This window comes from Blastococcus sp. SYSU DS0533 (assembly GCF_054050775.1).
Genome location: NZ_JBJGZZ010000015.1, coordinates 1 through 55828, shown reverse-complemented (window position 1 = coordinate 55828; position 55828 = coordinate 1). Strand labels below are relative to the sequence as shown.

The 55828-nt window shown below is 75.9% G+C and carries 55 protein-coding genes, 1 tRNA gene and 2 pseudogenes (1 of these 58 cut by a window edge); 15 read left to right on the top strand and 43 right to left on the bottom strand.

The features are described from left to right. The 11 genes from ACI79W_RS16280 to dacB all read right to left on the bottom strand — a co-directional run. A protein-coding gene (locus ACI79W_RS16280) for a helix-turn-helix domain-containing protein (RefSeq protein WP_456563132.1) crosses the window boundary here: on the bottom strand, nt 1–850 show its 5' portion. Its footprint begins 77 nt before the window's first position; only the first 850 of its 927 coding nucleotides appear in the window; its start codon is at nt 848–850; the stop codon falls past the left edge of the window. Between the two features lie 59 nt (nt 851–909). Beyond that, nucleotides 910–1425, bottom strand: coding sequence for a DUF3180 domain-containing protein (locus ACI79W_RS16275; protein WP_456563131.1), 516 nt, complete (start codon nt 1423–1425; stop codon nt 910–912). Between the two features lie 3 nt (nt 1426–1428). After that, the gene (folK, locus tag ACI79W_RS16270) at nt 1429–1935 is read right to left on the bottom strand and encodes a 2-amino-4-hydroxy-6-hydroxymethyldihydropteridine diphosphokinase (RefSeq protein ID WP_456563130.1); all 507 of its coding nucleotides are present in this window, start codon (nt 1933–1935) and stop codon (nt 1429–1431) included. Continuing rightward, entirely contained in the window at nt 1932–2300 is a 369-nt protein-coding gene (gene folB, locus ACI79W_RS16265) for a dihydroneopterin aldolase (RefSeq protein ID WP_456563129.1), read from the bottom strand. Before folB ends, folK begins: the two co-directional genes overlap by 4 nt. Next, nucleotides 2287–3147, bottom strand: coding sequence for a dihydropteroate synthase (gene folP, locus ACI79W_RS16260; protein ID WP_456563128.1), 861 nt, complete (start codon nt 3145–3147; stop codon nt 2287–2289). Before folP ends, folB begins: the two co-directional genes overlap by 14 nt. Nucleotides 3148–3158: 11 nt before the next feature. Continuing rightward, nucleotides 3159–3776, bottom strand: a complete 618-nt coding sequence (folE, locus tag ACI79W_RS16255; protein ID WP_456563127.1) for a GTP cyclohydrolase I FolE — start codon at nt 3774–3776, stop codon at nt 3159–3161. Between the two features lie 13 nt (nt 3777–3789). Then, on the bottom strand, nt 3790–5760 hold the full coding sequence (gene ftsH / locus ACI79W_RS16250) for an ATP-dependent zinc metalloprotease FtsH (RefSeq protein WP_456563126.1): 1971 nt from the start codon (nt 5758–5760) through the stop codon (nt 3790–3792). 342 nt (nt 5761–6102) lie between these two features. Beyond that, complete coding sequence (hpt, locus tag ACI79W_RS16245) at nt 6103–6687, bottom strand: hypoxanthine phosphoribosyltransferase (RefSeq protein WP_456563125.1); 585 nt, start codon at nt 6685–6687, stop codon at nt 6103–6105. Beyond that, entirely contained in the window at nt 6684–7712 is a 1029-nt protein-coding gene (gene tilS / locus ACI79W_RS16240; RefSeq protein WP_456563124.1) for a tRNA lysidine(34) synthetase TilS, read from the bottom strand. The genes hpt and tilS overlap by 4 nt, the downstream gene beginning before the upstream one ends. A 5-nt stretch (nt 7713–7717) precedes the next feature. Then, entirely contained in the window at nt 7718–8803 is a 1086-nt protein-coding gene (locus tag ACI79W_RS16235; protein WP_456563123.1) for a zinc-dependent metalloprotease, read from the bottom strand. 76 nt (nt 8804–8879) lie between these two features. Beyond that, nucleotides 8880–10304: a D-alanyl-D-alanine carboxypeptidase/D-alanyl-D-alanine endopeptidase gene (gene dacB / locus ACI79W_RS16230; protein ID WP_456563122.1), complete on the bottom strand. Its 1425-nt coding sequence runs from the start codon at nt 10302–10304 to the stop codon at nt 8880–8882. 56 nt (nt 10305–10360) lie between these two features. Here dacB and ACI79W_RS16225 point away from each other — a divergent pair, with 56 nt between their 5' ends. Then, on the top strand, nt 10361–10855 hold the full coding sequence (locus ACI79W_RS16225) for an inorganic diphosphatase (protein ID WP_456563121.1): 495 nt from the start codon (nt 10361–10363) through the stop codon (nt 10853–10855). 133 nt (nt 10856–10988) lie between these two features. Here ACI79W_RS16225 and ACI79W_RS16220 read toward each other — a convergent pair whose 3' ends face one another. The 7 genes from ACI79W_RS16220 to tmk form a co-directional block, all read right to left on the bottom strand. After that, a complete protein-coding gene (locus ACI79W_RS16220; protein WP_456563120.1) occupies nt 10989–11642 on the bottom strand; it encodes a flagellar brake protein in 654 nt (217 codons plus the stop codon). Nucleotides 11643–11756: 114 nt separating this feature from the next. Then, a complete protein-coding gene (locus ACI79W_RS16215; RefSeq protein WP_456563119.1) occupies nt 11757–14312 on the bottom strand; it encodes a putative bifunctional diguanylate cyclase/phosphodiesterase in 2556 nt (851 codons plus the stop codon). A 190-nt stretch (nt 14313–14502) separates the two neighbouring features. Continuing rightward, nucleotides 14503–16386, bottom strand: a complete 1884-nt coding sequence (locus tag ACI79W_RS16210) for a S8 family serine peptidase (RefSeq protein WP_456563118.1) — start codon at nt 16384–16386, stop codon at nt 14503–14505. Beyond that, nucleotides 16332–17879, bottom strand: coding sequence for a S8 family serine peptidase (locus tag ACI79W_RS16205; RefSeq protein WP_456563117.1), 1548 nt, complete (start codon nt 17877–17879; stop codon nt 16332–16334). The genes ACI79W_RS16210 and ACI79W_RS16205 overlap by 55 nt, the downstream gene beginning before the upstream one ends. Before the next feature lie 375 nt (nt 17880–18254). Then, nucleotides 18255–18327 (bottom strand) — tRNA-Thr (locus tag ACI79W_RS16200). Nucleotides 18328–18427: 100 nt separating this feature from the next. Beyond that, nucleotides 18428–19612: a DNA polymerase III subunit delta' gene (locus tag ACI79W_RS16195; protein WP_456563116.1), complete on the bottom strand. Its 1185-nt coding sequence runs from the start codon at nt 19610–19612 to the stop codon at nt 18428–18430. Continuing rightward, the gene (gene tmk / locus ACI79W_RS16190; RefSeq protein ID WP_456563115.1) at nt 19609–21789 is read right to left on the bottom strand and encodes a dTMP kinase; all 2181 of its coding nucleotides are present in this window, start codon (nt 21787–21789) and stop codon (nt 19609–19611) included. Before tmk ends, ACI79W_RS16195 begins: the two co-directional genes overlap by 4 nt. Before the next feature lie 420 nt (nt 21790–22209). Between tmk and ACI79W_RS16185 the strand changes: the two genes are divergently transcribed. Beyond that, nucleotides 22210–22671: a hypothetical protein gene (locus ACI79W_RS16185; RefSeq protein ID WP_456563114.1), complete on the top strand. Its 462-nt coding sequence runs from the start codon at nt 22210–22212 to the stop codon at nt 22669–22671. Here ACI79W_RS16185 and ACI79W_RS16180 read toward each other — a convergent pair. From ACI79W_RS16180 to ACI79W_RS16170, 3 genes are all read right to left on the bottom strand, one after another. Further along, the gene (locus ACI79W_RS16180) at nt 22650–23411 is read right to left on the bottom strand and encodes a class I SAM-dependent methyltransferase (protein ID WP_456563113.1); all 762 of its coding nucleotides are present in this window, start codon (nt 23409–23411) and stop codon (nt 22650–22652) included. The genes ACI79W_RS16185 and ACI79W_RS16180 overlap by 22 nt on opposite strands. Before the next feature lie 4 nt (nt 23412–23415). Further along, nucleotides 23416–26292 carry a type I DNA topoisomerase gene (gene topA, locus ACI79W_RS16175; RefSeq protein ID WP_456563112.1) on the bottom strand — a complete coding sequence of 959 codons (2877 nt, stop codon included), beginning with the start codon at nt 26290–26292 and terminating at the stop codon, nt 23416–23418. Between the two features lie 258 nt (nt 26293–26550). Then, nucleotides 26551–28815 (bottom strand): sodium-translocating pyrophosphatase, encoded by a 2265-nt coding sequence (locus ACI79W_RS16170; protein WP_456563111.1) that lies wholly within the window; start codon nt 28813–28815, stop codon nt 26551–26553. A gap of 211 nt (nt 28816–29026) precedes the next feature. Between ACI79W_RS16170 and ACI79W_RS16165 the strand changes: the two genes are divergently transcribed. Further along, the gene (locus tag ACI79W_RS16165; protein ID WP_456563110.1) at nt 29027–31540 is read left to right on the top strand and encodes a DEAD/DEAH box helicase; all 2514 of its coding nucleotides are present in this window, start codon (nt 29027–29029) and stop codon (nt 31538–31540) included. 72 nt (nt 31541–31612) lie between these two features. Here the strand turns inward: ACI79W_RS16165 and ACI79W_RS16160 are convergent. The 7 genes and pseudogenes from ACI79W_RS16160 to ssd all read right to left on the bottom strand — a co-directional run. Next, nucleotides 31613–31921, bottom strand: a pseudogene (locus tag ACI79W_RS16160) (Rv3654c family TadE-like protein); the annotation flags it as partial. Continuing rightward, nucleotides 31888–32226: a TadE family type IV pilus minor pilin gene (locus ACI79W_RS16155; RefSeq protein ID WP_456563109.1), complete on the bottom strand. Its 339-nt coding sequence runs from the start codon at nt 32224–32226 to the stop codon at nt 31888–31890. The gene ACI79W_RS16155 and the pseudogene ACI79W_RS16160, both read right to left, overlap by 34 nt. 38 nt (nt 32227–32264) lie before the next feature. Next, nucleotides 32265–32531 carry a DUF4244 domain-containing protein gene (locus ACI79W_RS16150; RefSeq protein ID WP_456563108.1) on the bottom strand — a complete coding sequence of 89 codons (267 nt, stop codon included), beginning with the start codon at nt 32529–32531 and terminating at the stop codon, nt 32265–32267. A gap of 112 nt (nt 32532–32643) precedes the next feature. Beyond that, entirely contained in the window at nt 32644–33375 is a 732-nt protein-coding gene (locus tag ACI79W_RS16145; RefSeq protein WP_456563107.1) for a type II secretion system F family protein, read from the bottom strand. Then, nucleotides 33372–34163 (bottom strand): type II secretion system F family protein, encoded by a 792-nt coding sequence (locus ACI79W_RS16140; RefSeq protein WP_456563106.1) that lies wholly within the window; start codon nt 34161–34163, stop codon nt 33372–33374. The genes ACI79W_RS16145 and ACI79W_RS16140 overlap by 4 nt, the downstream gene beginning before the upstream one ends. Then, complete coding sequence (locus ACI79W_RS16135; protein ID WP_456563105.1) at nt 34160–35299, bottom strand: TadA family conjugal transfer-associated ATPase; 1140 nt, start codon at nt 35297–35299, stop codon at nt 34160–34162. The genes ACI79W_RS16140 and ACI79W_RS16135 overlap by 4 nt, the downstream gene beginning before the upstream one ends. Continuing rightward, complete coding sequence (ssd, locus tag ACI79W_RS16130; RefSeq protein ID WP_456563104.1) at nt 35296–36369, bottom strand: septum site-determining protein Ssd; 1074 nt, start codon at nt 36367–36369, stop codon at nt 35296–35298. Before ssd ends, ACI79W_RS16135 begins: the two co-directional genes overlap by 4 nt. A gap of 125 nt (nt 36370–36494) precedes the next feature. On the opposite strand from ssd, the gene ACI79W_RS16125 reads away from it, so the two are divergent. Then, nucleotides 36495–37337, top strand: a complete 843-nt coding sequence (locus ACI79W_RS16125; protein WP_456563103.1) for an HAD family hydrolase — start codon at nt 36495–36497, stop codon at nt 37335–37337. Nucleotides 37338–37424: 87 nt separating this feature from the next. On the opposite strand, the pseudogene ACI79W_RS16120 reads toward ACI79W_RS16125, so the two are convergent. The 3 genes and pseudogenes from ACI79W_RS16120 to ACI79W_RS16110 all read right to left on the bottom strand — a co-directional run. Then, nucleotides 37425–37877, bottom strand: a pseudogene (locus tag ACI79W_RS16120) (aldo/keto reductase); the annotation flags it as partial. Nucleotides 37878–37926: 49 nt separating this feature from the next. After that, entirely contained in the window at nt 37927–38229 is a 303-nt protein-coding gene (locus ACI79W_RS16115) for an aldo/keto reductase (RefSeq protein WP_456563102.1), read from the bottom strand. Between the two features lie 87 nt (nt 38230–38316). Further along, nucleotides 38317–39105, bottom strand: a complete 789-nt coding sequence (locus tag ACI79W_RS16110; protein WP_456563101.1) for an oxidoreductase — start codon at nt 39103–39105, stop codon at nt 38317–38319. A 65-nt stretch (nt 39106–39170) separates the two neighbouring features. On the opposite strand from ACI79W_RS16110, the gene ACI79W_RS16105 reads away from it, so the two are divergent. Beyond that, nucleotides 39171–39722, top strand: a complete 552-nt coding sequence (locus ACI79W_RS16105; RefSeq protein WP_456563100.1) for a histidine phosphatase family protein — start codon at nt 39171–39173, stop codon at nt 39720–39722. Between the two features lie 37 nt (nt 39723–39759). Here ACI79W_RS16105 and ACI79W_RS16100 read toward each other — a convergent pair whose 3' ends face one another. From ACI79W_RS16100 to def, 6 genes are all read right to left on the bottom strand, one after another. Next, entirely contained in the window at nt 39760–39954 is a 195-nt protein-coding gene (locus ACI79W_RS16100; protein WP_456563099.1) for a hypothetical protein, read from the bottom strand. A gap of 95 nt (nt 39955–40049) precedes the next feature. Then, nucleotides 40050–40565 (bottom strand): FKBP-type peptidyl-prolyl cis-trans isomerase, encoded by a 516-nt coding sequence (locus ACI79W_RS16095; protein WP_456563098.1) that lies wholly within the window; start codon nt 40563–40565, stop codon nt 40050–40052. A 133-nt stretch (nt 40566–40698) separates the two neighbouring features. Beyond that, nucleotides 40699–41028 (bottom strand): tetratricopeptide repeat protein, encoded by a 330-nt coding sequence (locus tag ACI79W_RS16090; protein WP_456563097.1) that lies wholly within the window; start codon nt 41026–41028, stop codon nt 40699–40701. A 41-nt stretch (nt 41029–41069) separates the two neighbouring features. Next, on the bottom strand, nt 41070–42248 hold the full coding sequence (locus ACI79W_RS16085) for a glucose-1-phosphate adenylyltransferase family protein (protein WP_456563096.1): 1179 nt from the start codon (nt 42246–42248) through the stop codon (nt 41070–41072). Between the two features lie 44 nt (nt 42249–42292). Further along, on the bottom strand, nt 42293–42787 hold the full coding sequence (locus tag ACI79W_RS16080) for an FBP domain-containing protein (RefSeq protein ID WP_456563095.1): 495 nt from the start codon (nt 42785–42787) through the stop codon (nt 42293–42295). Nucleotides 42788–42877: 90 nt separating this feature from the next. Further along, nucleotides 42878–43435, bottom strand: a complete 558-nt coding sequence (def, locus tag ACI79W_RS16075) for a peptide deformylase (RefSeq protein WP_456563094.1) — start codon at nt 43433–43435, stop codon at nt 42878–42880. A gap of 64 nt (nt 43436–43499) precedes the next feature. On the opposite strand from def, the gene ACI79W_RS16070 reads away from it, so the two are divergent. From ACI79W_RS16070 to ACI79W_RS16050, 5 genes are all read left to right on the top strand, one after another. Next, a complete protein-coding gene (locus tag ACI79W_RS16070; RefSeq protein ID WP_456563093.1) occupies nt 43500–44444 on the top strand; it encodes a cobalamin biosynthesis protein in 945 nt (314 codons plus the stop codon). Nucleotides 44445–44692: 248 nt separating this feature from the next. After that, nucleotides 44693–46138, top strand: a complete 1446-nt coding sequence (yczR, locus tag ACI79W_RS16065) for a MocR-like transcription factor YczR (protein ID WP_456563092.1) — start codon at nt 44693–44695, stop codon at nt 46136–46138. Nucleotides 46139–46286: 148 nt separating this feature from the next. After that, nucleotides 46287–46991 (top strand): ANTAR domain-containing protein, encoded by a 705-nt coding sequence (locus ACI79W_RS16060; protein WP_456563091.1) that lies wholly within the window; start codon nt 46287–46289, stop codon nt 46989–46991. A 129-nt stretch (nt 46992–47120) separates the two neighbouring features. Then, entirely contained in the window at nt 47121–47786 is a 666-nt protein-coding gene (locus ACI79W_RS16055; protein ID WP_456563090.1) for a lysophospholipid acyltransferase family protein, read from the top strand. Beyond that, nucleotides 47783–49285 carry a cobyric acid synthase gene (locus ACI79W_RS16050; protein ID WP_456563089.1) on the top strand — a complete coding sequence of 501 codons (1503 nt, stop codon included), beginning with the start codon at nt 47783–47785 and terminating at the stop codon, nt 49283–49285. The genes ACI79W_RS16055 and ACI79W_RS16050 overlap by 4 nt, the downstream gene beginning before the upstream one ends. On the opposite strand, the gene ACI79W_RS16045 is transcribed toward ACI79W_RS16050, so the two are convergent. Continuing rightward, a complete protein-coding gene (locus tag ACI79W_RS16045; RefSeq protein WP_456563088.1) occupies nt 49272–49661 on the bottom strand; it encodes an acyl-CoA thioesterase in 390 nt (129 codons plus the stop codon). The two genes, ACI79W_RS16050 and ACI79W_RS16045, sit on opposite strands and share 14 nt — an antisense overlap. Before the next feature lie 40 nt (nt 49662–49701). On the opposite strand from ACI79W_RS16045, the gene ACI79W_RS16040 reads away from it, so the two are divergent. After that, on the top strand, nt 49702–50325 hold the full coding sequence (locus ACI79W_RS16040) for an MSMEG_1061 family FMN-dependent PPOX-type flavoprotein (protein WP_456563087.1): 624 nt from the start codon (nt 49702–49704) through the stop codon (nt 50323–50325). Nucleotides 50326–50428: 103 nt separating this feature from the next. Further along, nucleotides 50429–50854, top strand: a complete 426-nt coding sequence (locus ACI79W_RS16035; protein ID WP_456563086.1) for a VOC family protein — start codon at nt 50429–50431, stop codon at nt 50852–50854. A 7-nt stretch (nt 50855–50861) separates the two neighbouring features. Here the strand turns inward: ACI79W_RS16035 and ACI79W_RS16030 are convergent, their stop codons facing one another. Then, nucleotides 50862–51059, bottom strand: a complete 198-nt coding sequence (locus ACI79W_RS16030; RefSeq protein ID WP_236833136.1) for a hypothetical protein — start codon at nt 51057–51059, stop codon at nt 50862–50864. Between the two features lie 182 nt (nt 51060–51241). Here ACI79W_RS16030 and ACI79W_RS16025 point away from each other — a divergent pair, with 182 nt between their 5' ends. Continuing rightward, nucleotides 51242–51757, top strand: a complete 516-nt coding sequence (locus ACI79W_RS16025; protein WP_456563085.1) for a type II toxin-antitoxin system PemK/MazF family toxin — start codon at nt 51242–51244, stop codon at nt 51755–51757. Between the two features lie 6 nt (nt 51758–51763). On the opposite strand, the gene ACI79W_RS16020 is transcribed toward ACI79W_RS16025, so the two are convergent. The 4 genes from ACI79W_RS16020 to ACI79W_RS16005 form a co-directional block, all read right to left on the bottom strand. Then, nucleotides 51764–52018 (bottom strand): hypothetical protein, encoded by a 255-nt coding sequence (locus ACI79W_RS16020; protein ID WP_456563084.1) that lies wholly within the window; start codon nt 52016–52018, stop codon nt 51764–51766. Between the two features lie 106 nt (nt 52019–52124). Beyond that, on the bottom strand, nt 52125–53189 hold the full coding sequence (locus ACI79W_RS16015) for an AbrB family transcriptional regulator (RefSeq protein ID WP_456563083.1): 1065 nt from the start codon (nt 53187–53189) through the stop codon (nt 52125–52127). A gap of 70 nt (nt 53190–53259) precedes the next feature. Continuing rightward, entirely contained in the window at nt 53260–53553 is a 294-nt protein-coding gene (locus tag ACI79W_RS16010) for a transcriptional regulator (RefSeq protein ID WP_456563082.1), read from the bottom strand. After that, nucleotides 53550–54002 carry a hypothetical protein gene (locus tag ACI79W_RS16005; protein ID WP_456563081.1) on the bottom strand — a complete coding sequence of 151 codons (453 nt, stop codon included), beginning with the start codon at nt 54000–54002 and terminating at the stop codon, nt 53550–53552. The genes ACI79W_RS16010 and ACI79W_RS16005 overlap by 4 nt, the downstream gene beginning before the upstream one ends. A gap of 109 nt (nt 54003–54111) precedes the next feature. Here ACI79W_RS16005 and cobC point away from each other — a divergent pair, with 109 nt between their 5' ends. Continuing rightward, nucleotides 54112–55188: an Rv2231c family pyridoxal phosphate-dependent protein CobC gene (cobC, locus tag ACI79W_RS16000; RefSeq protein ID WP_456563080.1), complete on the top strand. Its 1077-nt coding sequence runs from the start codon at nt 54112–54114 to the stop codon at nt 55186–55188. Further along, the coding region (locus ACI79W_RS15995) for an NAD(P)-dependent oxidoreductase (RefSeq protein WP_456563079.1) at nt 55122–55828 on the top strand (707 nt) is incomplete at its 3' end. The genes cobC and ACI79W_RS15995, both read left to right, overlap by 67 nt.

The following is a 55828-nucleotide window of genomic DNA, read 5'->3' as shown; positions in this document are numbered from 1 at the left end:
GGCCGGCGGTCCGGAACAGGTGCCGCACCAGCTGGCGCCGGTGGGCCGAGTAGGTGAGCACGTGGGCGACGACGCTGCTGAGCACGAAGCTCTCCGGCGGGTCGCAGAGGGCGTCGACCAGCCGGTCGTCCCAGCCGCCCCGGCGGTCGATCTCCCGCACCGTGGCCAGCCACCGCGGGGCGACCGCGTCGTGCCGCGCCAGCAGCGCGGCGGCGTCGGGGGCGTCGGCCCGCCCGGGCAGGTCGCGGCCCTCGATCGAGGCGAGCCAGACCTCCAGCGAGAACACCAGGTGCTCGAGCAGGGCCTGCACCGATTCCTCCGGGCCGTCCCACGGTTGCACGACCAGGCCGGGCAGCCGCCGCGCGCGGAACTCCTCCGCGGTCAGCCCCTTCGCCACGTCGATGAGGTACCGGGTGTCGTCGAGGTCGTGCGCGACCAGCTGCTCGGTGAGCGGGTTCATCGCGTGCTCCGTGCTCTGCACCCACAGGGAGGTGGGCGGGTGGAAGTGGATGCCGTTGGGCGCCGGCAGCCAGTGCCCGGACCCCGCGTCGACCGCGCTCGGCGGGCGGCCGTAGGCGCGGGTGAAGGCCCGGCTGAAGCCCTCCACCGACTCGTAGCCGGCCGCCCACGCGGCGTCGGTGACGCTGCTGCCCTGCTGCAGCTGCCAGGCGGCGCGCTCCAGCATCACCCGCCGGCGCATCGCCACCGGCGCCTCACCGGCGTCGCGGGAGAGCGTGCGGCTGAAGTGGAACGGCGAGGCGTACGCGTCGCCGGCCATCTCGGCGAGGGTGTGGTTCCCCTCGTCCAGCACCGCGTCGAGCAGCTCGCGGAGCCGGTCACGTCCCGTCATGCGTCCAGGGTGCTGGTCCGGCGGGCCCGGTGCTTGACCGTTCTTGCGCGGCCCTCCCGCTACGCGGCCACCCCGGAGGACGGGTCGTCGTCGGTCGAGCCGGGCGGCACGCGGCAGGCGGACTCGAGGAGCAGCGCTGCGCCGACCAGGGCGAGGGAGGCCAGGAGGCCCAGCACCGCGGTCACCGTGTCGCCCCCGGCCGCCTGCAGCCGACCGGCGGCGGGGCCCGCGTAGAGCAGCACCCCCAGCCAGATACCCGTGAAGACCGCGCCGACGTAGGCGCTGGCCTGGGCGAGCACCGCGAGCCGCGCGACCAGCATCGGCTCGACCGGGCGGACGCCCGCGGCGTCGCGCCCGGTGGGGCCCCGGCCCGCCCGCGCCTCGCGCAGCGCCTGCAACCGGCTGTGGAGCACCCGGGCCCCCAGCGCCTCGGCGAGCGCCAGGACGGCCAGCGGCGCCGGCAGCCACCAGCGCAGCGGCGGCAGGTCCCCGTACCAGGCACGCACCAGCAGCCACGCGGCCAGGGTGAGCCCGAGCGCGAGGACGACGAGGTCGCGGCGGCGGACGGGGGTCACGGGCTAGTGGAGGTGGTCCCAGCGGACGACCGCCGCCACGTCGGCGGGGTCCAGCGCGGCCACCAGGTCGGTGACCCGGCCGCGGCCGGGCAGCACGGCGGTCGGGTCCAGGGTCACCCACGGGACCAGCACGAACGCCCGCTCGTGCGCCCGGGGGTGCGGCAGGGTCAGCGCGGGGTCGTCGGAGAGCACCGGCGCGCCGTCGTCCCCGGTCACGGTGACCACGTCGACGTCCAGGGTGCGGGCCCCCCAGCGCACCTCGCGGGTGCGGCCGGCGGCCTCCTCCAGCTCCCTGGCACGCGCGAGCCAGCCGGCGGCGTCGCGGTCGCCGCGGACGACGGCGACGGCGTTCAGGTACGGCGGCTGCTCCACCGGCCCCCACGCCGGGGTCTCGTACAGCGTGGAGCGGGCGACGAGCACGCCGTCGTCCTTGAGCGCGGTGAGCGCGGTGCGCAGGGCGTTCGCGCGGTCGCCGAGGTTGGCGCCCAGGGAGAGGACGGCCCGGGTCATCGTCGCTCGCGGCGGATGGTGACCGCGACGTCGTCGAACGGCACACCGAGCTCCGCCTCGGGCTTGTGCACGCTGATCTCGACGGCGTCGACCAGCTCGTCGGCGAGGCAGACGTCGGCCAGCCGCTGGGCGAGGGTCTCGAGCAGGCTGACCGGCTCGCCGGAGAGCACGTGGTGCAGGCGCTGGGCGAGGTCGGCGTAGTTCACCGTGCGGGCCAGGTCGTCCGCGGCCGCGGCCGCCGAGGTGTCGAGCTCCAGGACGGCGTCGACGCGGAACACCTGGCCGCGCTCGCGCTCGAAGTCGTACACCCCGTGGTGGGCGTGGGCACGGATGCCGCGCACGGTGATGCGGTCAGGGGTGGCCACGGCCGGCTCCTCTCGCCGCGCGCACGGCGGCCACGGTGCGGACGGCGTCGACCGAGGCACCGGCGTCGTGGACCCGCACGCCCCACGCACCGGCCTCCGCGGCGAGCACCGTGGTGGCCAGGGTCGCGGCGTCGCGCTCCTCGGCCGGGCGGGGCTGCGCGTCGGGGCCGGCGAGCAGCCGGCCCAGGAAGGTCTTGCGGGAGGCCCCGACCAGCACGGGCAGCCCGACGGCCACGAGCCGGTCCAGCCCGGCCAGCAGCGCCCAGTTGTGCTCGGCGCGCTTGGCGAACCCCAGCCCGGGGTCCAGCACCAGCTGCTCGGGGCGCACGCCGGCGGCGACGACGTCCTCGACCCGGGCGGTCAGCTCGGCGCAGACCTCCGTGACGACGTCGCCGTACTGCGCGGCCGCGTACATCTCGCGGCTGTGCCCGCGCCAGTGCATGAGCACCCACGGCACGCCGGCCTCGGCGACCAGGTCGGCCATGTTCTTGTCCGCCAGCCCTCCGCTGACGTCGTTGACCAGGACCGCGCCCGCGCGCAGCGCCGCCTCGGCCACCTCGGCGCGGGTGGTGTCGACGCTGGTGCGCACGCCGGCGGCGGACAGCTCGCGGATCACCGGGACCACGCGGCGGCACTCCTCCTCGGCGTCGACGCGGTCGGCGCCCGGCCGGGTGGACTCGCCGCCCACGTCGACGTAGTCCGCGCCCGCGGCATGCATCTCCAGCCCGTGCGCGATCGCGTCGGCCGGGTCGGCGAAGCAGCCGCCGTCGGAGAAGGAGTCCGGCGTGACGTTGAGGACGCCCATCACCAGGCAGCGGCCCGGCCGCGGCAGCGCTGCCTGGGTCACCGGTGCACCGCTCACCGGCCGAGGACGAGGCCCATCGCCTCGCTGCGGGTCGCCGCGTTGTCGCGGAAGATGCCGCGCACCGCGGAGGTGACCGTGGAGGAGCCGGGCTTGCGGATGCCCCGCATGGCCATGCAGAGGTGCTCGGCCTGGATGACGACCAGCACCCCGCGCGGCTTGAGGGCGTCGTTCAGCGCGTCGGCGATCTGCCGGGTCATCCGCTCCTGCACCTGGGGGCGGCGGGCGTAGACCTCCACCAGGCGGGCGAGCTTGGACAGCCCGGTGACCCGCCCGTCCTCCCCGGGGATGTAGGCGACGTGGGCGACCCCGTGGAAGGGCACCAGGTGGTGCTCGCAGGTCGAGTACATCGGGATGTCCTTGACCAGCACCAGCTCGTCGTGGTCCTCGTCGAACGTCGTCGCGAGGATCTCGAGCGGGTCCTGCCAGAGGCCGGCGAAGGTCTCCGCGTACGCCCGGGCCACGCGGGCCGGGGTGTCCTGCAGGCCCGGCCGGTCGGGGTCCTCCCCGACGGCGAGCAGCAGCTCGCGGATCGCCGCGGCGGCCCGTTGCCGGTCGACCCCGGGCGCCGGGGTCAGCAGCTGGTCCTCCGGCTCGGCCGGGATCTCGCTCATCGGTCGGCCCGGCTCACCGCTGGGCCGGGGCCCCGACGTCCCCGACGGGGGTGGTGTCGTGACCCGACCCGTTCTGGCCGGCGCGCTCGGCCGGGGTGAGCACCGGGGGCTGGTTCGACGGGGTGCGCTTGCCGAAGCCGTTGTACGGCGCGAGGGCGGGGCGCTTGGCGACCGGCGCGCAGATGCGGGCCATGTCGTCCTTGGAGAGCGTCTCCTTCTCGATCAGCTCCAGCACCAGCTGGTCGAGCACCTCGCGGTACTCGACCAGGATCTCCCAGGCCTCGTCGTGCGCGGCCTCGATCAGGGCGCGGATCTCCGCGTCGATGTCGGCGGCCACGGCCTCGGAGTAGTCGGGGCGGGAACCCATGTCCCGGCCCAGGAACGGCTCGGACTCGCTGCTGCCGTACTTCACCGCGCCGAGCTTGGCGCTCATGCCGTACTGCGTGACCATCGCGCGGGCCATGGAGGTGGCCTTCTCGATGTCGTTGCCGGCGCCGGTGGTCGGCTCGTGGAAGACCAGCTCCTCGGCCGCGCGGCCACCGAGGGCGTAGGCGAGGGTGTCGATCATCTCCGAGCGGGTCTGGGTGTACTTGTCCTCGGTCGGCAGCACGAGCGTGTGCCCCAGCGAGCGGCCGCGCGGCAGGATCGTCACCTTGTGCACCGGGTCCAGGTTGGGCAGTGCGTGCGCCACCAGCGCGTGCCCGCCCTCGTGGTAGGCGGTGACCTTCTTCTCCTTCTCGCTCATCGCCCGCGTCTTCCGCTCGGGGCCGGCGATGACGCGGTCGATCGCCTCCTCGAGGGTGGCGTCGGTGATCAGCGAGCCGTTGTTGCGCGCGGTGAGCAGCGCACCCTCGTTGAGCACGTTGGCGAGGTCGGCACCGGTGAAGCCCGGCGTCCGCCGGGCCACGGTCTCCAGGTCGACGTCGGGCGCGAGCGGCTTGCCCTTGGCGTGCACCTCGAGGATCCGCTTGCGGCCCTCGAGGTCGGGGCGGTCGACGGCGATCTGCCGGTCGAAGCGGCCCGGGCGCAGGAGCGCGGGGTCCAGGACGTCGGGCCGGTTGGTCGCGGCGATCAGGATGACCCCGCCCTTGACGTCGAAGCCGTCCATCTCGACGAGCATCTGGTTCAGCGTCTGCTCGCGTTCGTCGTGACCGCCGCCCATGCCGGCGCCGCGCTGGCGGCCGACGGCGTCGATCTCGTCGATGAAGATGATCGCCGGGGAGTTCTCCTTGGCCTGGTTGAACAGGTCGCGAACCCGGCTGGCGCCGACGCCGACGAACATCTCGACGAAGTCCGACCCGGAGATGGAGAAGAAGGGCACCCCGGCCTCGCCGGCCACGGCGCGGGCCAGCAGGGTCTTGCCGGTGCCGGGCGGGCCGAACAGCAGCACGCCCTTGGGGATCTTCGCGCCGACGGCCTGGAACTTCACCGGGTTGGCGAGGAACTCCTTGATCTCGTGCAGTTCCTCGATCGCCTCGTCGGCGCCGGCGACGTCGGCGAACGTCGTCTTCGGCATGTCCTTGGTGATCTGCTTGGCCTTGGACTTGCCGAAGGCCATGACACCGCGGCCGCCGCCCTGCATGGAGTTGAACAGCCAGAAGAGCAGCAGGAGAAGGATCAGGAACGGGAGGAAGCTGACCAGCAGGCTCACCAGGAGGCTGTCCTGGGTGACGTTGGTGTCGAACTCCTCGCCGTCCTGGGCGCGCAGGAGGTCGACGATGTCGCCCTCGACCGCGACGGGGTAGGACGTCGTCACCTCGGTGCTGCCCTCGACCTCGTCGGCCAGGTCCAGGTCGAGGGTCTGCTCCTTGGTGTTGAGCGTCGCCGACTCGACGTTGCCGCTCTCGATCTGCTCGAGGGCCGTCGAGGTGGTGATCTCCTGACGGCTGCCCTCACCGCTGAACAGGGAGGAGACGGTCAGGGCCAGCAGGATGACCAGGACGACCCAGAACCACACGGAGCGGAAGATCTTCTTGCGTTCCATACACCGATGCCGGGCGCCGTGGGGCGCCCGTCGACCCTCCTGATCGTCCCGGGGACGCCTCGAACGGCCCGGGCACGGACCCCGGCGCTCGGGTGCAGCGTCGTCGGGATCGACGGTACACCGGTGGGCCTGTGGATCTCCTGCGCGCGAGCTGGCGACGCACCCGGGCGAGCTATGCCTTCGGCGCGCCGGGCAGGCGGCCGGAGGCTGTCCCGAGGCGCGACGAGGAGGCGCCGGACCGGAACCGGGGACGGCCCCGGAGGGTCCTCGCCGGCCGCGACGGGACGGCTCGGCAGGGGCACGGCACCTGGACGCGGTCGTCGTCCGGAGGACGACGGGGTGTCAGGCGTAGACCTCGGGCTTCAGCGTGCCGATGTAGGGCAGGTCCCGGTACCGCTCGGCGTAGTCCAGGCCGTACCCGACGACGAACTCGTTCGGGATGTCGAACCCGACGTACCTGACCGGCACCTCGACCTTGACCGCGTCGGGCTTGCGCAGCAGGGCGCAGACCTCGAGCGACGCCGGCGACCGGCCGCCCAGGTTCTTCAGCAGCCAGGAGAGCGTCAGCCCGGAGTCGATGATGTCCTCGAGCACCAGGACGTGCTTGCCGGTGATGTCCCGGTCGAGGTCCTTGAGGATGCGCACGACCCCCGAGGAGCTGGTCGAGGACCCGTACGACGAGACGGCCATGAACTCCATCTGGGTGGGCAGCTGGAGGGCGCGGGCGAAGTCGCTCATGAAGAGCACCGCGCCCTTCAGCACGCCGACGAGGAGGACCTCCCGGCCCGCGTAGTCGGCGGCGACCGCCGCAGCGAGGTCGGCGATCTTCTCGCGGATCTGCTCCTCGCTGAGCAGGACGTGGTCGATGTCCGGGCCGTAGCCGTGGTCGGGACCGAGTGCGCCGGGCGTGCTGGCAGGCTCCGTCACGGAGTGAGCTCCTCGTGGGGTGCGGGTCCGGGGGCGCCGCGCCGGTTCTCCGGCGGCAGCAGCACCAGAGTGCCAGACGCCCGGACGACGCCTGCGCCGCCGGGTAGGTCGACGGCCCCCTGGCCGCGCCAGCCGGTGACCAGGGTCTCCACCGCCCGCAGGTGGACCGCCTGCAGGTCGGGCACGCCCGCGCCCTGCAGCCAGCCTCGGAGCACCCGCCGCCGCAGCGCGGTCGGCAGCCCGTCCAGCGGCCGCACCGGCAGCCCGCCGTCCTCGGACCCGCCCGCCAGCCGGACGAGCTCCGCGGCCGCCAGGGCGTCGAGGGCGTCGAGGTCCTCCCGGAGCAGCTCCGCGGTGCGGGCCAGCGCCGGGGCCACGCCGCCGCCGAGCACCTCCTCCAGCAGCGGGAGGGCCTCCGTGCGCAGCCGCACCCGGGTGTAGGCCGGGTCGGCGTTCCACGGGTCGTCCCAGACGGGGAGGTCCTGGTCGGCGCACGCCTGCCGGGTGGTCGCCCGTCGGACCCCCAGGAGCGGGCGCCACCAGCCGACGCCGTCGGCGGTCCGCTCGGGCACCATCCCGGCCACCGACCGGGGTCCCGAGCCGCGGCCCAGCCCGAGGAGGACCGTCTCGGCCTGGTCGTCGAGGGTGTGCCCCAGGGCGACCCGGGCGCCGTGCTCGCGCGCCGCCGTCGCCAGCGCGGCGTACCGGGCCGCGCGGGCCGCGCCCTCGGGGCCGCCGCCGTCCCCCACCCGCACGGTCAGCACGAGGACCGGGTCCAGGCCGAGCGCGCGGAGCACCGCGGCGGTGCTCTGCGCGCGCGCCGCCGAGCCGGGCTGGAGACCGTGGTCCACGGTGACCCCGCCGACCCGGGCGCCCGCGTGACGGCCCTCGAAGGCGAGCGCGGCGGCCAGGGCCACCGAGTCCGCTCCCCCGCTGCAGGCGGCGAGCACCGGCCGGTCGTCGGCCCGCAGGCCCTCGCGGACCGCGCACCGCACCTCCGCGACCGCGCGGGGTGGCCCGCCCACCTGTCTCAGGCGGGCAGGGCGGGGCGCCCGAGCACCCGCTCGACCCACAGGTGCGGCGCGGTGAGCTCCTCGATCAGCGGGAGGTTCGCCGGACCCTCCCAGACCCGGTTGAAGCCCTCCATGCCGGCGAGCTCCACCACGCCGCCGACGAAGTGCCGCCCGTCGGCGTACTGCTTCATCTTCTGCTCCAGGCCCAGCAGCCGGCGCAGCAGCCGGTCCAGCGGCCCCCGGCCCTTGCGGCGCTGGGCGAACCGCTTGCGCAGCGTGCGCACCGACGGCACGACGTCGGTGCCGACGCCGTCCATGACGTACTCGGCGTGCCCCTCGACCAGGCTCATCACCGCGGTCACCCGGTCCAGCACCGCCCGCTGCCGCGGGTCGCGGACCAGCGCCATCAGCCCCTCGGGGGCGCCGTCCCCACCGCCCCGGACCGCGTCGGCGAGGCTGCGCACCAGGTCCTGCAACCGTTCGCGCAGCACGTCCGGGGCCAGGTCGGTCGCGGCGACGAACTCCGCGATCTGCGCCTCGAGGTAGCCCGCCAGCCACGGGACACCGGTGAACTGCAGCTGGTGGGTGACCTCGTGCAGGCAGACCCAGAGGCGGAAGTCCGAGGGGTCGACGCCCAGCTTCCGCTCGGTGGCCACGATGTTCGGCGCCACGAGCAGCAGCCGGCCGCCGGTCCCGAAGATCTCGTACTGGCCCAGCACCCGTGATGAGAGGAAGGCCAGCAGCCCGCCGGCCTGGACCCCGGTGGCGCGCGAGCCGATCGCGGTCGCGAGGGCACCGGGGCGGTTGCCCGTGCGCTCGGCGAGCTTCTCCACCAGCGGGTCGAGCAGGGCGGCCATCCCCCGGGCGTTGGCGTCGGCCCAGCCCGGCCGGTCGACGACGGCGACCTCGGGGACCGGGCCCCCGGGCACCGGGCGCAGCCCGGTGAGCTCCTCGACGTGCGCGACGGCCGTGGCGGCGGCGCGGTGCAGCTCGGCGACGACCGCGGCGGCCTCCTCCCGGGTGGTGCTCGGGCCGCCGCTGACCAGCCGGCGGGCCGTGCGTCCGGCCAGGTCCCAGTCGACCATCGAGGAGGCGCTGCTCATCGCTTCACCGTAGGCCCTGCCGCAGGGGCCCGCCGCGAGCCTGCGAGCGGTGGGGGGCAGCAGGGTCCTTCTGCCTTCAACAGCCGCAGGCGGCCAGCGTCGCGGCGAAGGCGTCGAGCGCGGCCTCCGCGGCCACCTCGCTGCCGGTCGCCTCGTCCGCCACGACGGCGAAGGCGAGGAGCCGGCCGTCCGCGGTGACCACGGTGCCGGCGAGGGCGTTGACGCCGAGCAGCGTGCCGGTCTTGGCGCGCACCGTGCCCGGTGCGGTCGCCGGGTCGTCGTCTCCGCGATCGGCGAGCGTGCCGTCGTAACCGGCCACCGGCAGGCCAGGCAGCAGGCCGGCGGCGTCGCCGAGGCTGCCGTCGGCCGCGCCCTGCACCACGGCGGTGAGCAGTTCGGCGGTCACCACGTCCTCCCCCGACAGCCCGCTGCCGTCGGCCAGGGTGACGCCGGTGACGTCCAGGCCCGCCTCGTCCAGCGCCGCGACGACGGCCCGCGCCGCCCCCTCGAACGTGGCCGGCTCCCCCCGCGAGAGCGCGACGTGCCGGGCGAGCACCTCGGCGAGCACGTTGTCCGACTGCGACAGCGCCTGCTCGACCAGCCGGGCGACCGGCGCGGACTCCACGGTGCCCAGGGTCCGCGCACCGGCGGGGGCCTGGCCGAGGACCACCGCGGCACCGGGAGCGCCGAGGGCGTCCGCCAGCGCCGCGCCGGCGTCGATGCCGGGCTGGCCGCTGCGCGCGGTCGCCCCGGGGCCGACCCGCGCGCCGTCGACGGCGGTGGCGGTGATCGGTGCGGCGTAGCTGGAGGGCGCGTCGCCCGGGCCCCAGCCGCTGGCGGTCAGCGGCCCGCTGAACAGCGAGCTGTCGACCACGACGCGCGTGACGGCGGTGCCCGCCGGGAGCGCGGCCACGACCTGGGTGGCGAGGTCGGCCATCGTCGGGGCGCCGGGGTAGGTCTGCGACGGCTCGGTGCGCGACAGGGTCGGGTCACCGCCGCCCACGAGCACCACCTCACCGGGCGCGGAGCCGGCGACCACGCGGGTCTCGAACGTCTCGGCCGGGTCGAGCTCGGTCAGCGCGGCGGCGGCGGTGAGCAGCTTGGCGGTGGAGGCAGGCGTCAGCGGCGCCCCGGCGTCCCGGTCGTAGAGCACCTCGCCGGTGGCGACGTCGACGACCTGGGCCGTGGTTCCCGGCCCCAGCGGCGGGCCGGTGACCAGCGGGGTGAGCACGGACTCGAGGACGGCGGGGTCGGGCACGGGCGCGTCGGCGGACAGGGCGGCGAGCACCGGATCGGCCTCACCGAGGTCGGGCAGCACTGCGTCGGGGACGGCGACCGCGCCATCACCGGAACCGGGGTCGGTGCCGAGGAAGACACCGAGCCCGACGCCGCCTCCGACGAGCAGCGTGACGAGCAGGACGATGCCGATGGTCATCCGCCGCCGGAAGCGGCCGTAGTTGGCCGTGACGATCGTCGAACCGCTCGACGAGATGGTGCCCACCCCCTACAGGGGGGCCTGCGCCGACCGGATCGACCCCCGTGGGCCACACTACGTCCGTGCAGTTCGACGTGACGGTAGAAATCCCGAAGGGCCAGCGGAACAAGTACGAGCTGGACCATGAGACCGGACGCATCCGCTTGGACCGGATGCTGTTCACCTCCACCCGCTACCCGGCGGACTACGGCTACATCGAGAACACCCTCGGGCAGGACGGCGACCCGCTGGACGCCCTGGTGATCCTCGAGGAGCCGACGTTCCCCGGCTGCCTGGTGACGTGCCGGGCCATCGGCATGTTCCGCATGACCGACGAGGCCGGAGGGGACGACAAGGTCCTCTGCGTGCCGGCGACGGACCCGCGGGTGGCGCACCTCAAGGAGATCGAGGACGTGTCGGAGTTCGACCGCCTCGAGATCCAGCACTTCTTCGAGACCTACAAGGACCTCGAGCCGGGCAAGTCGGTCGAGGGCGCCGAGTGGGTCGGCCGCGAGGCCGCCGAGGCCGAGATCAACGCCTCGATCGAGCGCGCGAAGGACAACTCCACGCACCACTGATCGTCCGCCGGGCCTCCGGCCGGACACCGATCGCACCGACGGTGGCGCACCTCGAGCGGGCGCACCACCGTCGGTGGCATGCCGTGGATCGCCGCGGTGGTCGAGTGCCCGTGCACACCCGCTGCGCCGACGCTCAGAGCAGCCCGCGGGAGCGCAGCTCGCGCAACTGGGCGAAGACCTCGCGCCGGATGACGTCCTCCTGCCGTTCACCGAGCCGCAGGAAGCGGAAGGACAGTTCCGCGCGGTCGTCGGTGCGGGCGTGGCGGCGGACCACCTCGCCGTTGCAGGTCATCCGGTCGCCGCCCACGACGAGTGCGACCGGGACGACGGAACCGGGCTCCAGCGAGGGCGACGCCGCCGGCACGGGTGACGACAGGAGGCAGCGCATCCCCCCCTCGCTGAGATCGACGCTCGCACCGAGCAGGACCTGGTCCCCCGCACCGAGCTCGACGGGCACCGAGACCGGGGCCCGGACGGCGGCGCGCCGCTGGCCCCGGGAGGCCGGGCCCACCGGCCGCACCCGCCAGGTCGGCCCCTCACCGGCCTCCACGTGGACCAGTTCGGCGGGGAGCGCCCTCAGCTCCTCCGGCCCCTTCCAGAGCAGCTGGAGCTGCTCGCCCGGCTCGAGCCGCACCCGTCGCTGGGCGGCGTCCATGCCCACCGTCAGCACCAGCTCCTGGGGAGCCGCCCGCTCCACGAAGCTGGTCAGCACGTCTTCCCGGCTGGTGGCCTTCACCTCGACGACCACCTTCTCCTCCGGGTAGTCGACCCCTGGCTCCCCTGTCATTTCCTTCTCTCCTCCTGCGGGCCCGCGCCGAGCGCACGGGCACATCGATGGACGAACAACCGGGACCTGGCGGCGGCGGGAGCAAGCTGTCGACCTCCGGCACCGGGTGCCGGATCAGACCGCTCGCAACCCTCCCCCGCCACGGCCGCGCCGGGCGCCGAGCCAGGACACGATCTCGTCCGCGGGCACGGCCCTGCTGAGGTGGTAGCCCTGCACGAGGTCGCAGCCCATCTCCTGGAGGAGGTCCCAGGTCTGCTGGTCCTCCATGCCCTCCGCCACCACCTCCAGGCCCAGGTGCCTGCCCAGGTCGACGATCGCCCGGACGATCGCCACGTCCTCACCCCCGGCACGCAGCCCGCTCACGAAGCTGCGGTCGATCTTCACCTCGTGCACCGGCAGCTTCTTGAGATAGGACAGCGACGAGTACCCGGTGCCGAAGTCGTCGACGGACAACCGCACGCCCAGCTCGCGGAGCTCGTGCAGCAGCGCAATCGCACGCGCCGGGTCGGCCATGACCGACCCCTCGGTGATCTCCAGGGTGAGCCGGTCCGCCGACACGTCGTGCCGGCGCAGCAACCGGACCACCTCGTCGACGAGGTCGGCGTCGTGGAGGCTCCTCGTGGAGAGGTTGACGGCGACCCCGAGGTCGTACCCCTGCTCCCGCCAGCGCCGGCACGCTGCCAGGGCCTCGCCCAGCACCTGGGTCGTGAGAGGGCCGATGAGACCGCTGCGCTCCGCGACGGGGATGAACTCGTCGGGTGGCACCGAACCGAGTTCCGGGTGCCACCACCGCGCCAGGGCCTCGACCGCGACGACCTCCCCGGTGGCCAGGAGCGCCTTGGGCTGCATGTGCACCTCCACCTCACCGCTCTGCAGCGCACTGCGCAGCTCGGCCACCATCGTGAGGCGACGTGGGTCCTTGGTGTCGAGGTCGGGCCGGTACACCCGCAGCCCGCGGGTGGAAGCCTTGGCGTCGTACATCGCCATGTCGGCGCGCTTGAGAAGTCCTGCCGGCTCGGTGGCGTGCTCGGGGGCCAGCGCGATGCCCATGGAGCCGCCGACCTCCACCTCCATCCCGTCGAGCGCGACCGGATACTCGAGGGCGTGCAGGATGCGTCGGCCGACGTGCACGGCGCGGTCCTCGTCGGCGGTCCCCGCCAGCAGGACCGCGAACTCGTCCCCGCCGAGACGGGCCACCACACCGGCCTTGCCGACCGCCGTCACCAGCCGCGTGCCCACCTCGACGAGGAGCAGGTCGCCCTGCTGGTGGCCGAGGGTGTCGTTGACCTCCTTGAACCCGTCGAGGTCCAGGATCATCACGGCGGCACCGGCGGACCTGCCGTCGGCGACGTCGTCCAGGGCGACGCCCATCCGGCGCTGCAGGTAGGCGCGGTTGGGCAACCCGGTCAGTGCGTCGTGCAGGGCCTCGTGCCGCAGCTTGTCGATGAGCTCACCGTTCTGCAGCGCCACGCTGGCGTGGTTGGCGACGGTCTCCAGCAGGAGCACGTCGTCGCCGTCGTAGGTGCGCACGTCACCGAGCCGGTCGGCGACGACGAGGACGCCGATGACACCGGTCCCGCCCCGGAGGGGGACGGCCACCGCCTCGCGGACCCCCTCGGCGTCCAGCCACCGGCGGTGCCCGGGATCGCGGCTGCCACGGGGCAGGAGGAGTGGCTCGGCGTCTCCGACGACCTGCTCGAGCAGCCACCTCTCCTCGGGGCTCTGCGGGTCCTCCGACCGGGACAGCCGGTCGCTGCTGCCGAGGCGCACGTGGGCGACGTCCCCACGGGGGCCTGCGATGAAGGCGATCTCCGCGCGCTCGGACCGCAGCAGCTCCTTGGCCTCGCCCAGGACGTTGGTGAGCACCTCGTCGATCTCCGGCGAGCTGCTGACGGCCTGGCTGAACCGGTAGAGCCGCTCCAGGTTGAGGTGCCGGTCGGACAGCGCGGCGAAGGTCCGGTACCCCAGCAGCAGGCCGGCACCGCTGACGAGGAGGAGCCAGGCGCTGTGCACGGAGGCCGAGAGGCTGGTGACGGCGACCAGGGCGACGGTGACCACGACCGGTGCCGCGATCTGGCTGGAGACCATGTCGCGCAGGACCTCACCCGGCCGCATGGTGCCCTCGTAGATGCCGATGACGAGCGCGAGGGCGACGGTCCCGACGCAGTTGGCGGCGAGCGCACCGGCGTAGGCGCCGAGCCAGGCCAGCAGGCCCACGTCGTCCTGACCGGAGACCGCCAGGTGGAACAGCGCGACGGCGACGGCGGTCTCGAGGGTGACGAGCGCGAGGTTCCAGGAGGTCTTGAGGACCGACGAGCGCCGGTGCACGAGGAACACGAGGCCGGACCCGACGAGCCGGCCGACGAGCAGCTGCAGGGGCGAGGCGAAGAACAGGCCGAGCACGAGGGGGAGCTCGCTCACCGAGACGGTGCGCGCCTCCCGCTTGGTCTGCACGTGGAACACGCACGCCTCGGTGGCGGCGAACCCGATGGCGAGGGCCCACCACGGCAGCGACACCGTGGCCAGCGGGGCTGCGTCGGCGAACGGCAGCCCGACGAGCGCGGCGAGGGCGAGCTGCGCGACCGTCATCAGCAGGACCAGGGCGGGCGCTCGCGTGGCGGGTCGCCGGGCTCGCCCGGGCCCGGCGCCGGTCGTGGACGTGGTGGCCATCGCACACCTCCTTCGCTGCTGCATCGGCAGGTGGGAGCCGACTGTTGAGCCCGACGACGTCCCGGATCCCCCGTGGTGGTCAGACCGCGGGGATGCCGACGGGCGGCCGGCCGCGCCTGCGAAGGCACGACCGGCCGCCCGCCGTGGGGTCCCCGGGCCGGGGACAGGGGCCCGGGGATGGATGCAGGGATCAGCCCCAGGTGGAGGCCGCCCAGGTCCGCGCCGCCCACGTCCGCGCCGCCCACGTGGACGCCGCCCAGGTGCTCGCGTTCCAGGTGGCCCCGGCCCAGGTGCGGGCCGCCCAGGTCCGGGCCGCGAGGCTGCCCTCGGACTCGGCGAGCCACGGCGTGTCCAGCCAGGTGGTGCCGTCCCAGCGCTGCCCGCCGTAGTGGTCGGCGTTGTGGGTGTGGCCGAACCACGTCCGGCCGTTCCACGCGCCGCCCGACCAGCGCGAGCCGGTCAGCTCGCCCCCGCTCCAGGTCTTCTCCGCGGAGGCCGCCTTCGCCCAGGCCGAGGCGTTCCACGCGGCGCCGGTGACGTCGCGCTCGCCGGTGAGCTCGGCGCCGCCGAGGACCACGTGGGCCGAGCCGCGGGCCGCCTCCAGGGAGCCGGTGCCGGTGGCCCGCGGCCAGGTCTGCGCCGCGGCGGCGGCCGACGGTGGCGTCGTCCCCACGGCACGGGCCAGGTCGACCACACCGCGCCCCTGGCCGACCGGGTCGGCGGAGTCGATGTACTTGGCCGTCCCCGTCAGCAGGGCCTTGACCTGGTCCGGGGTCATCGTCGGCCGCTGCGACAGCAGCAGGGCGGCCGATCCGGAGAGGACTGCGGCGGCCTGCGAGGTGCCGCTGCCCTTGAAGAACCGGCTGCCGACCCGGGCCTCCGGGTGCAGCAGGTCCGCGTAGGACCCCGGCGCGCGGAGGCTGACCACGCTGGCTCCCGGCGCCACCAGGTCCGGGTTGCGGACACCGTCGCCGCGGGTGGACCACGACGGGATGACGTCGTTGCCGGTGCCCTTGGTGCCGCCCTCGTCGACGGCCCCCACGGCCAGCACGTACGGGTCGTAGGCCGGGTTCGCCAGCTTCCCGGTCGCCGACCCGGTGTTGCCGGCCGAGACCACGACCGTGATGCCGGCGTGCCAGGCCACCTCGACCGCGTAGGTGAGCGGGTCGAGCTGGTAGTCCTGCACCCCGTCGGTCCCGAAGGACAGGTTGAGGACCCGGACGTTCAGCCCGTTCTTGTTGCGGTTCTGCACCACCCAGTCGATGCCGGCGATGACCTGGGAGACGTCGGAGCTGCCGCCCGCGTCGGCCACCTTCACGCTGACGATCCGCGCGTCGGGGGCCACACCCAGGAAGTCGACGTCCCCGGAGCTGTTGGTCAGCTTGGCCGGAGCCGCGTCGTCGCGGCCGGCGATGATGCCGGCCATGGCGGTGCCGTGCCCGTAGCCGTCGAGGTGCTCGGCCGGGCTGTCGGTGCAGTTCATGCCCAGCGCGTCGCACTGCTGGGCCTCGAACGAGAGGTCCGGGCCGTGGACGACCTTGCCGGGGGCGCGCAGGCCGTCGACGGGCACGACACCCGAGTCGATGACCGCCACGTCGACGCCCTTGCCGGTGTACCCCTTCTGCCACATGTTGCTGGCGCCGATCCGGTCGGTGATCGAGTCCATGGACCCGAACTCGCCCGTCTGCGAGGTCACCTCCGTGCTGGTGAGCTCGATCGCGGCGTCCTCGGTGACCGCGCGCACCCCGGGGGTGGCACGCAGCGCGCCGAGCCGGTCGAGCGGCACGGACGCGCTGAAGGCGTCGATGATGTCCAGCTGCCGGCCGACCGTGCCGCCCGCGCCGGCCACGGCCCGCTCCGGCCCGCTGCCGGCACCCGGCAGCTCCTGCACGATCACGGGGACCTGTTCGGCCGACGACGGGGCGGGCGCGGCGGTCGCCGTCCCGGCCGTCCCGGCGGCCAGCGCCGTCGCCACGGCGGCGACGGTGAGGGTCCTGAAGGTCTTGTGCGTCATCGTCATCAGCTCCAACCCGCCGAGGCGAGGTCCGCGGTGCGCCAGGTCCGTGCGCTCCACGACGCGTCCCGCCAGGTCCGCGCCGTCCAGCTGTCCTCCCGCCAGGTGCGGGCCGTCCACGACCCGTCCCGCCAGGTCCGTGCCGACCACTCCTCGTCCCGCCACGTGCGGGCGTCCCAGGCGGCCTGCGTCCACTCGGCCGTCCGCCAGGAGGTGCCCTGCCAGTCGTCGCCGGAGAACAGGAAGCCGCGCCACAGCCCGCCCTCCCAGACGGTGCCCTGGCTCGTGGCCAGCGCCCAGCCCGCGGCGTCCCACGCGTTGCCGAAGATGTCGGCCTCGCCCTGCAGGACGACGCCGTCACGGCTGACGTGCGAGGTGCCGCGCGCGGCCTCGACGGAGCCGAGGCCCGTGCTGTACGACAGGCCGACCGGCTTGCCCTTGGTCAGCGACTTGGTGAGCGCCGTCGACACCTGCGCCAGGCCGCTGCCCCGGTACTTCTGCCCCGCGTTGGGAAAGGCGGAGGCCGTGGTCATGAACTGGGCCTTGACGTCGTCGGGGGTGGCCTTCGGGTGGCGCTGCAGGAACAGGGCCACCTCCGCGCTCACGACCGCGGCCGACTGGGAGGTCCCGGAGGCCCGGGCGAGACGCTCGCCGACCCGCGCGTCGGGGTTGCGCTCGTCGGCGTAGCCGTTGGGCACCCGCAGGCCGAGGACGCTGACACCCGGGGCGACGACGTCCACGTGCCGCTTGTCGGTGCCCCGGCTGGCGAACGCGGGAACGGTGTCGTCCTTGACGTCGACCGTGCCCTGGGTGTCGTTGCTGCCGACGGCCAGGACGTGCGGGTCCATGGCCGGGTTGGCCAGCAGCTCGGTCTCCTGGCCGTCGTTGCCGCCGGCCGCGACGACGACGATGCCGTTGCGCCAGGCGTTCTCCACGGCGTAGGCGAGCGGGTCGACCGCGTAGTCCTGCGTGCCGTCGGTGCCGTAGGAGAGGTTGATGACCCGGATGTTGTTGCCCTTGTCGTTGCGGTGCTCCACCACCCAGTTGATCGCGGCGATCACCTGGGTGACGTCGACGGCACCGTCGTGCGCCCCCACCTTGACGTTGACCAGCCGGGCGTCGGGCGCGATCCCGGTGAACCGGCTCGGGTCGGTGTAGGACTCGGGGTTACCGGGCCGGTCGCGGCCCACCATGATCGAGGCCAGGTGGGTGCCGTGGCCGTAGGCGTCCCGGTACCGCAGCTCCGGATCCTGGCTGTCGAAGGACAGGTCGGGCCCGTTGACCACGTTGCCCGAGTCCAGGCCGGGCACCTGCGTGACGCCGGTGTCGATGAGCGCGATGCCCACCCCCGCGCCGGTGTAGCCGGCGCGGTAGGCGTCGTGGGCGCCGACGGTCGCGGCGATGTGGTGCAGCGACCCCTTGTCCGCCACCGCCACCGGTGCGTCCCCGGCGCCGGCCGGCGTGGCGATCAGCACCGTACCCGCGGTGGCCGCCGCGGCCACGGTGGCGGCCACGAGGCGGCTGGGCAGCCGCCTCGTCACAGGGCCGCTCACGACGAGCCACCTGACGTTGATGATGACACTCTGTGCACCTACCTTGCCCATCCGTGGTTGACACGCTCGCTGCCCATCCGGGACAGCACGTTCAGTAGTGCTGCAATTGCTGAACGTGTCGCGTATTCACCGCCGAGATCACCCCCTGGTGGGAGGTGCGGGGCACCGGAGATCCCCTGGACGGGTGTGCCGGTGCCGGGTGCACCCGTCCGGCACGGTGGCGGGGAGGAGGGCGGACGGCCGGGAAGGCATCACGCACGGTGACCGCCGCGCCCCCGCGCACAGGCCGGATCGGGGCCGGCAAGCTGCGGCGATCAGCCCCGGGAAGCGCGGATGCGGCTCCGCAGCGGCGAGGCAAAACGTTGGGGGAGGGAGAGCCGCCTGTCGGAATCGAACCGACGACCTTCTCATTACGAGTGAGATGCTCTACCGACTGAGCTAAGGCGGCGAACTGCCCGCACAGCCTACGACACGGCTCCGCGTCATCGGCGCAGGGGTGGCCCTCCTGCAGGGCCTGCGCGAGCGCCGGGGAGCAGTGCGGACCCGGGTCAGGCGGGCAGGCGGAGGGCGACGGTCAGCGCCTCGAGAGCCACCTGCGGCTTCACGTTCTGCTCCACCGCCCGGCGGCAGGCGAGGACGGCGTCGATGCGGCGCAGCGCCCCCTCCGCGCCGATCCTGCGGGCGAGCTCTTCCGCATCGGCGCGGCGGTCCGGGTGGTTCAGCTGCAGATCCGCCCCGGGTGCGGCGTCCAGGACCAGCGCGTCGCGGTAGAGGCCTGCGAGGTCGACCAGCGCGCGGTCCAGGGAGTCCCGTCCGAGCCGGGTGGCCCGCGACTTCTGCCGCTTCTCCAGCTCCTTGAGCTGGCCGGCGCCGCGGCTGGCGGCGGCGACACCGGGCCCTCGCGCGCCCACCCCGAGGCTGGCCTTGACCGCTTCGGTCTCGGCGCCGTCCAGGGCGGCGGAGGCCTCGTCGGCCTCCTCCTTCGCCGCGCCCACGAGGTCGTCGGCGGCGTCCAGGCAGGCGGCCAGCGAGACCAGCCGCAGCGGCACGTCGAGCACCGCCTTGCGGGCCAGCCGGGCGTTCTCGTCCCGCGCCAGCCGCCGGGCCCGGCCCACGTGCCCACCGGAGGCGGCGGCCGACCAGGACGCCAGGGCGGGATCGACGGCGTCGCGGCGCACCAGCACCTCGGCGACGGCCTCCACCGGCGGGGTGCGCAGCCCCACGACCCGGCAGCGCGAGCGGATCGTGACCGGCACGTCCTCGGGGTGCAGGCTGGGCGCGCACAGCAGGAAGACCGTGCGCGGCGGCGGCTCCTCGAGCATCTTCAGCACGGTGTTGGAGGCCTGCTCGGTCATCCGGTCGGCGTCCTCGACCACGACCACCTGCCAGCGCCCCTGCGAGGGGGCCCGGCCGGCGATCCGGACCAGCTCGCGGACCTCGGCGACGCCGATCGACAGCCCCTCGGGGACGATCCGCTGGACGTCGGCGTGCGTCCCGGCCAGCACGGTGCGGCAGGCGTGGCAGGTGCCGTCCCCGCCATCGGGGCACTGGAGCGCGGCGGCGAAGGCCCGCGCGGCCACGGACCGCCCCGAGCCCGGCGGCCCGGTGAACAGCCAGGCGTGGGTCATCGCGGTCGGGTCGGCGATCGCCGCCCGCAGCTCGGCCACCACGGCCGGCTGCCCGACCACCTGCGTCCAGACGCCCTCCTCGGGCGCCACCACCGGGGCGGTCACGGGTGCAGCTGCGGCGTGACGCCGGTCTGCGCGTGCGGGTGGTGGGCCGCGGCCCCGTCCCGGCCGTCGTGCCCTAGCTCGGGGGCGGGCTGCGGCTGCGCGACCGGTGGGGCGGGGGTCTGCAGCGGCAGACCGGACAGCAGCTCGGCCACCCGCACCCGGATGGCGGCCGCGAGCTCGTCCGGCGAGCGCCGGGCGTCGAGGACCAGGTAGCGGTCGGGCTCGGCCTCGGCGAGCTCCTGGAACGTCCGCCGCACCCGCTGGTGGAACTCCAGCGACTCGGACTCCAGCCGGTCGGCGGCGGCCCGGCCGCGGGCGCGGGCCAGCCCCACCTCGGGCGGCAGGTCGAGCAGGACGGTCAGGTCGGGCCGCAGCCCCTGTGCGGCCCAGCGGGAGAGCATGCGGACGTCGTCCAGGGGGATGGTGCGCCCGGCGCCCTGGTAGGCCAGGGAGCTGTCGATGAACCGGTCGGTGATCACGACCTCGCCAGCGTCGAGCGCGGGCCGCAGCACCTCGTGCACGTGCTGGGCGCGATCGGCGGCGTAGAGCAGCGCCTCGGCGCGGGGAGCGATGCCCACCTGGGCGCGGTCGAGCACGATCGAGCGGATCCCGGCCCCCGGCGGGGTGGCGCCGGGCTCGAAGGAGGCGCGGGCGGTCAGCCCCTCGTCGGCGAGCCACTCCTGCAGCCGGCGCACCTGGGTGGACTTGCCGGCGCCCTCGCCGCCCTCGAACGCGATGAGCACCCCGCCACCGGCCAGGCGGCGCCGGGCCGTGGTGTCGCGGCGCAGCGCGGTGACGACGTCGGCCAGCAGCGGCACCGGCCGGCCGTCGTCCATCTGCCGGTAGGCGACCAGCCCGACGCCGACGGCCAGCAGCCCGGCGGCGAACAGCATGACCCGCTCCCCGGAGAGCGGCACCGTGAACAGGCCGAGGTCGAGCGAGTGCCGCCCGATGAGCCCCACCCCGAACGGCACCACGCCGAGGGACAGGATCAGCGCCGCGCGCACCAGGGACTGGACGATCGCGAAGGTGCGGCCCCGGATCGAGTCCTCCACCTCGGTGCCGATGAGGGTGAACCCGGCCAGGTAGGCGATGCCGGCGAAGAAGCCCATGAGGACCACAAGCAGCAGCGAGATCCACAGCGCGGGCGACCAGGACAGCAGCAGCACCATGATGCCTGCGCCGACGATCGCCACCCCGAAGATGCGCTCGCGGGCGAGGTCGCGGGCCACGCTGGGACCGAGCCCGATGCCGAGCCCCAGGCCGATGAAGACGGCACCGAAGAGCAGCCCGTACGCCGCCTCCCCACCACCCAGCGCGTTGGCGTAGGCCTGCCCGGTCGCGATGATCGCACCGGCGGCGACGAAGGCGCCGGTGATGCCCACGACCAGGCCCCGGACCAGCGCGGTGTGGCCGGCGAAGGAGAACCCCTTCACCAGGGAGCCGAAGAAGCTCTCCTGCTGGGCGACGACCGCACCCTCGGCCCGGCGGCCGCTGATCGACGGCAGGTTCCAGATCACGACCGCGGCGACCAGGAACGTGAGGGCGTTGACGAAGAGGGCCAGGTCGACCTCGTCCACGCCCGGGACGAGTTCCCCGAGCCCGCCACCGGTGCTGTTCAGGACCGCGAAGACGATGGCGGCCAGCACCGGCGTCAGCCCGTAGGTGGTCACCAGCGAGAGCTGGTTGGCCGGCTCCAGCTGGTCCTTGCGCAGCATGTTCGGGACGGCGGCGTCCTTCGCCGGGATCCAGAACAGGCTGATCGCCTCGATGAGGAACTGGGCGATGAACAGCCAGATGAGGTTGTCGACGAGCGGGATCGACGCGAACAGCGCGAAGCGCATGACGTCGGTGACCACCATCGTCTTGCGCCGGTCGAACCGGTCGGCGAAGGCCCCGGCCAGCGGTCCCAGCACGATCGCCGGCAGCAGCCGGAACAGCAGCACGCCGCCGAGGGCGAAGTTGGCCGCGGCGAAGCCTTCCACCAGCGTGGTGGCGGTCGCGGTGATGGCGAGCAGGCCCAGCCAGTCGCCGAAGCTGGACAGCGACATCGACAGCCAGAGCTTGCGGAAGTCGGGCACCCGCAGGACCGCACGGATCTTCGCCGCCGCGCCCACCGCGCCGGAGCCGTCAGCGCCCGCGGCGGCCGCCCCCGAGGGCGGCCCGTCCTGCCCCACGTCGGTCAGCGGCGGGCCCGCGGACGGGGGTACCGGTGTGCCGGCGGGCGGCAGGCCGTCGCCCGGGACAGCACCGGCAACCCCGTCGGACGGGGGTACCGGGGGCGTCGGCTCGGCCGGAATCGCGGGCTCCCAAGGTCGGAGGGCACCGGAGCGGAGCGGGCCCCGGCGGGGCAACGGTACCGGTCGACCGTGACGTTTCCGGCCCTTCGCCGCCCGGGGGATCATCCGGATCCCCGCGGTTCCCCCACCGTTCACCCCGTGCACAGGGTGGCGGGCAGTGACGGCTACCGGAGCTCCAGCGGGCGGGCCGGCCGGCGGGTGGCGCCCCGGCACCCACCTCCGCTTCGCCGGGGAACGCGCACGGCCCTGCGTCGAGCTGCTCCCACGCGTGGGCGACGAGGCCCCCCACCGGCGCGGGTGGAGTTCCGGCTCGGCCAGGTGCAGGACTGGGTCCCGCCCGGCCCGGTGGGCGTCGTCGTCAGCAGCGCCGTCCTGCACCAGGTGCCCGGGCACCCGGAGCTGGTGGCGCGCTCGGCCACGGCGCTGCCCCCGGGCGGGTGGCCGGCGGTGCAGGTGCCGGGCAACTTCCGCGCCCCCATCCACCCGCTGCTCGTCGACCTGTGCCGGTGCCCGGAGCGGGCCGACCGGACCGCCGAGGCCGCGACCGCGTTGACCGATGCCTACGCCGCCGCCCTGCGCACCGCCCACCCGCCACGCCTCGACGGCACCACGCTGCTGCCCTTCCGCCGGGTGTTCACCGTCGGCACCCGCCCGTCGAGGGCGTGGGCAGCGCGCGGTCGCGCAGATCGCGCGCCGAGGAGGAGTGTTCGTCCGCGCACACCGGCGGGCGGGCGACCTCAGCGCGGGGTGAGCCGGTAGGCGTGCGTCCGGTAGGGCAGCTCGAGCTCCGCCCGACCGCGGGTGCCGGGGTGCCCGGCCAGCAGCTCCCGGACCCCGGCGAGGAACTCCTCGCGACGCATGTCGTCCATCACCGCGACGTAGCTGCGGGTGGCGATCCCGGCGACGACGTCCTCGGGGCCCACGCGCTGCACGACGGCCGACTCGACGACCTCGACGTCGGCTCCGAGCTCGGCGGCGAACCGGTCGACGACGGCCCGGTCGGCTTCGTGCCCGCGCGCTTCGTCGGAGATGAGCTCCCCCAGCGCGGCGACCCAGGGAACGCGATCGTCGCGGGTGTTCCAGACCAGGCCGACCAGCCCGCCGGGGCGGAGCACCCGGCGCAGCTCGCGGGCGGCCGGGGCAGGGTCGAACCAGTGCGCGGCCTGGCCCGCCACGACGGCGTCGGCCGAGGCGTCCTCCGCGGGGACCTGCTCGGCGGTGCCCACCGCCGTCGCGACGGCGGGCAGGCGGACGGCGAGCTCGGCCAGCATCTCCGGCGACGGGTCCACCGCGCGGACGCGGTGACCGAGGCCGAGCACCACCTCGGTGAGCAGCCCGGTGCCCGCGCCGAGGTCGAGCACGTCCAGCTCCCGCCCACGGCCGAGGAGGAACTCCACCGCGTCCGCCGGGTAGGTCGGGCGCAGCGCCGCGTAGCTGCCCGCGACTCCCCCGAACGAACGCGCCCGGGCCTGCAGCGCGTCCGGGTCGGGGGTGGTCACGGGATCAGCCCGCCGAGATCGGGTCCGCGGCCTGCTTGGCCGTCGTCTTCTTCGCCGTCGTCTTCTTCGCCGTCGCCTTCTTGGCGGTGGTTCTCTTGGCCGCGGTCTTCTTCGCGGTGGTCTTCTTGGCGGCCTTCTTCTTGGTCGCCGGGCCGCGGGCACGGCGGTCGGCCAGGAGTTCGGCGGCGCGCTCGATGGTGATCGACTCGACGTCGTCGCCCTTGCGCAGGCTGGCGTTCGTCTCGCCGTCGGTCACGTAGGGGCCGAAGCGCCCCTCCCGCACGGTGACCACGCCCTGGGTGACCGGGTCGGGCCCGAGCTCCTTGAGCGGGGCCTTGGCTGCCGCCCGGCCGCGCTGCTTGGGCTGGGCGAAGATCGCCAGCGCCTCCTCGAGCGTGGTGGTGAAGAGCTTCTCCTCGCTGTCGAGCGAGCGCGAGTCGGTGCCCTTCTTCAGGTACGGGCCGTAGCGGCCGTTGAGCGCCTGGATCTCCTCGCCGTCGGGCGCGGTGCCCACGGTGCGCGGCAGGGTGAGCAGCTTGAGCGCGTCCTCGATCGTCACCGTCTCCGGCGACATGGAGGAGAAGAGGCTCGCCGTGCGCGGGGACTCCTTGCTGCCCTCGGGGACGACGGTGGTGACGTAGGGGCCGTAGCGGCCGGCCTTCACCACCACCGGGTGCCCGGACTCCGGGTCGGTGCCGAGCTCACGGTCGCCCGACGGCGCCTCCAGCAGTTCGCGGACCTTCTCCGTCGTCAGCTCGTCGGGCGCGAGGTCCTCGGGGATGCTGACCCGGGCCCCGTCCTCACCGCCGGCCTGCAGGTAAGGGCCGTAGCGGCCGACCCGGACGACGACCGGGCGCCCGTCGGGGTCGGTGGCGCGCAGCGGGATCGAGTTGACGCCGCGGGCGTCGATCTCCTCCAGCCGCTGGCCGATGACCTGCTTGAGGCCGCCGGACTGCGCGATGGCGCCGGCGTGCCGGCCCTCGCCGCCGAAGTAGAACTCGGTCAGCCAGTCCACCCGCCCCAGGTTGCCGCCGGCGATCTCGTCGAGCTCCGACTCCAGCGACGCGGTGAAGTCGTAGTCGACGAGCTGCGCGAAGTGCTGCTCGAGCAGGTTCGTGACGGCGAACGCGATGAAGGAGGGCACCAGCGCGTTGCCCTTCTTCCACACGTACCCGCGGTCCTGGATCGTCTGCATGATCGAGGCGAAGGTGGAGGGCCGGCCGATGCCCAGCTCCTCGAGCCGGGCCACCAGGCTCGGCTCGGTGTAGCGGGACGGTGGCTGGGTGGTGTGCCCCTTGGCGTCCAGCGCCTGGGTGTCGAGCTGCTGACCGCGCTCCAGGCGGGGCAGCCGGCGCTCGGCGTCGTCGCTGCCGTGGTCGTCCTCGCCGTCCTTCTGCGCACCCTCGTCGCGGGACTCGACATAGGCCCGCAGGAAGCCGGGGAAGGTGATCGTGCGGCCGCTGGCGGTGAACTCGACCGCCTCGTCGGTGGCGCTGCGCCCGGCGAGGCGGACGCTGACGGTCTGCCCGACCGCGTCGCTCATCTGCGAGGCGACCGTCCGCTGCCAGATGAGCTCGTAGAGCCGGAACTCGTCACGCGCCAGCCCCGCGGCCAGCTGGCCGGGGGTCCGGAAGCTGTCACCGGCCGGGCGGATCGCCTCGTGCGCCTCCTGGGCGCCCTTGGACTTCTTCGCGTACCGGCGGGCCTCGGCCGGCACGTAGGCATCGCCGTAGAGCTCGCGGGCCTGCTGGCGGGCGGCGTCGATCGCCTCCTGCGACAGGTTCGTCGAGTCGGTGCGCATGTAGGTGATGTGGCCGTTCTCGTACAGCCGCTGCGCCACCCGCATGGTCTGCGCCGACGACCAGCCGAGCTTGCGGCCGGCCTCCATCTGCAGCGTCGAGGTGGTGAACGGCGCGTACGGGCGACGGCGGTAGGGCTTCTCGTCGACCCGGCTGACGGTGACCTGGCGGCCCTCGAGCCGGGCGGCCAGGCCACGGGCGCCGGCCTCGTCGAGGTGCACGACGTCGCCGGTGACCCGGCCGGTGGCGGGGTCGAAGTCCCGGCCGGTGGCCACGCGGCTGTCGTCGACGCTGACCAGCTTGGCGCGGACGGTGGTGGGCTCACCGGCGTCGGCCCCGGCGCGCCGGCCGGCGACGGCGAAGGTGCCCTCCAGCGACCAGTAGTCGGCCGCGGTGAAGGCCATGCGCTCGCGCTCCCGCTCGACCACGATGCGGGTCGCGACCGACTGGACGCGGCCGGCCGAGAGCTTGGGCAGCACCTTCTTCCAGAGGACCGGGCTCACCTCGTAGCCGTAGAGCCGGTCGAGGATGCGGCGGGTCTCCTGGGCGTCGACCAGGTGGGTGTCCAGGTCGCGCGGGTTGGCCACGGCGCGGGCGATCGCCTCGGGGGTGATCTCGTGGAACACCATCCGGCGCACCGGGACGCGCGGCTTCAGCGTGTCGATGAGGTGCCACGCGATGGCCTCGCCCTCGCGGTCCTCGTCTGTCGCGAGGTAGATCTCGCTCGCGTTCTTGACCAGCTGCTTGAGCCGGGTCACCTGCTGCTTGCGGTCGGGGCTCACGACGTAGAGCGGCTCGAAGGAGTTGTCGACGTCGACACCGAGCCGCGCCCAGGCCGCGCCCTTGTGCTCGGCCGGCACGTCGGCGGCGTTGCGCGGCAGGTCGCGGATGTGGCCGACGCTCGCCTCGACGACGTAGCCGTTGCCCAGGTAGCCGGCGATCTTGTTGGCCTTGGTCGGCGACTCGACGATGACCAGCGGCCGGCCGCCGGGCGCGGCCGAGCCCCGGCGGGAGGGCGTCTTCGCCGCGCCGTCCGTCGTGGGCTCGTTCTCGGTGCCGGGCTGCGTGGTCTTCGTGGGCACGGGACTCCTGTCGGTGGTGCTGAGGTCATGCGGGTGCGGCGTGCCGGTCCGGGCCGGCGGCCCGGCTGCACCGGCCCCGGGGGTCCGGGACCGGTGCGGGCGCCACCGCGGGACGCCCCTCGGCGGGCCACGGTAAGCCACTCCGGTGACGGTGCGCCGGGCGCAACCTCCCCGTGGGCGTGCCGCCACCCCGACCAACGTGGATCCTGCGACCGTGTTCCCGCAGGTGGAAGACGGCGTACCGCGAAGGGGTCGGGCTCAGGGGGCGCTGGTGGTGAGCTCCGAGCCCGCCGGGGTCGCCGCGGCCCCGCCGACGACAATCGAGCGGCGCTTGGAGACGACGACCGCGGCGACGACCACGGCCACGGCGCCGAGCGCGATCGCGACCCGCACCGGGGTGTTGGCGTCCTCCCCCACCGACAGGGCGACCACGGCGGGGGCGATGAGCAGCGCCACGAGGTTCATCACCTTGATCAGCGGGTTGATCGCGGGCCCGGCGGTGTCCTTGAACGGGTCGCCGACGGTGTCGCCGATGACGGTGGCCGCATGGGCCTCGCTGCCCTTCCCGCCGTAGCTGCCGTCCTCCACCATCTTCTTGGCGTTGTCCCACGCCCCGCCGCTGTTGGAGAGGAACACCGCCATGAGGGTGCCGGCAGCGATCGCGCCCACGAGGTAGGCGGCCAGCGGCCCGATGCCCAGGCCGAAGCCCACGGCGACCGGTGCCAGCACGGCCAGCAGGCCCGGCGTGGCCAGCTCGCGCAGCGAGTCCTTGGTGCAGATGTCCACGACGGCGCCGTAGTCGGGTCGCTCGGCGAAGGTCATGATCCCCGGGTGGGTGCGGAACTGCTCGCGCACCTCGAAGACGACGCGTCCGGCCGCGCGGGAGACGGCGCTGATGGCCAGCCCGGAGAAGAAGAAGACCACCGCGGCGCCCAGCACCGCGCCGACGACGTTGTTCGGGTTCACCAGGCTGAAGGCGTCGCCGAGCGTGGCGCCGGCCTCCTCCAGGGCGACGGCGACCTGGGCGTTGTAGGAGCCGAAGAGCGCCGTGGCCGCGAGGACCGCGGTGGCGATGGCGATCCCCTTGGTGATCGCCTTGGTGGTGTTCCCGATGGCGTCGAGGTCGGTGAGCACGCGGGCGCCCTCGTCGTCGATGTCGCCCGACATCTCGGCGATGCCCTGGGCGTTGTCGCTGACCGGGCCGAAGGTGTCCATGGAGACGATGACGCCGGCTGTGGTGAGCAGTCCGCACCCGGCGAGCGCGACGGCGTAGAGGGCCGCCCCTCCCCCGACCAGGAAGGCGCCGTAGACCGCCCCGCCGATGAGCAGCGCCGCGTACACCGCCGACTCGAGCCCCAGGGAGATACCGGACAGGACCACGGTGGCCGGCCCGGTCAGCGAGCTCCGGCCGACGTCCCGGACCGGCTTGCGGCTGGTCTCGGTGAAGTAGCCGGTGAGCTGCTGGATGGCCGCGGCCAGGACGACGCCGACGAGCACCGCGACGAAGCCGAGCACCTGCGGGCTGACCGGCAGGTCGACGCCCGCGCCGGTGCCCGGGAGCAGGGTGAACGAGGCGACGGCGACCAGGAGCAGCGACACCGCGGCGGAGACGAAGAAGCCGCGGTTGATCGGGGCCAGGCCGTTGCGGTCGGCCTTGCCGGGGTTGGTGGCCAGGACGCCCACCACCGAGGCGATGACGCCGATGGCGGCGACCACCAGCGGGAAGACCATGCCGATCGAGCCGAAGAAGACCTGACCGAGGATCAGCGCCGCGACGAGCGTGACCGCGTAGGACTCGAAGAGGTCGGCGGCCATGCCGGCGCAGTCGCCGACGTTGTCCCCCACGTTGTCGGCGATGGTCGCGGCGTTCCGCGGGTCGTCCTCCGGGATGCCGGCCTCCACCTTCCCGACCAGGTCGGCGCCGACGTCGGCGGCCTTGGTGAAGATGCCGCCGCCGACGCGCATGAACATCGCCAGCAGCGCACCGCCGAAGCCGAAGCCCTCGAGGACGACCGGCGCGGTGTCGTCGAACAGCAGGAGCACCAGGGCGGCGCCGAAGAGGCCCAACCCGATGGTGATCATCCCGCACACGCCACCGGTGCGGTACGCGATGCGGAAGGCGGGGCGGTAGCCGCCGCCCTGTGCCGCCGCGGCCATCCGGACGTTGCCGCGGGTGGCCAGCGTCATCCCGATGAAGCCCACCAGCGCCGAGAACAGCGCGCCGACGAGGAAGAACACCGCCCGGCCCAGCCGCGTGCCCAGCCCGCCCTCGGCCACCGGGAGGACCAGCAGCACTGCGAAGACGACGACGGCGAAGACCGCGAGCGTGCGGAACTGCCGGCGCAGGTAGGCAGCCGCCCCCTCCTGCACCGCCCGTGCGATCTCGCGCATCTTCTCCGTGCCCTGGTCGGCGGCGAGCACCGCGCGGACCAGGTAGGCGGCGAAGCCGAGGGCGGCCAGGGAGATGACGAGGACGACGGCGACGAGCGCCGTCTCCCCACCGGACAGCGAACCGTCGGACATGGGTCCTCCAGGCGTCGGCGGCCGCCCGGGTGGCGCCGTGCTCCCCGGCCCGGGCGGAGATCGGCGTCCGCGAACCGGAGGGACCCGCCGGGACACGAACGCGGCGAAGTGTAAGACAGATCACACGTTCTGCGACCCTCTTCGCTCCCGGTGCGCTCCGTGGGCGGCGACGGGCGGCGGCGGGTTGCGCGCGGGTGTGACAGTGGACCCCGTGACCACGCTCCACCCGGTCCGGTCGGCTCCCCCTCCCGGCACGGACGACCGGTCCAGGGGCGGCGCGGCGCCGACCGGGCAGGTGCCGGGCGGCGGGGACCTCCTGACCGCCCTGCTCGCCGGCACGGCCGAGGACGAGCAGCCGGTCACGCACGTGCACCACCTGCCGGTGCGCGAGAGCCGCACCGCCGGCTGGCCGGAGTGGGTCGAGCCCGGCCTGCGCGACCGGCTGGTCGCCCGCGGCGTGCGCGCCCCGTGGCAGCACCAGGTGGCTGCGGCGCAGGCCGCCCGCGACGGCCGGCACGTCGTCGTCGCGACCGGCACCGCCTCGGGGAAGTCGCTGGCCTACCAGCTGCCGGCCCTCACCCGGCTGGCCGAGGACCCGCGCGCCTGCGTCCTGTACCTCGCACCCACCAAGGCGCTGGCCCGCGACCAGCTGGCCTCGGTGGCCGAGCTCGCCGACCCGTCGGTGCGGCCCGCCGCCTACGACGGCGACACCCCGGCCGAGGAGCGGGACTGGGTCCGCCGGCACTCGCGCTGGATCGTCACCAACCCCGACATGCTGCACCGCGGGATCCTGCCGGCCCACCAGCGCTGGTCGAGCACGCTGCGCAGGGTCGCCTACGTGGTCGTCGACGAGTGCCACGCCTACCGCGGCGTCTTCGGGTCGCACGTGGGCCACGTGCTGCGGCGGCTGCGGCGCATCTGCCGGCGCTACGGCGCGGAACCGGTGTTCGTGCTGGCCTCGGCCACCGTCGCCGACCCGGCCGCCGCCGCCACCCGGCTCGTCGGCGAGGAGGTGCTGGCCGTCACCGAGGACGGCTCGCCGCGCCCGGGCGCCACCTTCGCGCTGTGGGAACCGCCGCTGACCGAGCGGACCGGCGAGCACGGGGCTCCACTGCGCCGCTCGGCCGCCGCCGACGCCGCCGGGCTGCTCGCCGACCTGGTCGAGCGCGGCGCCCGCACGCTGGCGTTCGTCCGGTCCCGCCGGAGCGCGGAGTCGGTGGCCGAGCAGGCCCGCCGGCTGCTGCACGACCGGGGCCGCCCCGACCTGGTGGCCCGGGTGGACTCCTACCGCGGCGGCTACCTGCCCGAGGAGCGCCGGGAGCTGGAGCGGGCGTTGTCGGCCGGTGACCTGCTCGGTGTGGCGACCACCAACGCCCTCGAGCTCGGCATCGACATCGCCGGGCTCGACGCCGTCGTCCTGGCCGGCTACCCGGGCACGCTGGCCTCGCTCTGGCAGCAGGCCGGCCGCGCCGGGCGGGCGCAGCGGGAGTCGCTGGTCGTCTTCGTGGCCCGCGACGACCCGCTGGACCACTACCTGGCCCACCACCCGCGGGCGGTGTTCGGCCGGCCGGTCGAGGCGACCGTGACCGATCCGGCCAACCCTTACGTGCTCGGCCCGCAGCTGTGTTGCGCCGCAGCCGAACTGCCGCTGGTGCCCGCCGACCTGGCCGACTTCGGTGGCCCGGTGGCCGAGGCCCAGCTCGAGGAGCTGGTGGCCGCCGGGCAGCTGCGCCGGCGCCCCACCGGCTGGTACTGGGCCGGGCGCGGCCGCCCTGACGTGGACATCCGCGGCAGCGGCGACGAGCCGGTGGCGATCATCGAGGCGGGCACCGGGCGGCTGCTGGGCACCGTCGACGGCGGGGCCGCGCACTCGACGGTGCACGAGGGGGCGCTCTACGTGCACCGCGGCGACACCTTCGTCGTCGACGAGTTCGACCTCGACGACGCCTGCGCGGTGGTCCACCCGGAGAGCCCCGACTGGACCACCGTGGCCCGCGACGTCACCGACCTGTCGATCGTCTCGATCGAGCGGACGCGCCCGCTGGGCGCGGTGACCGCGCACACCGGCGTGGTCGACGTGACCAACCAGGTGGTGGCCTACCAGCGGCGCCGGCTGGGCACCGGCGAGGTCCTGGCGGAGTTCCCGCTGGACCTGCCGCCACGCCAGCTGCGCACCAAGGCGGTGTGGCTGACCCTGGACCACCGGGCCGTCGAGCGGGCCGACGTGGACGACGCGGCGCTGCCCGGCTCGCTGCACGCCGCCGAGCACGCGGCGATCGGCATCCTCCCGCTGCTCGCGACGTGCGACCGGTGGGACCTCGGGGGGCTGTCGACGGCGGTGCACCCCGACACCGGCACCGCGGCGGTCTTCGTCTACGACGGGCACCCGGGCGGCGCGGGCTTCGCCGAGCGCGGGTACGGGGCGCTGCGCCGGTGGCTGCAGGCCACCCGGGCGACCGTGGCCAGCTGCGAGTGCGACGCCGGCTGCCCGTCCTGCGTGCAGTCGCCCAAGTGCGGCAACGGCAACGACCCGCTCGACAAGGCCGGTGCGGTGCGGGTGCTCGACGTCGTGCTCGACGAGCTGGCCGCGGCGGACGAGCGTGGCGCCGGGGACGACCTCGACGACGACGACCCCGGTGCCGAGGACGCCCCGCCGGCGGCGCCCGCCGCCGGCGCGCCCTCCGGCGAGCCGCACCGGCCGGCCGAGGAGGACCTCGTCTTCTGACCCCGCGGGCACCGGGCCGGCCCGAGCCCGGCCGGCGGCGTCGTGGACCCCCAGCCGGCCCAGCCGCAGGGCGACGCGGACCTCGACCGCGACGACCGCCCCCGGGCCGCCCCGGCAGCCGACCAGCTCGGCACCGTTGGCGTCGGCCACCTCGGCCGCCGCGGCGCACGGCGCCGGATCACCGCGCACCGCCTGCCCGGCGGCGGCCAGGGCGGCGAGGTCCGCCGCCGCCGTGGCGCGGTGGCGGGCCACCGTCGCCATCCCGACCAGCACCGCGCCGGCGGTCACCGAGGCCAGGACGGCGGCGAGCACAGCCACCCACACCGTCGCCGAGCCGCGCTCGCCGCTCACCGGGCGAACCCCGCCGCGGGCTCGCGCCATGCGACGGCCTCCGCCGCCACCGTGACCCGCCAGGGCAGCGGCCCCAGCGGCCGCACCTCGGCCGTCACCGTGACCCGGACCTCGTCGCCGACGCCGGTGAGCCCGGTGCGGGCCCCGGACGGCGCGGCCAGGCCGGCCCACTCCGCCACGACCGCGGCGTCCTCCCCGCGCGCCGCCGCCCGCGCGCCCTCCCGGGCGGCGTCGACGCAGCGCAGCTGGGCCCCCACCACGGTGAGGACGGCGACGGCACCGGCCAGCACGAGGAGCAGGACGGGCAGCACCACCGCCGTCTCGGCCGTCACCATCCCGGCCTCCCCTCGCCGGACCGCTCGGTGCCGCACGCTCAGGAGAGGGTGGCCAGCGCCGCCTCGACCAGGTCGGTGAGGCCGGTGACGACGGAGTCGCCGGAGACGACCCGGTACAGCACGGCGGCGAAGGCGCAGGCGGCCACGGTGCCGACGGCGTACTCGGCGGTGCTCATCCCGGCCTCCGCCCGGCTCCGCAGGCGCGCCAGGCGACCCGGGCGGGTCAGGTCACCCGGCCGGCGCCCGGGGTCAGGGGTGGCGTCGGGGTGGGCGTCGGTACCCGGAGCGGGCAGGTCGGCGGTCATGGCGGTCCTCTCGGTCGGGCCCCGGCGGGGCGGTGCTGCGAGCCTCGCGTCCGGGCAGGCCGGGGTCCGTGCGTGCGGGCGATCTGTGGAGGGAGCCGGCGGCTGTGGACGCTCAGCCGAAGACGTCACCGGCGATGCCGAGGACGAGCGGCGCCACGCCCAGGCAGACGAACGCGGGCAGGAAGCAGAGGCCGAGCGGGGCCAGCACCCGCACGCCGGCCCGCTGCACCGCCGCCTGCCCCTGCGCCTGCGCCGTCGACCTGAGCTCCCCGGCCAGGGCGTGCAGCGCCGGCACCGCGGCGGCGCCTGACTCCCCCGCGCGCACCAGCACGCGCGCCAGGCCGCCGAGCTCGGCCGGCTGGCCGGCCCACGCCCGCCGCGGCGCGGCACCCATGCGGTGCAGCGCCGCCACGCCCCGCAGCCGCCGGCCCAGCGGACCGGGCACCGCCCCGGCCACGGCGGCCAGCGCGCCCGCGAGGGGCAGCCCCGCCCCGAGGCAGGCCGCGAGCAGCTCGCAGGCCACGGGCAGCTCCCGCAGGAGGGCCGCCCGCTCCTCCGCGTCCCGGTCGGGCGTCGCGGCCCGCAGCAGCCGCTCCCCGGCGCCGGTGACGACGACGGCGGCGCACGCGCCGACCCCGCCCCCGAGCAGGAGCCCCGCCGCGAGGCCGGCCGCCCCGGCGAGGAGCCACCGCCGGGAGGCCCTCGCGGCCGGCGCGTCCCCGGGGCCCGCGCGCGGTGCCCCGCCCCTGGTCACCCGGCGCACCCGCTCCCCGGCCACGGCCGCCCCGGGTGCCCACAGCGCCACCGCCGCGGCCAGCAGCAGCACCGGCAGCACGGCGGTCACCGCGCGATCCGGCGCACGAGGCGGGCTGTCCACGCGACGCCGGCCACCTCGAGCAGCACCCCGGCGACCAGCAGCCCCTGCCCGGTAGCGGTGCGGGTGAGCACGTGCCAGGGGTCGGCGCCGACGCCGCTGCCCATCGCGAGCCCCAGCACCGGGAGGCCGGCCAGCAGCCGGACGCTGGCCCGGGGCCCGGCGGTGGCCACCAGCAGCTCGCGGCGCCGCCGGAGCCGGGCCCGGAGGTCGTCCTCGACCGCGGTGACCACCGCGGCCAGGGAGCAGCCGGTGCGGGTGCCGAGCGCGACCGCGGCGGACAGCCGGGCGAGCGCGGCCGGCGTCCCGTCGTCGCCGACGGGCCTGCCGGCCACCTCGGGCACCGGGGCGCGGGCGGCGCGCACCAGCGCGGCGCCGCACGCCGGATCGGGGCAGTCGGCCGCGGCCGTACGCACCGCCTCCGCCAGCGTCCGGCCGGCGCGGAGCTCGGCCGCGACCGCGCCCAGCGTGTCGGCCAGCACCGCCTGGCGGGTGACGTCGTCCGCCGCCCGACGGCCGGCCTGCCGGGCGCGCGCCGCCAGACCCGCGCAGCCGGCGGCCAGCACCGCCACGAGCGGCGTGGCCAGCGACGCACCCGCGCCGCCCGCGGCGACCGCGGCGAGGAGCGGCAGCGGTACCTGCTCCCGGACGCGGGCACCGGCGACCCGGCCGGGGCGCAGCAGCCGGTGGCGGGCGACCGTCCGCGCGTCGGGCCAGAGCAGCACCGCACCGACCGCGGCCAGCAGCGCCGCGGTCACGGGCCGGCCAGCAGCCGCCGGAGCGCGTCGCCGGCCGGGCACGGCCCGCCGTCGGCCCGCCAGCCGGGCTCCACGACCACGAGCTCCCCCTGCCGCCGGAGCAGCCCGATCTCGGCCACCTGCCGGCCGGCTGGCGTCCGCCGGAGGTGCAGCACCACGTGCAGGGCGGCCGCGGTCTGGCTGTGCACCGCGGCACGGCCCAGCCCGGCGGCCACGCCCAGCGCCTCGAGCCGCGCCGGCACCTCGGCGGCCCGGTTGGCGTGCAGGGTGCCGCAGCCGCCGTCGTGGCCGGTGTTCAGCGCGGCGAGCAGGTCGACCACCTCCGGCCCCCGCACCTCCCCGACCACCAGCCGGTCGGGCCGCATCCGCAGGGCCTGCCGAACCAGGTCGCGCAGGCCGACCGCGCCGGCGCCCTCGACGTTGGGCGGACGGGTGAGCAGCCGCACCACGTGCGGGTGCGGCGGCGTCAGCTCCGCGGCGTCCTCGCAGAGCACCAGCCTCTCGGCCGGGTCGACCTCACCCAGCAAGGCCGACAGCAGGGTGGTCTTGCCCGAGCCCGTCCCGCCGGTGACGAGGAAGGCCGCCCGCCGCGCCACCACGGCGCGCACCAGCGCCCCGCTCTCACCGGGCAGCGCCCCGCGCGCCTCCAGGTCGGCCAGCGCCTGCGCGCACCGGCGCAGCACCCGCAGGGAGAGGCAGGTGGCACCGGCGGAGACCGGCGGCAGCACGGCGTGCAGCCGGGTGCCGCCGGGGAGGCCGACGTCGACCCACGGCGCGGCGTCGTCGAGGCGGCGGCCGGCCGAGGCGGCCAGGCGCACCGCCAGCCGGCGCACCGCGTCGTCGTCGGGGAAGCCGACACCGGCGGCCCGTTCCAGCCCGGCCCCGCGGTCCAGCCACACCTCGCCGGGCCCGTTGACCAGGACGTCGGTGACCCCGGGCAGCCGCAGCAGCGGCTCCAGCGGCCCGGCCCCGGCCAGCTCATCCTCGGCGTCACGCGCGGCGAGCAGGACGTCGCGGTCACCCAGGAGCCCCCCGGCCTCGGCGCGCACCAGGGCCACCACCCCCGCGCGGGAGGGCACCTCGTCGGCGACGGCGAGCCGCGCCCGCACGCGGTCCAGCAGCGACGGCTCGCTCACCGGCCACCGCCCTCGTCCAGCTCGGCGAGCAGCCGCCGGGCGACGACGGCCAGGGGCGACCGCGGCTGCCCACCCGGCGGCTGGCCGCGCTCGGCCCGGGCGACGGCTCCCCGGTCGTGCGGCAGCTCGGCCGACACCGGCCGGCCCACCACCTCGGCCACGTCACCGGGCAGCAGCCCGCCGGGCAGGGTGCGGACGACCAGGGACGCCGCCGACCACGGGGAGCCGGCGGCCGCGACCAGCTGCCGGGCGGCCGTGGCGGCGCGCAGCCGCGCGGGCACCACGAGCACCGCGAGGTCGGCGTCGGCGAGCACCTCCTGCGCCCCACGGCCAGGGCCCTCGCACCCCGGGCGCGGCAGGTCGACGACGACCGTCCGCCCGGTGCCGCGGCCGGCGGACACCACCGCCGCCAGCGCCGCATCGGGGATCGGCGCCGCGCCCGCGCGGTCGGCGGAGACGAGGTGGATCCCGCCGATCCCGGGCAGGGCGGCCAGCAGCGCATCGCCGGCCACCTCCCCCCGCAACCCGGTCAGCTCGGGCCAGCGCAACCCCTCGGCGAGCTCCGCCCCGAGCAGCAGGTCCAGCCCGCCGCCCCAGGCGTCCGCGTCGACCAGCACGGCGCCGCCGGGGGCGGCGAGGGCGACCGCCGCGGCCACCGTGCTCGCGCCCGCACCACCGCAGGCACCGCCCACGGCGAGGAGCCGGCCCTGCTCGGCCGGCGCGCGGACGGCGGCGGCGCAGCGGGAGAGCAGCCACCCCTCGTCGGCGGGGAGCACCGCGACCCGTTCGGCACCGGACTCGACGGCGGCCGCCCACCCCTCCGCGGGCAGCTCGGCGGTGGCGACGACGACCACCCCCGGGCGGCGGGGCAGCGCGCGCAGCACCCCGGCGGCGAGGGCCTCGGCGCCGACCAGCACCAGCGGCGCCTCGCGGTGGGCGCGCCGCAGCGCCGGGCCACCGGTGGCCAGCTCCGCCTCCGCACCCGCGGCCGCGACCAGCCGGAGCAGCTCGTCGAGCAGCTCCTCGTCGGTGCTCACCACCAGGGGCCGGGAGGGTGTCAGCAGGGGCACGGGGCGAGCCCACCGGACACGGGGCGGACGGGACCAGAACGGCAGTGGAACTGTGGATGACCCCAACGGGTGTGGACACCTTCCACCCGGGTCCGCTACCTGCCGATCCAGCTACCGTGGCTGACGTGTCCCGCTCCGCGGCGTTCTTCGACCTCGACAAGACGGTCATCGCGAAGTCCAGCACCCTCGCCTTCGGCCGCCCCTTCTTCGCCGGCGGGTTGATCAACCGCCGCGCGGTGCTGAAGACGGCGTACGCCCAGTTCGTCTTCTCCCTCGCCGGCGCCGACGCCCAGCAGATGGAGCGGCTGCGCACCCAGCTCACCGCGATGGTGACCGGCTGGGACGCCGCCACGGTCCACGAGATCGTCCGGGAGACGCTGCACGAGATCGTCGACCCGCTGGTCTACGCCGAAGCAGCCGACCTCATCGAGGAGCACCGCGCCGCCGGCCGGGAGATCGTCATCGTCTCCAGCAGCGGCGCGGAGATGGTCGAGCCGATCGGCGAGATGCTGGGCGTCGACCGCGTCGTCGCCACCCGCATGGTGACCGAGGACGGCCGGTACACCGGCGAGATCGAGTTCTACGCCTACGGCGAGCACAAGGCCGAGGCGATCCGCCGGCTGGCCGCCGAGGGTGGCTACGACCTGGCCGACTGCTACGCCTACAGCGACTCGGTCACCGACCTGCCGATGCTGTCCGTCGTCGGCCACCCCACCGCGGTCAACCCCGACCGCGGGTTGCGCAAGGCCGCCTTGCAGCACGGCTGGCCGGTGCTGCGCTTCGAGCGGCCGGTGAGCATGCGGTCCCGCTTCTCGGTGCCGCCCGCGCCGGTGGTCACCGGTGCGGCGATGGGTGTGGGCGCCGCCGTCGTGGGCCTGGCCTGGTACGCCCGGCACCGCGCGGTGCGCGCCGGGCTGCTGCCCACCGACGGCCCGGCCCCGGGCCGGCGCCGCCGCCGCGGCGCCTGAGCTACAGCGCCCGAAGCGCTCCCGCAGCCCGTCCACCAGGGTCCGCACGCCGGACACCGGGGAGAACGCCCGCGCGGCCGCGGTCAGCGCCGCCACCTCGTCGTCGGCCAGCGCGAGCTCGTCGGCCGCGGCGTCGGACTCCAGCTGCTCGACGCCGGAGGCGCCGGGGATGACCACCACGCGCGGCTGCGCGACGAGCCAGGCGAGCGCGACCTGCGCGGGGGTCGCGTCGTGCGCGTCGGACACCGGGCGCAGGACGTCGAGCAGCGGCTCCACCCGGCGGAGGTTCTCGGGGTTGAACAGGGGTTCGACCGCGCGCACACCCCCGGGCCGGTGGTCGGCCGAGTACTTCCCCCAGAGCAGCCCCTGCGCGAGCGGGCTGTACGCGACGACCAGCCGGTCCTCGCGCTCGGCGAGGGGCACCAGGTCCGCCAGCGGGCCGGCGTGCGCCAGCGAGAACCGCACCTGGTTCGCGACGACCGGCGCGCCCAGGGCGGCGTCGGCGGCCTGCCAGGGGTCCAGGGAGTGGTTGGAGACGCCGACCGCGCGATCCGCCCCTCGTCCAGCAGCGCCCGCAGCCCCGGCATCGTCACGGAGTCGGGTACCACCGGGTTGGGCTGGTGCACCTGGTAGAGGGGATCCGGTCCAGGCCCAGCCGGCGGGCGCTGCCGGCCCCGCGCTGCCGGACCACCTTCGGGAAGGGCGCGACCGGGAGGATCTTGCCCGCCACGACGACGCGGTCGCGCTCGTCCCCCAGCGCCTCGCCGAGGATCCGCTCGCTGCGCCCGAAGCCGTAGACCTCGGCGGTGTCGAAGAGCGTGATGCCGAGCTCGCGCGCCCGGCCCACGACGTCGCGGGCGGCGCGGTCGGCGTAGCTGTCGCCGTACCCCACTCGCGGGACCCGAACTGCCAGGTGCCCAGGCCGATGCGGCTGACGGGACCGGGCCCAGGGACGTCGAGGGTGCGCACGCCCCCGATCTCAGCCGCGGAGCAGGCTCTCGCAGATGGCCAGGCCCTCCAGGGCCCCGTGCTCGGTGGCCCGGCAGCAGTGCACCAGCCACGCGGCCACGCCCTCCGGGGACCCCGCCGCGTAGCCGGCCAGCGCCTCGCCGTAGGCCTCCCGCCCCAGTTCGGCGAAGCCGACCTCGGGCACCGACACGGCCTTGGGGTCCAGGCCGCGGGCGATCCCCGTGAGCCGGGCCGCGCCCCGGGCGACGACGCCGTCGCCGGTGCCGAACGGGGTCAGCGCCGCGAGCTCCCCGTGCACCAGCGCCGCGACGAGCACGGCGGGGACGGTGGTGGCACCGCCGGCCAGGGAGAACAGCCCGGCCAGCCGCGGCCCCGCGTGCGGGGCGGGCCGGCCGAGGTCGGCCCGGTCGGCGAGGTCGGCGGCGGCCAGCACGTGCAGGCGGGCCAGCACCTGCCCGGGCGCGCGGGGCCACGTCTCCACCATCGAGCCCAGCGCTGCCGAGACCCGCAGCGCGCCCTGGACCACCGGGTCGGCGACCGACCCGGCCCGGAGCTCCGCGAGCGGCACGTCGACGCCGGCCAGCGCGGCCGAGGCGCGCGCCCCGCGGAGCGCCGACTCGGTGCTCACCCCGGCGGACTCGCGGCGCAGCACGCGGTGCCCCAGCAGCCGGTCGATGCCCGCCCGCGCCGCGTCGGCGGCGTCCCGGACGCCCGGCAGGTCGAGCAGCGGGGCCAGGGGGTCCGGGGTGCCGGGAGCGGCCGCGGGACGTGCCGCGCCGGGACGGACGGGGATGCTCACGCCCACGACGGTACGAGGCGCGCCGCACGGACCCGCGCACCCCTGCCCTACGCTGCCTCCTTGCCATGGCCCGACCCCTGACCCTGCTGCTCGTGCGCCACGGGCAGAGCGAGTGGAACGCGGCCGGTCGCATGCAGGGCCAGGTGGCCCACGTGCCACTGACCCCGCTGGGCCACACCCAGGCCGAGGCGGCCGCGGCCGAGCTGGCCGGGCTGCGGCCGGGTGTGCTGCTCTCCAGCGACCTGCTGCGCGCGGTGCAGACCGCCGAGCACTGCGCCCGCGCCACCGGGCTGCCCTTCACGACCACCCCCGCGCTGCGCGAGCAGGGCTACGGGGTGCTGGAAGGGCGGCCGTCGAGGGAGCTGTGGGACGTCGTCGACTGGTCCGACGCCCACTGGTCCGCCGAGGGCGGCGAGAGCCTGGCCGAACTGCACGCTCGGGTGGCGGCCTACCTCACCCAGCTGTGCGCCGAGCCCCCGGCCGACGTGGTGGCGCTGGTGACCCACGGCGACACCATCCGCGCCGCGCAGGCCGTCGCCGCGGGGCTGGGCCCCGACGCGATGCCCTCGGTCACCCCCCACAACGGCACGGTGACCCGGCTGGAGATCTGCGAGTGACGGTGGCCCGGCCGTGCGGCCGGGCCACCGCGGGTGCTCAGCGCCGGCGCAGGAAGCCCTGCACCAGCCGGCCGACGCCCCCGGTCGTGGCGGGGGTCGCGCGGCCGCGACCGGTGCCCCTGCGGGCGGTCGTGGCGCGCCCCATGCCCCGCCCGGCGGCGGCCCGGCCGGTACCGCGCCCGCCCCGCGCCGCGCTCTGCGCCGTGCCCATCAGCTTGCCGAGGATGCTCATGCAGGGGTGGGTGCCCACCGCCCCCCGCCCGGAAGCGGCGGCCGGCGACCTGCTCCGCGTGCCGTGACCCCCAGCTCAGCTGCCCGTGCGGAGCGTCAGCCGCTGACCTCGACCAGGTCGACCACGAAGACCAGCGTGGAACCGCCCGGGATGGGCCCGCGGTCCTGGTCGCCGTAGCCGAGCTCGCTGGGGATGGTGATCACCCGGCGGCCACCGACCTGCATGCCTGCGATCCCCTGCTCGAAGCCCGGGATCACCTGACCCGCGCCGAGCGTGACCGGCAGCGTCTCGTCGGCTCCGCGGCTCCAGGACGAGTCGAACTCCTCACCGGTCTCGTAGAAGCCGCCGACGTACTTCACCGCGACGGTCGAGCCCTCGACCGCCTCCTCACCGCCGCCCCTCACGACGTCCTCGACGACGAGCTCGGTCGGCGCGGGCGCGTCGGAGGCCGGCACCTGCGGGGCCTCCGACATGTCGGTGGTGACCTCCTCGGCGACCACCGAGGTCGGCTCCTCGAGCGACGAGCCGCTCCCGTCCTCCCCGCCGCACGCGGTCAGGGCGAGGGCGACGGTCAGGGCGAGAAGGGTGCCGGGGGCGGTGCGGCGGGTCATCGGTTCTCCTGGGCGAGCGGGGGCTCGGATCGGGGCGGGTCGGGCAGCCGGCGCGCGCCGCGGGCGTGGCCACGGGGCGGCGCGGTCCTCCGGCCATGGTCGCAGAGCCCGACGACCGCGCCGGTACGCCCGGTCAGGCGGCGCCCAGGGCGTCGGCGACGCGGTGGTGCACCGCGGCCTCGCCACCCCGGCTCTGCCGCTCCAGCGTGCGGGCCAGCGCCCGGCGGGCCCAGCCGTTGCTGGGAGACAGGTCCACCAGGCGGGCGAGCGCCGCCTCGGCCGGCCCCAGCTGCGCCGAGCCGTAGTAGGCCCGGGCCAGCAGCTCCAGCGCCGCCTCGTTGCGCGGTTCGGCGTCGACGACCGGCTGCAGGATGCGCGCGGCCGCATCGGGCTGACCCATGTTCAGCAGGAGGTCGGCGCGGAGGAACTCCGAGTGGAGGTCGATCTCGAACGGCTGGGTCATGCCGCCTGCAACGCCCGCGCGCGGCGGCCGCTTCCCGCCGGTCACCCCTCCGGCTCGGGGTAGCGGGCCCCTGCGGCGAGCTCGCTGCCCTCGGCGACCCGCGCCGCCCGTCCCACGAGCGTGATGTCCCCGTCCCCGCCGATCGACGCGCCCCGCCCCACGTCCACGCCGTCGTCGAGCACCGAACGGGTCACGGTCGCCCCCGCCCGCACGCGGACGCCGGGCAGGAGCACCGAGTCGACGACGGTGGCGCCCCGCTCGACCACCACGCCCGGGGAGAGAGCCGAGCCGCGCACGTCACCGGAGATCCGGGTACCGCCGGCCAGCAGGCTGTTCTCGATCCTCCCGTCGTCGAGCACCCGGGCGGCGCTGTGCCGCCCGCCCCGTGTGTGCACGGGCCAGCGCGGGTCGTCGAGGTCCAGCGGCGGGTCCTCGTCGAGGAACTCACGGTTCGTCCGCCAGTAGGACTCGATGGTGCCGACATCGCGCCAGTAGCCGTCCAGCCGGTAGGCGCGGGCGAGCCCGTCCTCCGTCTGCGCCGGCAGCAGGTGGTCCCCGAGGTCCTCCAGGCCGTCCTCGCCGACCTCGCGGCTCAGCGCCTCCAGCCGGTCCAGCGTGGGTTCCGGGGAGAACACGAACACCTCGTTGGTCGCCGTCGTCGTCGCCGGGTCGTCGGGCTTGTAGGCGTAGCCGGTCACCCGGCCCCCCTCCCCGACCTCGACGATGCCGTAGCGGGAGGCGTCGTCGGACTCGACCTCGGTGGTCACCATCGTCACCTCGGCACCGGAGCCCAGGTGGCTGTCGACGACCTCGCGGTAGTCCAGCTTGTAGACGGCGTCGGAGCTCACGACCACGAGCGCGTCGGGCGCGAACTGCCGGATCAGCTGGGACTGCCGCCACAAGCCGTCGGCGGTGCCCTCGGTGAAACCGCCCCGCTCGCTGCCCTGGAACGGCGGCAGCATCATGAGGCCGCCGTTGGTGCGGTCCAGGTCCCAGGGGCGACCACCGCCCAGGTGCTCGTTCACCGACTGCGGCTGGTACTGCACCGACACCCACACGTCGGCGATCGACGAGTGCTCGCAGTTCGACAACGGGAAGTCGATGAGCCGGTAGACCCCGGCGAACGGCACGGCGGGCTTGGCCCGCTGCTCGGTGAGCAGCTCCAGTCGGTTGCCCTTGCCACCGGCGAGCACGAGCACGAGGGTCCGCGGGAGCGCCATGTGCGGCTGGCTACCCCACCGGGGGCCCGCCCACCCGTCGGCCGTCAGGGGCGGCGCACCGAGTCCAGAAACCCCCGCACGCGCTCCCGCAGCTCGTGGGCGCGCTCGGCGACGACCTCCTCGGGGTCGCGGTCCCGCAGCCACGGCGGAATCTCGGTGCGCACACGTGTGGAGCAGCGCAGGTCCGCGCAGATGTAGGTGCCCACGGTGTTGCCGTTCCGCCCGGCGTCACCGGTGCGGCGCGCGGTGAACAGCGAGACGGCGTCACCGGGCTGCGCCGTCTGGCAGAGCAGGCACATCGCCGCCGTCCGGCTGGACATGCTGCTCTCGGCGGCCCGGACGGCGATCCCGACGGTCCCGTCGTCGAGCTGCGCGACCAGGTACCCCCGCAGCGGCGCCTTCGGGTCGCGCCAGCCCAGCACGTCCTGCTGGGTCCAGTCGAGCTCGTCGAAGTCCTGGGGCAGGGTCAGGGTCCTCGCCTCGCCGCGTGAGCAGTTGACGAACGAGCGCCGGACCTCGGTCTCGGACAGCGGTGTCACCGGTGGCGCCTCTTCTCCTGGTGGTGCGGGTGCCGACGGAGGATCATCGGCGATCCCCGCGCCGCGCTCACCTGGTTTTCCGTCCCGCGGTCAGGCGGGGAGCTCACCGCCGGGACCGGCCGCCTCGGCCAGCAGCCGCTCGCGGAGCTCGGCCGGGAGCCGGTCGACGTAGACGGTGCCGTCGAGGTGGTCGACCTCGTGCTGCAGGCAGCGGGCGGCCATGCCGGTGGCCTCGATCGCCACCGGGTCGCCCTGCAGGTCGACGCCGTCGACCCGGGCCCGGAAGGCGCGCGGGAGCTCGGCGTAGGGGCCGGGCACCGACAGGCAGCCCTCCTCGGTGATCTCCTCCGCCGGCTCGTCCCCCACCGGCCGGAGCACCGTGAGGACGGGGTTGACGACGTAGCCGACGACGTCCTCGCCGTCGGCGTCCGGGCAGTCGATGACGAAGACCCGGGCGTCCACCCCGATCTGGTTGGCGGCCAGCCCGACGCCGTCGGCCGCCTCCATGCTGGCGAACATGTCGAGCACCAGCCGGCGCAGCGCGTCGTCGAAGGCGGTCACCTCGGTGCAGCGGCGGTGCAGGACCGGGTCGCTGCCGTAGGTGACGATCGGCCGGGCGACGCCGTCGTAACGGCCGAACAGGCGCATGCGGCGATCCTAGGGAGCGCCACCGCCGGCCCGGCGCCTGCCGGTGGCTTGGCACCATGGCGCGGTGCGCCCGGGCCCCGACTCCGCGACCGCGCTGGGGCTGGCCCTCGGCGCGCTGGCCGACCTCGCGCTCGCCGATCCGCGGCGGGGCCACCCGGTGGCCGGCTTCGGCCGGGCCGCCGCCGCGCTGGAGCGCCGCACGTGGCGGGACTCCCGCGCCGCGGGCGCCGCCCACTGGGCCGTGCTGGTCGGCGCCACCACCGCGCTCGGGCTGGCCGCCGACCGGGCCACCCGCTCCCGGCCCGCACTGCGCACCGCGGTGACCGCCGCCGCGACCTGGGCCGTCCTGGGCGGCACCTCGCTCGGGCGGGTGGCGGCGCGGCTGCACCACGCCCTGGCCGCCGGCGACCTGCCCACCGCGCGGGCCACGCTGCCCGGGCTGGCCGGGCGCGACCCGAGCGGGCTCGGGGAGGTCGAACTGGCCCGCGCGACGGTGGAGTCGGTCGCCGAGAACACCTCCGACGCGGCCGTCGCCCCGCTGTTCTGGGGAGCGGTGGCCGGCCTGCCGGGGCTGCTGGGCTACCGCGCGGTCAACACCCTCGACGCGATGGTCGGCCACCGATCGCCGCGGTACGCGAGGTTCGGCTGGGCCGCCGCCCGCGCCGACGACGTCGCCAACTGGGTGCCCGCCCGGGCGACCGCGGCGCTGACGGTCGGTTGCGCCCCTCTCGTCGGCGGGTCGGCCGCCGGTGCGCTGCGGGTCTGGCGCCGCGACGGTGCGGCGCACCCCAGCCCGAACTCCGGCCGGTGCGAGGCCTCGCTCGCCGGTGCCCTCGGCCTGCGCCTGGGCGGCCGCAACGTCTACGGCAACAGGGTCGAGGTGCGCCCGGCGCTCGGGGACGGCCGGCCGCCGGGGACCGCGGACGTCCCGCGCGCCGTGGCGCTCTCCCGCGCGGTGTGGACCGCCGCGGCGGTCGCGGCGGTCCTGGCGCGCCGGCTGCGCCCCTGACGAGCCCGGTGCGCCGCGCCGTGCGGCCGGGCAGCCACCGGGAAGCCGGCCGGGTCGGCCCGGAGGTGGCTGGCCGGCGGGTCACCCGGGCCGGGTCCACCCCGCAGCGTGACGCGGAGCGTGGCCACCGACAGGTAACCCAGCCCGAGCAGGACGAGCAGCAGAGCGACGGTTCCACCTGTGTTCATGCGGCAAGAGTGGCATCATGTGCCCTGGCATCCAGCAGGCCAATCCGGCATGGTGGCCGCATGCCACCTGATTCGGAGCGGTCCACCGGAGCCCGACAGCTCGCCACGCTCGTCGGCCCGGTCGACGGGCTCCCCGCACCCCTGTACGCGGGCCTCGCCCGACGGGTCCGGGACCTGCTCGCCGCCGGCGCCCTCCCCGCTGGCGTGCGGCTGCCCGCGGAACGGGAGCTCGCCACGGAGCTGGGCGTCAGCCGGGTGACGGTCGCCTCGGCCTACCGCGTGCTGCGCGACGAGGGCTTCGCCCGCACCCGGCACGGGTCGGGCACCGTCACCGCGCTCCCCGACGTCCGGTCCGGCTGGGCCCCGCCGAGCACCGCCCCTGGCGTGATCGACCTGGCGCACGCGGCCCCGGAGGCGGCACCCCAGCTCCTGCCCGCCTACGAGCAGGCGCTCGGCGAGCTGCCGGCCCACCTGCCCGCCCACGGCTACGCGCCCAGCGGGCTGCCGCAGCTGCGCGCAGCGGTGGCCGGCTGGTTCACCTCGCGGGGGCTGCCCACCGACGCGGAGCAGGTGGTGGTGACCGCGGGCGTCGGGGACGCGGCCGCCCTCGCCCTGGACACGCTGCTGGAACCCGGCGACCGGGTGCTCGTCGAGCACCCGACGTACCCGGGCGCGGTGGGGCTGGTCGCCGCCGCCGGGGGGCGGTGCGTCCCGGCCGCGGTCGACCCGGCCGACCCCGACGCGCTCGTCGGCACCGCGCAGCTGGCGGCCCGGCAGAGCAGCCCCCGGCTGGCCTACCTGATGCCCGACTGCTCGAACCCCACCGGCGTCGCCCTCTCGGCGACCGGCCGGCGGCGGTTGGCGGCGACCCTCTGGCAGCACGGCGTGGTGACCCTGGTCGACGAGGTGTCCACCGGCCTCGAGCTGGACGCCCCGACCGCGCCGCCGTTCGCCGCCGGCGTCCCGGACGCGGCCACGGTCACCGTCGGCGGTCTGTCCAAGGCCGTCTGGGGTGGTCTGCGCATCGGGTGGCTGCGCACCGAAGCAGGCCTCGCTGCCCGGCTGGGCGAGGCGCTGAGCCGCCGCCAGCTCTCGGTGGGGGTGCTCGACCAGCTGACCGCCACCGTGCTGGTGCGGCAGCTGGACGAGATCCTCGAGCACCGGCGGGCCCTGCTCCGCGAGCGGCGCGCCGTCCTGCTGGCCGAGCTCGCCGCGCAGCTGCCCGACTGGACGGCCCCGGTCCCCACCGGCGGGCTCGCCGTCTGGTGCCGCCTCCCCCCGGGGGCGAGCTCGGCCGCGCTGACCTCGGCCGCTGCGGAACGCGGGCTGCTGCTCGCCGAGGGCGGCGCGTTCGGCACCGGGCACGCCTTCGACGACCACCTCCGGCTGCCGTTCACCCTCCCCCCGGAGCGGCTGCGCGCCGCCGTCGGCGTGCTCGCCCGGCTCGACCGGGAGGCGCGCACGACCGCGGCCGCCGGGCCTCCGCGCCCGCTCACCGTCGTCTGAGCCCGTGCTGGCGGGCACCGCCGGGGGCACGTACGGTCTCGGTGTCCGGGAGGTCCGGCGCCCCACGCGGCGCCGGGGCTCGTGGCGTCGAGCAACCGGCACCTCGGGCCTGCCGGTCACCGGCAAGCCTCCGTCCTGGAGGTCGAGCATGTCCTCTCCGTCACTGCCGCGCTCCCGCCCCGCCGCCCACTCCTCGTACGGCCGCGGGCAGGACCCGCGCCGCACGATCACCCGCGGCCCTGCCCCCTCGCCGGGGATCGTCGGCCGCTACCGCTTCGACCGGCACACCGGCACGTGGTGGTGGTCCCCCGAGATGCAGGACATGATCGGCCTGGACGGCACGCCCTCGACCGAGGCGCTGCTGCGCGTCCAGCACCCCGCCGACGGCGCCCGGCTGCTCGCCGCCCTCTCCACCTGCGGCACCGGGCAGCCGTTCGCCGTCGAGACGCACGTGCACCACCCGGACCGGCCCGCGCGCCCGGTGCTGCTGGTCGGCGAGCCCGTGGGCGACGGGGCGGGGGGCGTGCGGGCGGTCGAGGGGCTCTGCGTGGACCTCTCCGGCGCCCGCTCCCCGGTGCCCGACCCGGCCGGGACCGACGCCCTCCGGGACGAGGTCGAGCAGCTGCGGACGGCCATGATCAGCCGGGCGGTCATCGAGCAGGCCAAGGGCATCCTCATGCTCCTCACCGGCTGCGCCGAGCAGACCGCGTTCGACCTCCTGTCGCACATCTCCAGCCACACCCACCGGAAGGTGCGGGACGTCGCGCAGGCGATCACTGCCTCGGCCGCGGGGCACGGGGGGCTGCCCGAGGACGTGCGCGCCATCCTGCACGACGCCTGCCCCCCGGGGTAGCCGTCGGGGCGGGGCGGTCCTCCGCCCAGCCGGAGCCGCCGCCCCGCCGCCGGGCGCGGTCCGGCAGGATCGTGGCTGCCCGCGGTGTCCGGGGGCGCGGCTCCGGAGCCGCCGAGGAGGGAGCCTGCGATGTTCTACGTCCTGGCCCGGTTCGTCCTGCGCCCGCTGTTCTTCGTCCTGTGCCGGCCGCGGATCACCGGGCGCGAGAACGTGCCGCTCGACCGCCCCGTGATCCTCGCCAGCAACCACCTGTCCTTCATCGACAGCATCGTCATCCCGCTGGCGGCCCCCCGCCGGGTCGCCTACCTGGCCAAGGCCGAGTACTTCACCGGCCGCGGGGTCGGCGGGTGGCTCACCCGCACGCTGTTCACCGCCCTGGGCGCCCATCCCGTCGAGCGGGAGACGCACCGGGCCGCGCAGGCGGCGCTGGACACCGCCCTGGCCATCCTGCGCGACGGCACCGCGTTCGGCCTCTACCCCGAGGGCACCCGCTCGAGGGACGGCCGGCTGGCCCGCGGCAAGACCGGTGTCGCCTGGCTGGCGCTCACCGCCGACTGCCCCGTCGTCCCGGTCGCGGTGCGCGGTACGGACCGGGTGCAGCCCGTCGGTGCCCGGTGGCCCCGCCCGCACCGCATCGCGATCACCTTCGGCGAGCCGCTGACCTTCCCCGAGCACCGGGGGCAGGCCGACCGGAACAAGGCCCGACGCGAGGTGACCGACCGCATCATGCTGGCGATCGCCGACCTCTCCGGCCAGGAGAAGGCCGGCTGGGACGTCCCGCGCGAGGCGGCGTGAGCGGGGCGCTGCTGGTCGCCGGCACCACCTCGGACGCCGGCAAGTCGGTGGTCACCGCCGGCATCTGCCGGTGGCTGGTGCGCCAGGGCGTCTCGGTGGCCCCGTTCAAGGCGCAGAACATGAGCAACAACTCCGTGGTCACCCCTGACGGCGCCGAGATCGGGCGGGCACAGGTGATGCAGGCCGCGGCGGCGCGCGTCGAGCCGGAGGCGGCCATGAACCCGGTGCTGCTCAAGCCCGGCGGCGAGAACTCCAGCCAGGTCGTCGTCCTGGGGCGGCCGGTCGCCGACGTCACCGCGCTCTCCTACCGGCCGATGAAGGCCGCGCTGCTGGAGCAGGTGCTCAGCAGCCTCGCGGAGCTGCGCGCCCGCTTCGACGTCGTCGTCTGCGAGGGCGCCGGCTCCCCCACGGAGATCAACCTGCGGGCCGACGACATCGCCAACATGGGGCTGGCCACCGCGGCGGACCTGCCGGTGGTGGTCGTGGGCGACATCGACCGGGGCGGGGTCTTCGCCGCCCTGCACGGCACGGTCGCGCTCATGCCGCCGGCCGACCAGCGGCTGGTCGCCGGCTTCCTGGTCAACAAGTTCCGGGGCGACGTGCGCCTGCTGCGCCCGGGGCTGGACCGGCTCACCGCGCTCACCGGCCGCCCGGTGCTCGGCGTCCTGCCCTTCCTCGGTGGCCTGGAACTGGACGTCGAGGACTCGCTCAACGTGCCCGTGGCCGTGTCGGGGGCCGCACCGGTCGGGGACGACGTCCTGCGCGTCTCGGTGGCCCGGCTGCCGCGGCTGTCGAACTTCACGGACCTGGACGCGCTCGCCGCCGAGCCGGGGGTGCTGGTGCGCTACGCCACCCGCCCCGAGGAGCTCGCCGACGCCGACCTGGTCGTCCTGCCCGGGAGCCGGGCGACCGTCGCCGACCTGGCGTGGCTGCGCGCCACCGGCGTCGCCGACGCGGTGCTGCGCCGGGCGGCGGAGGGGACGCCGGTGCTCGGCATCTGCGGCGGGCACCAGATGCTCGCCCGCACGATCACCGACGAGGTCGAGTCGCGGGCGGGCACGGTGGACGGGCTGCGGTTGCTGCCCGCCGACGTCCGGTTCGCCCGGGAGAAGACGCTGGCCCGGCCGGTGGGCAGCGCCCTGGGCGAGACGGTGCACGGCTACGAGATCCACCACGGCGTCGTGACGGTGGACGAGGACGCGGAGCCGTTCCTGGACGGCGCCCGCGCCGGCGCGGTCTTCGGGACGACGTGGCACGGCGCGCTGGAGAACGACGGGTTCCGCCGGGCCTTCCTCACCGAGGTCGCCCGCATCACCGGCCGCCGGTTCGTGCCGGCCCCGGAGACCGAGTTCGCGACGGTGCGCGAGGCCCGGCTCGACCGCCTGGGCGACCTGGTCGCCGAGCACGCCGACACCCAGGCGCTGTGGCGGCTCGTCGAGCAGGGCCCGCCCGCGGACCTGCCGCTGCTGCCGCCCGGCTCGGGCTTCAGCCCTCGGTGAGCCGCGCCCGCACGTCGTCCGGCCACGGGGCGGAGCGGCCGTCGGCGACGCAGACGTAGGTGGTGCGGACGACGCAGCACACCCGCTCGCCGACGCGCACGGTGAAGCGCACCGCCACGCTGGTGCGCCCCACCTTCTCCGTCTCGGCGTCGACGGCGACGGTGTCGCCCCAGCGCGCGGACGACGCCCACTCCAGCGAGCTCGCCTTGACCACCGGGTCCACGCCGCGGGCGACCAGGTCGTCCCACGCGAGCCCGTGGGACGCCCACCAGCCGTTGGACGCCTCGTCGGCCCAGGTCAGGTAGTGGGCGTTGAAGACGACGCCCTGCTGGTCGCACTCGACGTATCGGACGGGGGAGCTCCACACCTGCGGCACGAGGCGCCACGCTAGCCGCGCCACCGTCTACCGTCGTCGCGTGCCCGCCACCCCGCTGCCTCCGCCGCCCACCGACGACCCGGTGCTGGCCGGCTACCGGACGCCGGGCGGCCTGGTGCTCGACAAGGTGATCGACCACCTCGACGCCCACTGCCGGGAGTTCATCGCCCACTCCCCCTTCGCGACGCTGGCCACCGCCGACGCCGAGGGCTGGCCCGACGTCTCCCCGCGCGGGGGCGACCCGGGCTTCGTCCACGTGCTGGACGCGCACCGGCTGGTGCTCCCCGACCGGCCGGGCAACAACCGCGTCGACAGCCTGCGCAACGTGGCCGTCAACCCCCGGGCCGCGCTGATGTTCCTGGTGCCCGGCGTCGAGCAGACCCTGCGCGTCTACGGCACGGCGACGCTGGTCGCCCCCGGGGAGCTGCCGCTGGACCTCACCGAGTTCGGCCGGGCACCGCTGTCGGTGCTGCTCCTCCAGGTGCGGCGGGCCTACTTCCAGTGCCCGAAGTCGGTCATGCGCTCGGGGCTGTGGGACCCGGCGAAGCGGATCGACCCGAAGGCGCTGACGCCCTTCGGCCGGGTAATCAAGGACCACTGCGCGCTGGCGGAGGACCTGCCCGACGACGCCACGATCCGCGCGGAGCTCGCCCAGGAGCTGTGAGGACCCCGCCTCCGCACCGCTCGCAGCCTCGCGGCGTGCCTCTGGACGGGGCCGGGGCGTCCGGGCGGATCCGGATGTCGGCACCCGGACGTAGCCTCCGGGCATGGCGTTCGACGTCCAGATCACGGTCGACTGCTCCGCACCGCACGACCTGGCCGCGTGGTGGGCCCAGGCCCTGGGCTGGCAGGTGGAGCCCCAGGACGAGGCCTTCATCCGCCGGATGCTCGACGCCGGCGCGGCCACCGCGGACGACACCACCACCCACCGGGGCGCGCTGGTCTGGAAGGTCGGTGCGGCGATCACCTCGCCCGACGCCGGCCGCCCGCGGGTGCTGTTCCAGCTCGTCCCCGAACCCAAGGCGGTCAAGAACCGGGTGCACCTGGACGTGTCCGTGGGGCCGGAGCGGGTCGACGCCGAGGTGGCCCGCCTGGTGGGTCTGGGCGCCCGCGAGCTGTGGCGCGGCCGGCAGGGCCCGATCGCGTGGGTGACGCTCGCCGATCCCGAGGGCAACGAGTTCTGCGTCGCCTGAACGTGCTTCAGCCGGCGCGGAGGTCCCGGGCGAGCTTCCGGTCGGCGACGGCCCGCTCGGCCATCGCGCGCACCCGGAGCCGGCGGCGCCTGCGGCTCGAGCCGAGGTAGCGAGCGTCCTCCACCAGCTGGAACGCGGCGAGCACGCTCGCCTGGACCTCGCGGGCACGCGGAACTGCAGGGCGCGCCGGTTCGGCCGAAGTCATGAAGCCCCCTTCTCCCGGGGGACGCCGGCACGCTCCCCGCAGGCCATGCTTGCCCCCGCGCCGCCCCGGCCAACCCCCACGGTGACCAATTGGTGCCGATGGGTCACGTGGGACGACCGGTGACGGTCCCGTGTCCCGGGCCGCCCCTCCCCCCGCCCCAGCGGCTCCGTACGGTGCCCGGCATGGCCTCTCTCCGGCGCCTCGGGCGGACGGCGGCGCGCACCGCCGGGCGCGTGCTGCACCTGCTGCGCGCCCCGGTGCCGGGGAGCACCCGGCCGCGACCGGCGCCGGCGACCCTGCCGCGACCGTCCGGTGCGCCGGACGTGGAGTACGGGCCGCGCGACGACGGGCGTCCCGACCCCGGGGAGATCGTGTGGGCGTGGGTCCCCTTCGACGAGGGCGACGGCCGCGGCAAGGACCGGCCGGTGCTGGTCATCGGCCGGCGGGACGGCGACCTCCTGGGCCTGATGCTCACGAGCCGTGACCACGACCGGGACGCCGCCGACGAGGCCCGCCACGGCCGGGTGTGGACCGACATCGGCCGCGGTGCGTGGGACCCGCGGGGGCGGCCGAGCGAGGTGCGGCTGGACCGGCTGCTGGTGCTGGATCCGGCGACGGTCCGCCGGGAGGGTGCGGCGCTGGACCGCCCCCGCTTCGACCGCGTCATCGGCGAGGCCCGCCGCGTGCAGGGCTGGTGACGCGGGTCAGTCCGCGACGGACTCGTCCCGCGCCGGCCGCCGCACCGGCGGCCGCAGGTTGTAGACCCCGACGCCGTCGGCGATCGGCTCCAGGTCGTAGCGGTGCACGACCTTGGGCCCGCCGTGGAGGTGGACGTGGGTCACGGTCGGCAACGGGTCGCCGTGCCGGGCCTCCCGGATCTGCACGCGCCCGTCCAGCGGGCCGCCGACGAACAGCAGCACCGCGTCGTCGGGGTCCGGCCCCGGTGTGGCCGCGTTCATCTCGGACAGCTGCCGTCTCCTCCCGCTCGTGCGCCGGTCCACGAGGGTAGGCGCGTCCGGCCCGCTCGTCAGGTGCCCGCCCCCGGGACACCCGCCCACGGGGAGCTCAGCCCGCCGGCCCCCTGCGGAGCCGGCGGGCCACCAGAGGCGCGCTGAACAGCATCACGAACAGCCGCAGCACCTGGACGGCGAGGACGAAGGTGGTGTCGGCACCCGAGTCGCGGGCGGTGGCCAGGACCGCGTAGAGGCCGCCGGGCGTCGTCGCGAGGTACCCCTCGAGCGCGGTCGCCCCCGTGGCCGCGGCCAGCAGCCCACCCAGACCGGCGCACGCCAGGACGAGGACCAGCACGATCCCCAGCGCCAGGGGCAGGGCCCGGCCGATGTCCCGCAGGCTGCCCCGGGTGAAGCTGGCGCCGACCTGGAGGCCGATCACCAGGAACGCCGCGCTCTCGACGAGCGGCGGCACCCCCGCACCGCCGGAGAGGCCGCTCAGGTCCGCGACCGCGGCTGCGACGAGCGGGCCGAGCAGCGCGGCGACGGGCACCCGGAGCAGCCGGCCGGCGACCAGCCCCACGACCGCGCACACCGCGGTGAACGCCAGCCCGGCGGGCCAGCCCGGCCCGCCGACGTCGTCGGGGACGAGCCCGGCGCCCGCGGTGGCGCCGTAGGCGGTGGTGGCGACCACCGGCATGAGCAGCACGATGAGGAGCACCCGCAGGTACTGGAGCACCGCGACGACCCGTTCGTCGGCGCCGAGCTCGCGGGCCATCACCACGATCCCCGAGGCGCCCCCGGCGATCATGGCGAAGGCACCGGTCACCGGCGTGATGCCCGGGTGCAGCCGCAGCGCGAACCCGGCCAGCAGGCTCAGCAGGAGCGTCGCGACGGTGACCAGGAGGACCGGCAGCCAGTCGACGGCCACCGCCCGCAGCGTGCCGACGTCGACGAGCGCGCCCATGGAGACGCCGATCACGGCCTGCCCGGCGGTGCCCAGCCGATCCGGCACCCTGGCCCGCGGACGGACCGCCAGCGCGCGGACGAGGCCGGCGAGCAGGCCGCCGAACAGCGCGGGCGAGGGCAGGCCGGCCACCCCCAGCAGCACCCCGAGACCGACGGCACCGGTGGCGACGACGGCCGCGTCGAGCAGCCCCGCGCCCCACCGGCCCCGCATCCGCCCTCCGCTCCACCGTCACCCCAGCAGTGATCACTCTGCCGGTGCGCGGGTGGTCGCGCGCAGGGCATCACCCCCCGGTGATCCGGCGCAGCTCGGCGACGTGGGCGTGGAAGGCAGCCCGGCCGGCCGGGGTCAGCGCGAGGCTGGTGCGCAGGCGCGAGGCGCGGGTGGCCTTGCGGACCTCCACGTACCCGGCCTCCTCCAGCTGCTTGACGTGCTTGGAGAGCACCGAGTCGCTGACGCCGACCTGCTCGCGCACCGCCGCGAAGTCCATCGTGTCGACGACGGCGAGCAGGCCGCACACCTGCAGCCGGGGCGGCGCGTGCACCACCGGGTCGAACCGCGGTTCGACGGCGGTCACAGCTCGCCGCGCAGCTCGGCGACGTAGATGCGCGTCCACCACCGGCTGACCAGCGCGATGCCGATCCCGAGGACCGCGCCGGCCACGACCATCGCCCCGTGGACGTCGAGCAGCAGCTCGAGGACCAGCGCCGGCACCACGACCAGCGTGGCACCGACCAGCCACGCCCTGTACGCCCGGCGGGTGGGCCCCGGCCGGTCACCCCCGACCCAGGCGCCGGTCAGCCGCCGGTAGACCGCCACCAGCCCGCGGAGCCCGGCCAGGTAGAGCACCAGCGCGCCGAGCGTCAGCCAGGGGAAGGCGAACGAGTACGACGCGAACAGCAGGAACGTCAGGAGGCCGAGGAGCACGTCGTACCACCAGGGCTGGACGACCCGCTCGGCGAGCGCCACCCGGTCCGCGCGCAGGGCGGCCAGCTGGGCCCGGGCGTGGACCTTGTCGCTTTCCATGCCGGAAAGCGTGGTCTCCGCTTTCCGATCCGTCAAGGCGCGCCACACGCCTGTCACACGGGCCGTGGTCTCATGGCCGCCGAGCCCGATGCGACAGCGAAGAGGAGACGTGACCGATCTGCGGCACCACGGCGACGCCGAACTGGCGCCCGGCCTGGTCGACCTCGCCGTCAACGTGCGGGCCGGGACACCCCCGCCGTGGCTCCGCGACGTCCTGCGGCAGGCGCTGGACGCCAGCGCGGCCTACCCGGTCCTCGCCCCTGCCCGCGCGGCCGTCACCGCCGCGCACGGCCGCGATCCGGCCGAGGTGCTGCTCGCCGCCGGCGCGGCGGAGGTGTTCGTACTGATCGCCCGCGCCCTGCGGCCCCGGCACGCCGTCGTCGTCCACCCCTCGTTCACCGAGCCGGAGGCCGCGCTGCGGGCCGCCGGCCACCCGGTCACCCGGCTCGTCCTCTCCGAGGCCGAGGGCTTCCGGCTCGACCCCGCCGCCGTCCCCGAGGACGCCGATCTGGTGGTGCTGGGCAACCCCACCAACCCGACGTCGGTGCTGCACCCGGCCCGGGACCTCGCCCCCCTGGCCCGCCCCGGCCGGGTGCTCGTCGTGGACGAGGCCTTCGCCGACACCGTGCCCGGGGAGCCGGAGTCGCTGGCCGGGCGCGCCGACCTGCCCGGCGTGCTCGTCGTGCGCAGTCTCACCAAGACGTGGGGCCTGGCGGGGCTGCGCGTCGGCTACGCGCTGGGACCGGCGGACCTGGTGGCCGCGCTGGCCGCCCAGCAGCCCCCGTGGCCGGTGAGCACCCCGGCGCTGGCCGCGCTGGTCGCCTGCACCGCCCCTGGCGCACGCGTCGAGGCGCACGAGGCGGCGGTCGCGCTCGCCGGGCACCGCGCCGCGCTGCTGGCCGCGCTCCCCCCGGGGGTGGCGGTCCTGGGGGCCCCCCGCTCCTCGTTCGTGCTGCTGCGCGTGCCGGACGGGGCGCGGGTGCGGCAGGACCTGCGCGACGCGGGCTGGGCGGTCCGCCGCGGCGACTCGTTCCCCGGCCTCGGCCCCGACCACCTGCGGGTGGCCGTGCGGGACCCGGGCACCTCCCGCGCGTTCGCCGCGACCCTCGCTGGGATCCTGTGCCGGTCCCCCCGGTCCGGATCCGCGGGAGAGACGACCACCGGCGTCCCCGAGGAGATCCGCTGAACGCCACCCCGCTGCCCCCCGAGCAGGGCACGGTCTACCCGGTCGGCCTGCGGCTGCGCGGCCGGTCGGTCGTCGTCGTGGGCGGCGGCCGGGTCGCCCACCGGCGCGTCGCCGGGCTGCTGGAGGCGCGCGCCCGGGTCACGGTGGTGAGCCCGGAGATCACGCCCGCGCTCGAGTCGCTGGCCGCGGCCGGTAGCGCGACCTGGCACCGGCGCACCTACCGGCCCGGCGACCTGGCCGGCGCCTGGTACGCCGTCGCCGCCACCGACGACCCCGCGGTGAACGCCGCCGTCGCGGAGGAGGCCGAGAACGCCCGCATCTTCTGCGCACGCGCCGACGACCGGGCCGCCTCCAGCGTCTGGACGCCGGCCGTCGGGCGGCAGGGCGACCTGGTCGTGGGGGTGCACGGGGGCGGCGACCCGCAGCGGGCGATCGGGGTCCGGGACGCGATCGTCGCCGGGCTGACCGACGGCAGCATCCGCGACCGCGCCGCCCGTCCCGCACCGGGCGGCAGCGTGGTGCTGGTGGGCGGCGGGCCCGGCGACCCCGGGCTGATCACCGTCCGCGGCCGCCAGGCCCTGGCCACCGCCGACGTCGTCGTCGCCGACCACCTCGGCCCCCAGCCCCTGCTGGCCGCCCT

What these genes read in the sequence shown, in the direction of transcription:
- folK (WP_456563130.1), bottom strand. Translation starts at nt 1,935, where the DNA reads ATGACCCGGGCCGTCCTCTCCCTGGGCGCCAACCTCGGCGACCGCGCG.
- folE (WP_456563127.1), bottom strand. Translation starts at nt 3,776, where the DNA reads ATGAGCGAGATCCCGGCCGAGCCGGAGGACCAGCTGCTGACCCCGGCG.
- ftsH (WP_456563126.1), bottom strand. Translation starts at nt 5,760, where the DNA reads ATGGAACGCAAGAAGATCTTCCGCTCCGTGTGGTTCTGGGTCGTCCTG.
- ACI79W_RS16235 (WP_456563123.1), bottom strand. Translation starts at nt 8,803, where the DNA reads ATGAGCAGCGCCTCCTCGATGGTCGACTGGGACCTGGCCGGACGCACG.
- ACI79W_RS16220 (WP_456563120.1), bottom strand. Translation starts at nt 11,642, where the DNA reads ATGACAGGGGAGCCAGGGGTCGACTACCCGGAGGAGAAGGTGGTCGTC.
- ACI79W_RS16215 (WP_456563119.1), bottom strand. Translation starts at nt 14,312, where the DNA reads ATGGCCACCACGTCCACGACCGGCGCCGGGCCCGGGCGAGCCCGGCGA.
- ACI79W_RS16170 (WP_456563111.1), bottom strand. Translation starts at nt 28,815, where the DNA reads ATGTCCGACGGTTCGCTGTCCGGTGGGGAGACGGCGCTCGTCGCCGTC.
- ACI79W_RS16155 (WP_456563109.1), bottom strand. Translation starts at nt 32,226, where the DNA reads ATGGTGACGGCCGAGACGGCGGTGGTGCTGCCCGTCCTGCTCCTCGTG.
- ACI79W_RS16150 (WP_456563108.1), bottom strand. Translation starts at nt 32,531, where the DNA reads ATGACCGCCGACCTGCCCGCTCCGGGTACCGACGCCCACCCCGACGCC.
- ACI79W_RS16105 (WP_456563100.1), top strand. Translation starts at nt 39,171, where the DNA reads ATGGCCCGACCCCTGACCCTGCTGCTCGTGCGCCACGGGCAGAGCGAG.
- ACI79W_RS16100 (WP_456563099.1), bottom strand. Translation starts at nt 39,954, where the DNA reads ATGAGCATCCTCGGCAAGCTGATGGGCACGGCGCAGAGCGCGGCGCGG.
- ACI79W_RS16095 (WP_456563098.1), bottom strand. Translation starts at nt 40,565, where the DNA reads ATGACCCGCCGCACCGCCCCCGGCACCCTTCTCGCCCTGACCGTCGCC.
- ACI79W_RS16090 (WP_456563097.1), bottom strand. Translation starts at nt 41,028, where the DNA reads ATGACCCAGCCGTTCGAGATCGACCTCCACTCGGAGTTCCTCCGCGCC.
- ACI79W_RS16085 (WP_456563096.1), bottom strand. Translation starts at nt 42,248, where the DNA reads ATGGCGCTCCCGCGGACCCTCGTGCTCGTGCTCGCCGGTGGCAAGGGC.
- def (WP_456563094.1), bottom strand. Translation starts at nt 43,435, where the DNA reads ATGCGCCTGTTCGGCCGTTACGACGGCGTCGCCCGGCCGATCGTCACC.
- yczR (WP_456563092.1), top strand. Translation starts at nt 44,693, where the DNA reads ATGCCACCTGATTCGGAGCGGTCCACCGGAGCCCGACAGCTCGCCACG.
- ACI79W_RS16060 (WP_456563091.1), top strand. Translation starts at nt 46,287, where the DNA reads ATGTCCTCTCCGTCACTGCCGCGCTCCCGCCCCGCCGCCCACTCCTCG.
- ACI79W_RS16055 (WP_456563090.1), top strand. Translation starts at nt 47,121, where the DNA reads ATGTTCTACGTCCTGGCCCGGTTCGTCCTGCGCCCGCTGTTCTTCGTC.
- ACI79W_RS16035 (WP_456563086.1), top strand. Translation starts at nt 50,429, where the DNA reads ATGGCGTTCGACGTCCAGATCACGGTCGACTGCTCCGCACCGCACGAC.
- ACI79W_RS16030 (WP_236833136.1), bottom strand. Translation starts at nt 51,059, where the DNA reads ATGACTTCGGCCGAACCGGCGCGCCCTGCAGTTCCGCGTGCCCGCGAG.
- ACI79W_RS16025 (WP_456563085.1), top strand. Translation starts at nt 51,242, where the DNA reads ATGGCCTCTCTCCGGCGCCTCGGGCGGACGGCGGCGCGCACCGCCGGG.
- ACI79W_RS16020 (WP_456563084.1), bottom strand. Translation starts at nt 52,018, where the DNA reads ATGAACGCGGCCACACCGGGGCCGGACCCCGACGACGCGGTGCTGCTG.
- ACI79W_RS16015 (WP_456563083.1), bottom strand. Translation starts at nt 53,189, where the DNA reads ATGCGGGGCCGGTGGGGCGCGGGGCTGCTCGACGCGGCCGTCGTCGCC.
- ACI79W_RS16005 (WP_456563081.1), bottom strand. Translation starts at nt 54,002, where the DNA reads ATGGAAAGCGACAAGGTCCACGCCCGGGCCCAGCTGGCCGCCCTGCGC.